This is a genomic window from Nitrobacter sp. 62-23 (genome assembly GCF_001897285.1).
Classification (GTDB): Bacteria; Pseudomonadota; Alphaproteobacteria; order Rhizobiales; family Xanthobacteraceae; genus Nitrobacter.
Genome location: NZ_MKSM01000099.1, coordinates 49,078 through 106,748, shown reverse-complemented (window position 1 = coordinate 106,748; position 57,671 = coordinate 49,078). Strand labels below are relative to the sequence as shown.

The 57,671-nt window shown below is 62.9% G+C and carries 44 protein-coding genes, 1 tRNA gene and 3 pseudogenes; 28 read left to right on the top strand and 20 right to left on the bottom strand.

Going from position 1 to position 57,671, the window contains the following annotated elements; translation table 11 throughout:
* Positions 1-87: 87 nt before the first annotated feature.
* The 6 genes from BGO16_RS10015 to BGO16_RS09990 all read right to left on the bottom strand — a co-directional run bounded on the left by BGO16_RS10015 (position 88) and on the right by BGO16_RS09990 (position 6,204).
* Positions 88-528, bottom strand: a complete 441-nt coding sequence (locus BGO16_RS10015) for a hypothetical protein (protein WP_292618537.1) — start codon at positions 526-528, stop codon at positions 88-90.
* A 315-nt stretch (positions 529-843) separates the two neighbouring features.
* The gene (locus BGO16_RS10010; RefSeq protein ID WP_292618536.1) at positions 844-1,188 is read right to left on the bottom strand and encodes a hypothetical protein; all 345 of its coding nucleotides are present in this window, start codon (positions 1,186-1,188) and stop codon (positions 844-846) included.
* Positions 1,189-1,388: 200 nt separating this feature from the next.
* A complete protein-coding gene (uvrB, locus tag BGO16_RS10005; RefSeq protein ID WP_292618535.1) occupies positions 1,389-4,430 on the bottom strand; it encodes an excinuclease ABC subunit UvrB in 3,042 nt (1,013 codons plus the stop codon).
* Between the two features lie 68 nt (positions 4,431-4,498).
* Positions 4,499-4,696, bottom strand: coding sequence for a hypothetical protein (locus tag BGO16_RS10000; RefSeq protein WP_292618534.1), 198 nt, complete (start codon positions 4,694-4,696; stop codon positions 4,499-4,501).
* A gap of 100 nt (positions 4,697-4,796) precedes the next feature.
* Positions 4,797-5,600 (bottom strand): PAS-domain containing protein, encoded by an 804-nt coding sequence (locus BGO16_RS09995; RefSeq protein WP_292618532.1) that lies wholly within the window; start codon positions 5,598-5,600, stop codon positions 4,797-4,799.
* A gap of 238 nt (positions 5,601-5,838) precedes the next feature.
* A complete protein-coding gene (locus tag BGO16_RS09990) occupies positions 5,839-6,204 on the bottom strand; it encodes a hypothetical protein (RefSeq protein ID WP_292618531.1) in 366 nt (121 codons plus the stop codon).
* Here BGO16_RS09990 and BGO16_RS09985 point away from each other — a divergent pair.
* The 3 genes from BGO16_RS09985 to BGO16_RS09975 all read left to right on the top strand — a co-directional run bounded on the left by BGO16_RS09985 (position 6,188) and on the right by BGO16_RS09975 (position 9,262).
* Positions 6,188-6,517: a hypothetical protein gene (locus BGO16_RS09985; protein ID WP_292618530.1), complete on the top strand. Its 330-nt coding sequence runs from the start codon at positions 6,188-6,190 to the stop codon at positions 6,515-6,517. The two genes, BGO16_RS09990 and BGO16_RS09985, sit on opposite strands and share 17 nt — an antisense overlap.
* A gap of 150 nt (positions 6,518-6,667) precedes the next feature.
* Positions 6,668-7,258 (top strand): GNAT family protein, encoded by a 591-nt coding sequence (locus BGO16_RS09980; protein ID WP_292618529.1) that lies wholly within the window; start codon positions 6,668-6,670, stop codon positions 7,256-7,258.
* Positions 7,259-7,567: 309 nt separating this feature from the next.
* Positions 7,568-9,262 carry a glycosyltransferase family 39 protein gene (locus BGO16_RS09975; RefSeq protein ID WP_292618528.1) on the top strand — a complete coding sequence of 565 codons (1,695 nt, stop codon included), beginning with the start codon at positions 7,568-7,570 and terminating at the stop codon, positions 9,260-9,262.
* 168 nt (positions 9,263-9,430) lie between these two features.
* Here the strand turns inward: BGO16_RS09975 and BGO16_RS09970 are convergent, their stop codons facing one another.
* The 4 genes from BGO16_RS09970 to BGO16_RS09955 all read right to left on the bottom strand — a co-directional run bounded on the left by BGO16_RS09970 (position 9,431) and on the right by BGO16_RS09955 (position 15,799).
* Entirely contained in the window at positions 9,431-9,676 is a 246-nt protein-coding gene (locus BGO16_RS09970; RefSeq protein WP_292618527.1) for a GlsB/YeaQ/YmgE family stress response membrane protein, read from the bottom strand.
* A gap of 124 nt (positions 9,677-9,800) precedes the next feature.
* Positions 9,801-11,387, bottom strand: a complete 1,587-nt coding sequence (locus tag BGO16_RS09965; RefSeq protein WP_292618526.1) for a DUF882 domain-containing protein — start codon at positions 11,385-11,387, stop codon at positions 9,801-9,803.
* A gap of 268 nt (positions 11,388-11,655) precedes the next feature.
* A complete protein-coding gene (locus BGO16_RS09960) occupies positions 11,656-14,004 on the bottom strand; it encodes a L,D-transpeptidase family protein (RefSeq protein WP_292618525.1) in 2,349 nt (782 codons plus the stop codon).
* Positions 14,005-14,323: 319 nt separating this feature from the next.
* Positions 14,324-15,799, bottom strand: a complete 1,476-nt coding sequence (locus BGO16_RS09955; protein ID WP_292618524.1) for a sigma-54 dependent transcriptional regulator — start codon at positions 15,797-15,799, stop codon at positions 14,324-14,326.
* A 144-nt stretch (positions 15,800-15,943) separates the two neighbouring features.
* Here BGO16_RS09955 and BGO16_RS09950 point away from each other — a divergent pair, with 144 nt between their 5' ends.
* The 9 genes from BGO16_RS09950 to BGO16_RS09910 all read left to right on the top strand — a co-directional run bounded on the left by BGO16_RS09950 (position 15,944) and on the right by BGO16_RS09910 (position 25,823).
* A complete protein-coding gene (locus BGO16_RS09950; protein WP_292618522.1) occupies positions 15,944-17,824 on the top strand; it encodes a M3 family oligoendopeptidase in 1,881 nt (626 codons plus the stop codon).
* A gap of 434 nt (positions 17,825-18,258) precedes the next feature.
* Positions 18,259-18,411 (top strand): aa3-type cytochrome c oxidase subunit IV, encoded by a 153-nt coding sequence (locus BGO16_RS09945; RefSeq protein ID WP_292618521.1) that lies wholly within the window; start codon positions 18,259-18,261, stop codon positions 18,409-18,411.
* A gap of 95 nt (positions 18,412-18,506) precedes the next feature.
* On the top strand, positions 18,507-19,637 hold the full coding sequence (locus tag BGO16_RS09940; protein WP_292618520.1) for a Re/Si-specific NAD(P)(+) transhydrogenase subunit alpha: 1,131 nt from the start codon (positions 18,507-18,509) through the stop codon (positions 19,635-19,637).
* A gap of 176 nt (positions 19,638-19,813) precedes the next feature.
* Positions 19,814-20,131: a proton-translocating transhydrogenase family protein gene (locus tag BGO16_RS09935; protein WP_292618519.1), complete on the top strand. Its 318-nt coding sequence runs from the start codon at positions 19,814-19,816 to the stop codon at positions 20,129-20,131.
* A 157-nt stretch (positions 20,132-20,288) separates the two neighbouring features.
* On the top strand, positions 20,289-21,686 hold the full coding sequence (locus tag BGO16_RS09930) for an NAD(P)(+) transhydrogenase (Re/Si-specific) subunit beta (protein WP_292618518.1): 1,398 nt from the start codon (positions 20,289-20,291) through the stop codon (positions 21,684-21,686).
* A 30-nt stretch (positions 21,687-21,716) separates the two neighbouring features.
* Positions 21,717-22,187, top strand: coding sequence for a DUF3606 domain-containing protein (locus tag BGO16_RS09925; RefSeq protein ID WP_292618517.1), 471 nt, complete (start codon positions 21,717-21,719; stop codon positions 22,185-22,187).
* Between the two features lie 11 nt (positions 22,188-22,198).
* On the top strand, positions 22,199-23,293 hold the full coding sequence (locus tag BGO16_RS09920; protein ID WP_292618516.1) for an ionic transporter y4hA: 1,095 nt from the start codon (positions 22,199-22,201) through the stop codon (positions 23,291-23,293).
* Between the two features lie 57 nt (positions 23,294-23,350).
* Positions 23,351-24,868, top strand: coding sequence for a hypothetical protein (locus tag BGO16_RS09915; protein WP_292618515.1), 1,518 nt, complete (start codon positions 23,351-23,353; stop codon positions 24,866-24,868).
* Positions 24,869-24,992: 124 nt separating this feature from the next.
* Positions 24,993-25,823 carry a hypothetical protein gene (locus tag BGO16_RS09910; protein ID WP_292618514.1) on the top strand — a complete coding sequence of 277 codons (831 nt, stop codon included), beginning with the start codon at positions 24,993-24,995 and terminating at the stop codon, positions 25,821-25,823.
* Positions 25,824-25,893: 70 nt separating this feature from the next.
* Here the strand turns inward: BGO16_RS09910 and rpsU are convergent, their stop codons facing one another.
* The gene (rpsU, locus tag BGO16_RS09905; protein WP_292618513.1) at positions 25,894-26,181 is read right to left on the bottom strand and encodes a 30S ribosomal protein S21; all 288 of its coding nucleotides are present in this window, start codon (positions 26,179-26,181) and stop codon (positions 25,894-25,896) included.
* 284 nt (positions 26,182-26,465) lie between these two features.
* Here rpsU and aqpZ point away from each other — a divergent pair, with 284 nt between their 5' ends.
* Positions 26,466-27,179, top strand: coding sequence for an aquaporin Z (aqpZ, locus tag BGO16_RS09900; protein ID WP_292618512.1), 714 nt, complete (start codon positions 26,466-26,468; stop codon positions 27,177-27,179).
* A 5-nt stretch (positions 27,180-27,184) separates the two neighbouring features.
* Here aqpZ and BGO16_RS09895 read toward each other — a convergent pair whose 3' ends face one another.
* Both BGO16_RS09895 and purE read right to left on the bottom strand, forming a co-directional pair.
* Entirely contained in the window at positions 27,185-28,291 is a 1,107-nt protein-coding gene (locus BGO16_RS09895) for a 5-(carboxyamino)imidazole ribonucleotide synthase (RefSeq protein WP_292618511.1), read from the bottom strand.
* Positions 28,288-28,776: a 5-(carboxyamino)imidazole ribonucleotide mutase gene (gene purE, locus BGO16_RS09890; protein WP_292618510.1), complete on the bottom strand. Its 489-nt coding sequence runs from the start codon at positions 28,774-28,776 to the stop codon at positions 28,288-28,290. The genes BGO16_RS09895 and purE overlap by 4 nt, the downstream gene beginning before the upstream one ends.
* 128 nt (positions 28,777-28,904) lie before the next feature.
* On the opposite strand from purE, the gene BGO16_RS09885 reads away from it, so the two are divergent.
* The gene (locus tag BGO16_RS09885; RefSeq protein WP_292618509.1) at positions 28,905-29,579 is read left to right on the top strand and encodes a GGDEF domain-containing protein; all 675 of its coding nucleotides are present in this window, start codon (positions 28,905-28,907) and stop codon (positions 29,577-29,579) included.
* Positions 29,580-29,615: 36 nt separating this feature from the next.
* Here BGO16_RS09885 and BGO16_RS09880 read toward each other — a convergent pair whose 3' ends face one another.
* The gene (locus BGO16_RS09880) at positions 29,616-29,822 is read right to left on the bottom strand and encodes a DUF465 domain-containing protein (protein ID WP_292618508.1); all 207 of its coding nucleotides are present in this window, start codon (positions 29,820-29,822) and stop codon (positions 29,616-29,618) included.
* A gap of 345 nt (positions 29,823-30,167) precedes the next feature.
* On the opposite strand from BGO16_RS09880, the gene BGO16_RS09875 reads away from it, so the two are divergent.
* Positions 30,168-30,353 (top strand): DUF465 domain-containing protein, encoded by a 186-nt coding sequence (locus BGO16_RS09875; RefSeq protein ID WP_292618507.1) that lies wholly within the window; start codon positions 30,168-30,170, stop codon positions 30,351-30,353.
* A gap of 121 nt (positions 30,354-30,474) precedes the next feature.
* On the opposite strand, the gene BGO16_RS09870 is transcribed toward BGO16_RS09875, so the two are convergent.
* A complete protein-coding gene (locus tag BGO16_RS09870; RefSeq protein WP_292618506.1) occupies positions 30,475-31,578 on the bottom strand; it encodes an NAD(P)/FAD-dependent oxidoreductase in 1,104 nt (367 codons plus the stop codon).
* Between the two features lie 444 nt (positions 31,579-32,022).
* Here BGO16_RS09870 and BGO16_RS09865 point away from each other — a divergent pair.
* The 4 genes and pseudogenes from BGO16_RS09865 to BGO16_RS09850 form a co-directional block, all read left to right on the top strand.
* Positions 32,023-33,744 (top strand): annotated as a pseudogene (locus BGO16_RS09865) (EAL domain-containing protein); the annotation flags it as partial.
* A 227-nt stretch (positions 33,745-33,971) separates the two neighbouring features.
* Complete coding sequence (locus BGO16_RS09860) at positions 33,972-35,120, top strand: ABC transporter ATP-binding protein (protein ID WP_292618560.1); 1,149 nt, start codon at positions 33,972-33,974, stop codon at positions 35,118-35,120.
* A complete protein-coding gene (locus BGO16_RS09855; RefSeq protein WP_292618505.1) occupies positions 35,117-36,031 on the top strand; it encodes an ABC transporter permease in 915 nt (304 codons plus the stop codon). Before BGO16_RS09860 ends, BGO16_RS09855 begins: the two co-directional genes overlap by 4 nt.
* A 264-nt stretch (positions 36,032-36,295) precedes the next feature.
* Positions 36,296-37,108: an ABC transporter permease subunit gene (locus tag BGO16_RS09850; RefSeq protein WP_292618504.1), complete on the top strand. Its 813-nt coding sequence runs from the start codon at positions 36,296-36,298 to the stop codon at positions 37,106-37,108.
* A 126-nt stretch (positions 37,109-37,234) separates the two neighbouring features.
* Here BGO16_RS09850 and BGO16_RS09845 read toward each other — a convergent pair whose 3' ends face one another.
* Complete coding sequence (locus BGO16_RS09845; RefSeq protein WP_292618503.1) at positions 37,235-39,166, bottom strand: AsmA family protein; 1,932 nt, start codon at positions 39,164-39,166, stop codon at positions 37,235-37,237.
* Between the two features lie 248 nt (positions 39,167-39,414).
* Here BGO16_RS09845 and BGO16_RS09840 point away from each other — a divergent pair, with 248 nt between their 5' ends.
* On the top strand, positions 39,415-40,122 hold the full coding sequence (locus BGO16_RS09840) for a CoA transferase subunit A (RefSeq protein WP_292618502.1): 708 nt from the start codon (positions 39,415-39,417) through the stop codon (positions 40,120-40,122).
* 207 nt (positions 40,123-40,329) lie between these two features.
* Positions 40,330-40,980 (top strand): CoA transferase subunit B, encoded by a 651-nt coding sequence (locus BGO16_RS09835; RefSeq protein ID WP_292618501.1) that lies wholly within the window; start codon positions 40,330-40,332, stop codon positions 40,978-40,980.
* Positions 40,981-41,070: 90 nt separating this feature from the next.
* On the opposite strand, the gene BGO16_RS09830 is transcribed toward BGO16_RS09835, so the two are convergent.
* Positions 41,071-44,121 carry a PAS domain-containing sensor histidine kinase gene (locus BGO16_RS09830; protein WP_292618559.1) on the bottom strand — a complete coding sequence of 1,017 codons (3,051 nt, stop codon included), beginning with the start codon at positions 44,119-44,121 and terminating at the stop codon, positions 41,071-41,073.
* Positions 44,122-44,396: 275 nt separating this feature from the next.
* Between BGO16_RS09830 and BGO16_RS09825 the strand changes: the two genes are divergently transcribed.
* The 4 genes from BGO16_RS09825 (at position 44,397) to BGO16_RS09810 (ending at position 49,559) form a co-directional block, all read left to right on the top strand.
* Positions 44,397-44,780, top strand: a complete 384-nt coding sequence (locus tag BGO16_RS09825; RefSeq protein WP_292618500.1) for a phasin — start codon at positions 44,397-44,399, stop codon at positions 44,778-44,780.
* A gap of 250 nt (positions 44,781-45,030) precedes the next feature.
* Positions 45,031-45,444 carry a phasin gene (locus tag BGO16_RS09820; RefSeq protein ID WP_292618499.1) on the top strand — a complete coding sequence of 138 codons (414 nt, stop codon included), beginning with the start codon at positions 45,031-45,033 and terminating at the stop codon, positions 45,442-45,444.
* Positions 45,445-45,729: 285 nt separating this feature from the next.
* A tRNA-His gene (locus tag BGO16_RS09815) sits at positions 45,730-45,806 on the top strand.
* Positions 45,807-46,886: 1,080 nt separating this feature from the next.
* Positions 46,887-49,559 (top strand): autotransporter domain-containing protein, encoded by a 2,673-nt coding sequence (locus BGO16_RS09810; RefSeq protein WP_292618498.1) that lies wholly within the window; start codon positions 46,887-46,889, stop codon positions 49,557-49,559.
* Here BGO16_RS09810 and BGO16_RS09805 read toward each other — a convergent pair.
* Positions 49,523-49,912, bottom strand: a complete 390-nt coding sequence (locus tag BGO16_RS09805; protein WP_363091799.1) for a thermonuclease family protein — start codon at positions 49,910-49,912, stop codon at positions 49,523-49,525. The genes BGO16_RS09810 and BGO16_RS09805 overlap by 37 nt on opposite strands.
* A 774-nt stretch (positions 49,913-50,686) precedes the next feature.
* Between BGO16_RS09805 and BGO16_RS09800 the strand changes: the two genes are divergently transcribed.
* Positions 50,687-51,004 carry a hypothetical protein gene (locus tag BGO16_RS09800; RefSeq protein WP_292618497.1) on the top strand — a complete coding sequence of 106 codons (318 nt, stop codon included), beginning with the start codon at positions 50,687-50,689 and terminating at the stop codon, positions 51,002-51,004.
* A gap of 220 nt (positions 51,005-51,224) precedes the next feature.
* On the top strand, positions 51,225-51,491 hold the full coding sequence (locus BGO16_RS09795; protein ID WP_292618496.1) for a hypothetical protein: 267 nt from the start codon (positions 51,225-51,227) through the stop codon (positions 51,489-51,491).
* A gap of 230 nt (positions 51,492-51,721) precedes the next feature.
* Here the strand turns inward: BGO16_RS09795 and BGO16_RS09790 are convergent, their stop codons facing one another.
* Complete coding sequence (locus BGO16_RS09790; RefSeq protein ID WP_292618495.1) at positions 51,722-52,087, bottom strand: hypothetical protein; 366 nt, start codon at positions 52,085-52,087, stop codon at positions 51,722-51,724.
* A gap of 682 nt (positions 52,088-52,769) precedes the next feature.
* Here BGO16_RS09790 and BGO16_RS09785 point away from each other — a divergent pair.
* Positions 52,770-52,997 (top strand): annotated as a pseudogene (locus BGO16_RS09785) (mechanosensitive ion channel domain-containing protein); the annotation flags it as partial.
* Between the two features lie 130 nt (positions 52,998-53,127).
* On the opposite strand, the pseudogene BGO16_RS09780 reads toward BGO16_RS09785, so the two are convergent.
* Positions 53,128-57,671, bottom strand: a pseudogene (locus BGO16_RS09780) (hypothetical protein); the annotation flags it as partial.

Sequence of the window (57,671 nt, the reverse complement as noted above, 5' to 3'; positions counted from 1 at the left end):
ACGCTGGATGCCCGGCATAAAGCCGGGCATGACGATGCAATCAAACCCCGTCCCGCGCTCGCGACGCGAACTCCGGAATAGAGGGCGTTAATCGTTACGCAGGTTCTCGGCGGTGTGCTTCCACTGCGCGACGTTCTCCGCGATCATCCGCGTCGACTTCATTGCAGCCTGACTCAACTGGGCATAGCCCGAGATTTCACGCTGGACGCGCTGTCCTTCCGCATGCAGCAGGTCGCGGAGGCTTTCAAGCTCGGTAACGAGATTCTCGATCTCGGCGAGGGAGGTTCCAGCCACGCGCTGGATCAGGGAATTGACGTTGTTCACGGTCGCTTCCGTGCTTGGCTCCAGCTTGATCTCGGGGGATGGAGCGCCCGTGGCGGGCCGGCGCAGGTAGGCGATATCGTTGCGAACGAAATCGCGGATGCCGGCTTCGACTTCCGAGACGGCGGCGAGGTTGGTGTCGGCCTCGGTCGTGCTCGATTCGGTTTGTTCGGACGACGTGGCTGGAGTGGCTGGAGTGGCGTTCATCGGCTTGTTCCCTGTTTCGCGTTGAGCGAGCGCGGATGTCCCCCCGCACGACGAGTCTCTAACATCTTATCAGCGCTGCAGATTTTGACAATATCGCGGCCAATCTGCGGCGAGCCCCGTTCATTCCCCGAATCGGACCTGCCTCCGGCGGGCTTGGCATTTGAGATTGATGCTGCGGCCGGAGCCAGGATGTAGGTCGGTAAGTCGCCAAAGTCATAACCGTGAAGACACCCTGGCATTCGGGTTCGTCCCTCGGCATTCGCGGTCTTTGACGATTTGGATTCAGGCGATGTTGACTCTATGGCCTGGAGCGGATCAGGACTTCGCTCGCTTCTTCGTTTTCGATGGCGCCGTCCTGGCGGAGGCTTTCGTTGGCGACGCGGCCTGTTCTGCCGCGAGAGCTTCGGCCGTGCGCCGCATCGCGCGGGCGTAGCTGTCGGCGGCGTTGTCGGCCGACATCTGCAACCGTCTTGCGGCTGCGGTGCCTTCCTCCAAGGCCTGTTTCGCCATCTCACGGAAGCGCTGCTTGCCGGCGGCATCTTTCGCCTTGGCCGCGAGGGCAAGGTAGCGCGCGCGCCGGTCCTTAACGGCCGCCGTCAGGCTCTTGTGCTGCTGCCTTGCAAGCTTGCGAATGATGACGTCGAGATCGGCGTCGGCCACGGTTTGAACCTCCTGATACGCAAGACGAGTTTTATGATCCCCTATAGCGGTTTGGATTTGATGGAAACAACCTCGTTCCGTCATGGCGCGGCTCTGTTCCGGCCATCCACGTTTTTCTTCGCGTGGAAGGCTGACGCGCATCGCTCGCGGGCGGATTGCCGGCGAATGCGGTAGCGTGGCCTCTTTGATGATATGCGGCTTTACCCCTTCTTCCATCCGCCCCGCTTCCCGGGCGCGCCGCCGGAGGAGCGCGGTCGCGGACCGAATTCCGGGCCTGCTTCGCGGGATGAAGTCGGCTGATAGATTCGGCTTTCCGTGCCGGGGCCCATTTCGTCCAGCGTCGGTTTGCGCGGCTTCGGGCGTGCGCCGGTCGGCTTGACCTCGTGCCAGGTGGCGATGCCCATCTCGTCGAGCGAGGGTTTGTGGATTTTCGACGAGGAGCGCGCCGGCAGGTTCGCTGCATCGCCATACTTCTTCTTGCCGGCGTAGCTGCCGGCTTTTGCCGCGACGCCGCGCTGCTTGATGGTGGGATCGTCGACGATCGCCAGCTCCGTGGCGCGCAGCCGCTTCACCTCGTCGCGCAGCCTTGCGGCTTCCTCGAAGTTCAGGTCGGCGGCAGCCTCGCGCATCCGCGTTTCCAGATCGGCGAGAACCGCCTCGAAATTATGGCCGATCGCGATCGCGTCGTCCGACCAGGAATTTCCCTTGCCGCCGTCGCCGATTTCCACCAGCACATGGTCGCGCTCGTAGGCGCTGTTCAAGATATCGCCGATGGACTTCTTGACGCTCTCCGGCGTGATGCCGTTGGCGGTGTTGTATTCCACCTGCTTCTCGCGACGGCGATCGGTCTCGGCGATCGCGCGCTGCATCGATCCCGTGACCTGGTCGGCATAGAGGATGACGCGGCCGTCGACATTGCGCGCGGCGCGGCCGATGGTCTGGATCAGCGAGGTCTCGCTGCGCAGGAATCCCTCCTTATCGGCATCGAGAATCGCGACCAGCGCACATTCGGGAATGTCGAGACCTTCGCGCAGCAGGTTGATGCCGACCAGCGCATCGAACGCACCCAGCCTGAGATCGCGGATGATCTCGATGCGCTCGATGGTGTCGATGTCGCTGTGCATGTAGCGCACGCGAATGCCCTGCTCATGCAGATATTCGGTGAGGTCCTCCGCCATGCGCTTGGTCAGCACGGTGATCAGCGAGCGATAGCCGTTCGCGGCGGTGGCGCGCACCTCGCCGACGAGGTCGTCCACCTGCGTCCGTGCCGGGCGGATGTCGACCGGCGGATCGATCAGGCCGGTGGGACGGATCACCTGTTCGACGAACACGCCGCCGCTTTCGTTCAGTTCCCATGCGGCCGGCGTGGCCGAGACCGCGACCGATTGCGGCCGCATCATGTCCCATTCCTCGAAGCGCAGCGGGCGGTTGTCCATGCAGGAGGGCAGGCGGAAGCCATATTCGGCCAGCGTCGCCTTGCGGCGGAAGTCGCCGCGGAACATGCCGCCGATCTGCGGCACGCTGACGTGGCTCTCGTCGGCGAACACCAGCGCGTTGTCGGGGACGTATTCGAACAGCGTCGGCGGCGGCTCGCCGGGGCGGCGGCCGGTGAGATAGCGCGAATAGTTCTCGATGCCGGCGCAGCTTCCCGTGGCCTCCATCATTTCCAGGTCGAAGGTGGTGCGCTGCTCCAGCCGTTGCGCTTCGAGCAGGCGGCCCTGCGCGTGCAACTGGTCGAGCCGCTGCTTCAGCTCGATCTTGATGTTCTTGATCGCCTGCACCAGCGTCGGCCGCGGTGTCACATAGTGCGAGTTGGAATAGACCTTGATAAAGTCCAGTTCGTCCTGCTTGTGGCCGGTGAGGGGATCGAACTCCTCGATGCTCTCGACCTCGTCGCCAAACAGGTTGACGCGCCAGGCCCGGTCCTCGTAGTGCGCTGGGAAAATATCGATGGTGTCACCGCGCACGCGAAAAGTGCCGCGGGTGAAGTCGGCGCTTGTGCGCTTGTACTGCAACGCCACGAGGTCGGCGATGAGCTGGCGCTGGTCGATGCGCTCGCCGCGTTTCAAGGCGAACGTCATCGCGGTGTAAGTTTCGACCGAGCCAATGCCGTAGATGCATGACACCGAGGCGACGATGATGACGTCGTCGCGTTCCAGCAACGCGCGCGTTGCGGCGTGGCGCATGCGGTCGATCTGTTCGTTGATCGAGGAATCCTTCTCGATGTAAGTGTCGGTGCGCGGGACGTAAGCTTCCGGCTGATAGTAATCGTAGTACGAGACGAAGTATTCCACCGCGTTGTCGGGAAAGAAGTTCTTGAATTCGCCGTAGAGCTGCGCCGCCAGTGTCTTGTTCGGCGCGAGGATCAGCGCCGGGCGCTGCGTCGCCTCGATCACCTTGGCCATGGTGTAGGTCTTGCCGGAGCCGGTGACGCCGAGCAGCACCTGGGTGCGGTCGTTGCGGTTGATGCCTTCGACCAGTTCGCGGATCGCCTGCGGCTGGTCGCCTTTCGGCTCATATTCCGACTTGATCTCGAAGCGGACGCCGCCTTCGCTTTTCTCCGGGCGCGGCGGACGGTGTGGCGTCCAGACCTTCAGCGAGCCGTCATCTTTCTTGAATTCGGGACGGCCGTCGCGCAGCAGCGCCTCCAGCGATTCCGCGGTCGCCTTGACGCCGAGGCCTTCCATCTTGCTGCGCGGCGGTCGCGCCAGGGCCTCTTCATCATCCTCCGCGGTCGGCAGACCGAGTTGCCGCGCCAGTTCCGGATCGAGCGTCGGGATCGTCGCTGACGTGCCGTAAATTGCTTGTGGCGCTTCTCCGAAGCCGGGCCCGTTCTCCGTTGTCCCTTTGAACGTTGCGCTCGTAGCTTCCCCCCGCCCAACGCGGGCGTCTTCGCCCGTCGCGTCCCCGCCAAAGGGAGGGGAGGTAGCCGCATCCTGCTTCGCCGTCGCATCGCTCTTGCCGCGCGTCGATTTCCGCGCGCGATGCGCGGCGGCTTCGCCGCCTGAGCGACGATCCCAGGAATTGTCCGGCGGCGGCTGCAACCCGGTGCCGGAGCCGAGGCCGGCATCGCCGCGATTGATCGCCGGGTTGAGCAGTTGCGCGAGCGCAGGCCCGATCGGCTGCACCTCGGGGCGATGCGCCTTCGATTTCGCAGGCTTGGGTCTCGCAGGCTTGGATTTCGGAACCTTGAGTCCGGGAGATTTGCCGGGGCGTTTCGGAGGATCGGGGGTGTTCGCCATGCCGGCAATATGGGATGAGTCCGGCCCGCACGAAAGGGCGCATTCTCACGGATGCCCAAACGGCGGGATCATGCCGACGCTGATGAGCGCGCCGCCGCCTTTCGCAGGCAATCGCGGCACAGGCAGTCGCCGCCTTGGACAGGCATCGGCAGCCGCGCGGTCTCCTCGGCGCACCAGCAGTTCCCCGACAGGTCGCAGCCGAATTCCGTTCCGCATCCGGAACAGGTGAGACGGCGTCGGGGCTGTTGTCCGATCTGATGGGTCATGATGGCAAGGAGGCTTTCACGCCGGGTTGCGAGGATCGATCCTACTTCCGGAATCGATGAGAGCGGAAGCCAACAGCCGTGAATCGTTCGCGCCGGAAGCTCACTCCGCGGCGCGCAGGTAATTGATCGGGAAGCGGTGGGCGCCGCCGCGCAGCGACAGGTAATAGTCGGCATCAGCTGGATCGTCGGTATGGCGAACAAGATCGGTCACCGGCGTATAGCTCAGCATCCGGCCGCCGTCCGGGAGCGCCGTGCAGCAGAAGCGCAGCACTTCGCCGCCCCTGAGCTTGATGTTGATCGGGGTCCGGTCGCCCGCGCGCATCATCTTGGTTCGCTCGGCGATGAAATGGGTAAGCTCGTCCTCGGGCAGTTCATACGCGCCGGTATCACGCCCGTGGTACATCAGCGCGATGAATGGCGGTTTGCTGTCGGCCTTCTCGTCGGGGAGCGAGAAAAAATCCCGAAAGGCGCGGTTGATGAATTCCGCGCGCGTATCCGCATCGAGCAGCACGATGCCGATGTCGATCTGATCAAGGGCGCTGGACAGCCGTGCAGCGGTCGCGTGCCGCTCACGCCATTTGAGCGCGTCCCCCAATCGCCTGTGCAGAAACCCGGTAGTAAAAGCGGTGCCGCCGGTGGTCAGGATCAGCAGCGCAAGATGCAAAAGATCGTAGGAATGCACGGCGCCGTGGTCGAAAAGGAAAAGCGCGGAAGCCGCGACGGCGATGGCCGCGCTGATCACGCCGGACGCCGTTCCGCCGAGCGATGCTGCGAGCGCGACGACGCAGACGTACAGCGCTGCCGGATCCGGAACGGCAATGACATTGCGATCGACAAAGATGGACGCGATCGCCACCAATGACGCGAGAGCCGGGCCAAATATCGTTCGCCAGTCGAAGCCCATTGCCTGTTTCTCGGAACGGGAATGAGGATAAGTCGGCTTCGATGACAAGTGGTTGCATGTTCGGCAAGATTTTCGCGGCCAGCGTTAATTGCATCTAACGCGGCGGATCCGGTTTGTGATGATTTGAAATCAAATGCGGTCTTACTGGAACCAGAATACGGCCCCCAGATGCTCACAACACAACCCCGGCTCCATGGGAGCCAGGGTCATCGGAGGAGCTATCGTATCGACGCCTTTCTCAGGAGCCGCCGCTATATTGGGTGTTTTCTTGCCCCTGCGGATTTTTCGGATCGATTCGATCCTGCTCGACGGCCTTTCGGATTTCGGACTTCTTGGTGTCGGCCTGCTGGTCCGGCTTCTGATCGCGCTTTTGGTCCGGGGTCTGTTCATTAGGCATCTGGTTCGACTCCACTCTTGTTGCCATGATGAAGGCTCGCCATGACCAAACAGATAAACTGCGGATGCGTTCCAACGAAACGGCGATTCCATTGAGCCAATCCTCGCGTCCCGCGTTCCGTTCTGCAAAAGTGTCGGTCGCAATTATTGCTGAGAAGGAAGTGTCAATGACCAGCCGAAGCCTTTCATGGATGTTGTTGATCGTCATCGCCTGCGCACTGCGTCACGGCGCGGCCCTGGCCCAGGACGTTCCCGGCATCGAGATCTGCACAGCCGAAAAGAAAATGGAGCGGCGGACGAGTTGCCTGCAGAGCAACGTCAATTTCCTGCAAACGGCCGTCACCAAACTCAGCGTCGACAGCGGGCAGAAGATCGATGCCGCCAACCGGAGGATCGAGTCGCTGGAGAGCATGGTCGCGGAATTGCGGAAGACCGTGGCCGAACTTCAGGAAGCGCAGAAAAAGCCGCAGCCGCCGGTGAAGGAGGGCGGAAAGGACAACGTGAAGGAGAGCGGCAAGTAGTTCAGGGGGGGGGTCGGCAGGGACGACCATCCGCAATTTTTCATGGACCGGGACTGGCGGGATGCGGAGCCGGAAATAAATTGGTTTTGCCGATGTGTCGCGATTGCGCAATGACGATAGCGATGACGACACGAGTTTGCGGAGTAAACCATGTCCTGGCTACAGCCCGTCACCCTCGAAGGGCCTCATGCGCGGCTCGAGCCGCTGTCACACGACCATCGCGGCCCTCTCGTCGAGGCGGTTCGGGACGGCGAGATCTGGAAGTTCTGGTACACGTTCGTTCCCGTGCCGGAGAAGATGGGGGCCGAGATCGAGCGGCGGCTGTCGTTGCAAGCCTCCGGCACCATGCTGCCCTTCACGGTGCGGGATGCCGAGGGCCGAATTGCCGGCATGACCACCTACATGAACGTCGACGCCGCGGGCCGCCGTGTCGAGATCGGCTCGACCTGGTATGCGAAGCGGGTTCAGCGCACGGCCGTCAACACCCAGTGCAAGCTGTTGCTGCTCACGCATGCCTTCGAAAAGCTGGACTGCATCGCGGTGGAATTCCGTACCCACGTTTTCAATCATGTCAGCCGGCGCGGCATCGAGCGGCTCGGCGCCAGGCAGGACGGCACCCTGCGCAACCATCAAACGTCGCCTTACGGGTTGCGGGACACCGTCGTCTACAGCATCCTTCCCGCGGAGTGGCCGACGGTGAAGGCGCATCTCGCCTACGAGCTCGATAAAAAACATCGATAGCTCCTCACAAAGCGGATTCCGTCCTGCGTCGCGATAGCTGACAAGCCACGTAGCGTGTCTGTTGTTGACAGCGGACCTCCCAGCCGGTGCCGCTTGCCAAACTTGCCTGGTCCGGGCAAAGCAAGACCCTGTGCGGGCGGGGGCGCGCGGCGTCAAAAATCGTCAGTTGCCGCATCAGAGCATGATCCCGAAAAGGGAAAGCCGGTTTTCGAAAAAAGATCATGCTCAAACAAGAAGATAAGCGAGAGACGGATCCATTGCGGGCGAAACTGACTCCAGCGCGACGGCGGTGCAGCAGGATTCTCCGTCATGGTTGAAGTGGCTCGCGATCTGGTGGGGAATATCGAGCGGTCGCTCGCTCCACCCGGCGAGCGATCAAAGGCGCCGCGCGGATCGCGCATGATCGCCGGGCGGGATTTGTACGACCTCGCGTCGCTCGTCCTGCTCGCCGTGCTGGCGATCCTGGTCCTGACAACATTCCGGGACTACGCGATCACCAACGATGAATGGATCCAGCATCGCTATGGCGAACTGATCGTCGCCTACTATCGCACCGGTTTCGCCGACCGCTCGCTCTTCGCGCTATATAATCTTTACCTCTACGGCGGGCTGTTCGATTCCCTCGCAGTCCTGCTTGGCCACGTTGTTTCCCTCGATATCTTTGATCTGCGGCACCTGATGAGCGCCGCCATCGGTGTCGGCGGACTCGGTGCGGCGCTCGCCACCGCGCGGTTGATCGCCGGCCCTCGCGCCGGGTTTCTGACGGGCGTGGCGCTGGCGGTGTGCGGATCGTGGTACGGCACCATGTTTCACCACACCAAGGATATTCCGCTCGCCGCGGCGATGGCCGGCGCGATCTGCTTCCTGGCGCGGGTTGCCCGCGACCTGCCGCGTCCGCGGCTTCGTCATGTCATAGGCTTCGGCGTGCTGACGGGCGCGGCACTCGGCGTCAAGGTGCTGGCGCTTCTGCTGGTTTGCTATGTCCCCGTCGCGATCGCGCTCAATTCGCCCGCGCACTGGATCCGCGCGCCCCGTGACGCGATGTCGTTCATGGCCGCATCGCTGCTGCAATTCATACCGGCCCTCCTGATTGCCTACGCGATCATGATCATCGCCTGGCCGTGGTCGGCGCTGGCGCCGCTCAATCCGATCCGCGGGCTTATCAGCTTCGGCGATTTCGGCTACGACATCCCCACCGTGCTGGACGGGCACATCTTTCGCATGGCAACGGTGCCGCGCTGGTACGTGCCGACCTATCTTCTCATCAAGCTGCCGTTGTTGATGCTGGCAGGAACGGCGCTGGCGCTGATGTTCGTGGCTGTTCCTTCTCTCGCGCAGGAAGAGGCATCGGACCGTCGTCGCCGCGAGGTTGCGTTGATCAGTTTCGCAGCCTTCTTCCCGCTGCTCTGCGAGGCGATCGCGCACGGTCCCGCATTCTGCGGCCTGCGTCATTTTCTGTTCGTGCTGCCGCCGATGGCGGTGCTGACCGGAATCGGGCTGGATGCGGCGGTCGCGCGGGCCGCGGCTTGGCGCCGGCCGGTGGCGGCGGCCCTGCTGGCGGTGATCGCCGCCGGGTTTTCCTGGAACGCGCTCATGCTCTACCGGCTGCACCCCTATGAATACGTTGTCTATAACCCGCTCGTGGGCGGGCTCGCGGGTGCATCACGGCTCTATGCGACGGATTATTGGGCGACGACTATGTCCGAAGCGGTCGATGGGTTGGAAGCCTATCTCGCCAAAACCGAGCCGGTCGTGAGCCGCGACGCGCATCATGTCTACACCGTGGCGTTCTGCGGCGAGCGTGCGGCGTTCCTGAAGAGGGCGAAGCCCCATCTACACTGGTCGAAGGTATGGGAAACTGCCGATTTTTTTATCGCGCCGACCCACATGAACTGCGATCTGAACAGCCGAGGCAAGGTGGTTGCAACGGTCAAGCGTCTTGGCGTGCCGCTGGGTTACGTCAAGGATCAAAGGATGATGATCGCGCAGCGGCGCAGGGGTTGAGGGCGACAGGAGCCGCATCTTGTCGCTGCTCGATGTCGAGCAAAAGCACGTCGGTGCTGGCGAGCGTTGTTGAAAAGCGGCTTGCGTTTATCGTTGTTTAAATCGTGACCTCACACCGGAAAAACGGTCGCCGTTGTCGGCGGCCGTTGTTGTGGTGCGGGATTGCCGTCAGGCGCGTTTGATGAACGCCACGACGAGAAGAACGATGATGGCGCCAATGGCTGCATTGATGACCTGCGCGAAAAAGCCGCCGCCGATCAGAACTCCGAACAGCGGCAAAACCCAGCCGGCGACAATTGCGCCGATGATGCCGATGACGATGTTTCCGATCAGTCCGAAGCCCCCGCCTTTCACGATGACGCCGGCCAGCCAGCCCGCGATCGCGCCGACGATCAACCATACGATGACGCCCATAAACCGTTCCTCCTGAAAATGCCGTTCTCTTCGGCATTTCCCGGATGTTCGCCCGCTTATGTCGCGTTTGGCAATAGGCAAGCAGGTAGATCAATTCTGGAGCGGGGCGAAAGATGCGGTGTGTTTACCGCAGCGAGGCCGCGCGTGCCGCGAGCCGGATCGTGGTCAGGCTGGCGACGGCCGATCCGCTGAATCGGTCGCAGAGAATTCCCATCTGCGGATCGTCGGAGAACGTCATCGCGATCGCCCGTTCCGGCTTTTGGAAGTAGACATGCATCAATGTCATGTCCTGGTCGCCCAGCATCGTTGCCGACATCGTGCGGCTCGCGCTCGGAGTAACAATCATCGCGCGCATCCACACATCGCTGTCGCGCACGGCTGCCGGCGCCAGTCGACGCGAGGTGGCCACCACGGTGCCCTGGTCCTGCGCGCCCTTGACGAGGACTGTGGTCACGCCGTCCACCGCCATCGGATTGCGCGCGGGGGTGACGGGCCGGATCGGCGGGATCGATGCGGTGGCCGCGACAATTCGCGCGCGGCGGACATCCTTCGGCGCAGGCGCATAGGCCAGCGCCTGTAAGGAGTCGGAGATGCTGGAGGTCGGCCGCGGGTCGACGGCTGCAAGCGCCCTGCGGGCACTGACGGCGGCGAGGACCTGTTCCGGCGTGGCCTGGGCCGGAGCTTTCGGCATCTCGTCCCAGAAGCCGCGGGCATTGATGATGTCGGCCGGGGTCCGCGGCCTGGCCACCGTGGCCTGCTTCGTCGGCGGGATGGGCAGGACTTCGGCAGATGCGAGCCGCAATGTCTGGGGCGGCTTCGGCCGGGGTAGCGGGATCGGGTCGGTCGACGCCGCGGGAGCGGCGGAAGCGACCGCCGTCTGGGCAGGCGGCTGGGCCGCCGGCGCGCCATCCGGCTCGTCATCCTCGTCGGCGGCGGCCTTGCCGCGGAACAGCGCCAGCAGGAAATTCGACGGCTTGCTCTTGACAGCTCCGTCTTCATCCGCGTTCTGGCCGCGCCTCTCGATGTCGGCCATCGCCAGCTCATAGCCGGGCAGCGGATTGCCGTCGGAGGGAATGTGCACGGTGCGGCCGTTCGGGAAGACGCGCACGAGCTGGTCGTGGGTCATGCGCGGCCAGTGCCGCACATGGCCGGTGTCGAGGTGAACGAAGGGCGAGCCCGATTTGGGATAGAAGCCGACGCCGCCGCGCTGCAGGCGAAGGCCGGCGAAACGGATTTTTTCGAGCTGCACGCCCGGAATGAAGAAGTCCATCGCGTGGCCAAGCATGTGCTGGCTGAATCGCGCGACGCCGGTGTGTGCGGAGCGGCGGCGGAGCATGGCGTTGGTCGCGGGGGAGCGGTAGGCGGAGACGATGTTGATCGGTTGTCTGGCATCGACGTCGCGATAAACCTCCCAGAGGACGTCGAAAAGGTGACGATCCATGGTGGTCTGCTCCTGGCTACGCCAGTCGCGGAGAAAGTGATTGAGTCGCTTCAATGCGGCTTCGTCGTAGCGGCCGTTGCGCTTGAAGGTGACGGTCAGGTCTTCGTTGGAATGGGTGTGATGAAACGACAGCGTGCGCGTTTCGTTGAGCGCGGCAGCGTCATGCACCGATCCTGCGCCCGCCAGCAGCAGAAGCGACGTCAGGCCGATGCAGTAACCGGCCCGTGGAATCGACAATGATTTCAAACCGCGTGCAAAACCTGCAAGCACTAATGAGCCCACCCGAAGGACGATTAAGTCGCGCCGCCCTTCCACGACCCCATTGTGGAAGGGCTTAAACTCAAGTCGTAGAACAGGAGGGTTAAATCCGGATTTACCTTAACCCGTCTGCTCCTAAAGGCTAACTAGCCCGCCGACTGTGGCAAAAAAGAGCCAGAGGATTGAGGCGCAGGGGACGATGGTTAACGTTAAAAGAGCCTCATTGCGCGAGGAAGTCATTGTTTTTAATCAACTAAATCAACCCTTTGACGGGTCGTAACTAGCGCCGATAGATCTGGCGGCGACGGTCCTCGACAAGGGGAGGCGGGTTCTGGAACCCGAACAGCCGCTCGAAGAACGACGGGCCGCTGCTTGTGAAGCCGTCGCTCGCGAAACCGCCGCCAAACCTGCCGTTGTCGCTGAGCGCGACGCCTTGCCGGATATCGCCCTTCGGACGGGAATAGTTCGGCTGGGCATGCGCGATCACCGCCTCCAGATTCCGGCCCTTGGTGTTGCGCAGCAGCGCCAGCATCGTGGCGTCGCGGCCGTAGACGTCGCGGCGGATCTGCAATTTGCCGGCATGATCAACGAAAGCGGTCTGATAGGTGATGTTGACCGGAATCGGGGTCGGAAACTTGATGTCGATTTCGCTCCGGCCATACATGCTTCGGATCCTCTCCGGAGTGTAATGCTCCTGCGGAAGCGCGATGTTGAGCAGCGTGGCTGCATACTGGTCGGGGTTCTGCACCCGCATGCAGCCGTGGCTGAAAGCGCGCGTCTCCTTGGCGAACAGATATTTGTCCGGCGTATCGTGCTGATACACCAGGAACTTGTTCGGGAAATTGAATCGAATGCGGCCCAGCGCATTGCGATCGCCCGGCGGCTGCGAAATGTGGATGCCGCCGCTGCGATCCCGCTCGAGCTTGAGACCCATTCGCTCAAGCACGGTCGGATCCTGCTGCAAGGCGGGCAGGTATTCCTTGTAGATGATCGACGGCGGCACGTTCCAGGTCGGATTGACGGTGATGTACTTCATCGTTTCCGTCAGAAGCGGCGTGGCGTGAACTCCCGGCTTGCCGACGACAACGCGGGTGCTCCAGACCTGCTCGCCGTGTTGCATCACCTTGAGCGAGTAGTCCGGAATGTTCAAGATGGCGTAGGCGTCGCCGAGCGACGGCGCGCCGAGCTCGCGCGGCAGCCAGCGCCAGCGCTCCATGTTGACGATGATGGTGTCGATCTGACGATCGTTCTTCACGCCGTTCAGGGCGCGAAGAGTGTTGTTGCCAAGAATGCCGTCGGCGTTGAGGTGATTGCGGTTCTGGAAAGCCTCCACGGCGGCGGCGACATCGGCATCATATCCAGTATCGTCGGGATTTTCAGAAACGCCCAGCCTGGCGCGAATCTGCGGGACGCGCGGGTCCTCCATCACGGCATTCTTGCGGAATACGAGACTTGGGCCCTCGGCGATTTCGATCAGGGGGCCTTCCGACGTCCTTCGGAGTTCAGCCAGCTTCTGCTTCAGCTCCCGGTAAAGCTTGTGCGGGGGGTTGTAGCCGTCGAGCGCCGCGGAGGCATCTTGCGCGGTGGTGACGTTGGTCAAAACCTGCGTGGGATCGATCGGATGCTCGGGATACTGGATATCCGCGCTGACCTGAGACCAGTGCATCCGGCCGCTCTGGGCCTGACGCGCGTAGTCCATCATGCTCGCGGTCAGCTTGAGGTCGGCTTCGGCGACCTGATCCGGCGACGCCGCTTCGGCAAAATTCGGCACGGGGTAGTCGGCGGGATCGAGGCCATCGGCTGCGGCGTCCTTGAGACGCGCGATCACGCCCTTGGCCTGCGCCGTCAGGGTGCCGCCCTCGGTCCATAGCGGCGCATAGCCCCGCGCCGTGTAGAACGTCTCGATCGCGGTCCGCTCGGCCTTGCGGTCGAAGAATTTTGCGGACTTCGCATCGAGCAGCTCATGCAGCTTCTCGGCCGCCGGTTGATCCGCCGGCGAGACGCTGGCCACGGCCTTCGCCGGTTCACCGGGCTGATCGGCGGCCGGTGCGGAAGTCTCCGCCGGAGGCACGGCTGCGGGCGTGATCGTCGCGGTCGCGTCCTTTTTCGCATCGTCGGTCTTGGCGCCGTCGGTCTTGGCCTCTGTTTTGACGCCATCCGCGGGCGTGGCCGCGACGTCGGCAGGCTTGGTTTCGGCAGGCTTGGCCTCGGCGGGTTTTGTCTCGGCGGCCTTGCCGTCGGAAACCTTTGTATCGGAAGATGCGGCGTCGGCAGATGCTGCCGCACGCGACGACGCTCCCGAGTCCGCAGCGCTTGTGGCGGCGGGTTTTGTCTCGGCCGGCATGGTGTCGGTCGCTGTATCGGCGGTCGTGCTGTCAGCCGGTTTCGACGCACTGGTGACGGGCGGCGCAGGCGGCACGTCGTTCATCTTGAAATCGGCTGCGGTGGGTGGCGGAACGTTCGCCGGCTCCGGCATCGGCACAGCAGCGTCGATTGCAAGTTCGGCGGGACTCTTCTTCGCCTTCTCCGTCTGGGCGTATGCTGCCGTGGTCGAGACTGTCAGGAAGGCGGCTGCAAGGGCCATCAGGAACCGGTCGAAACCGGTCCGGTTAGTCGAATAGTCCCGCATTCTCAGCACCCCCTTGGGTGAAACTGTCCCGGCCTGGAACAATTTTCCGATGATTTTCGTCCGGCGTTCGCCACGACTTGATGTTGGCGATCACGGTCATGCACGGACGTTACACGCGCCCAATTCGGGCAGCCAGCGCCGCAGAGGCAACTCACGACAAACTGACCTCAAAATATGCTGTTTGCAACGCGCACGCCTTTTGCAAAGGTGTTTTCCGTCGGTCTGTCACCGCGCCGCAACGGTTCACGTCCGCGACATTTTTTCTCTCCCTGCGGCTCGCAACCGGTCAGCCCTCACGCCGCAAACGCAAGGAAGCCCGCTACTGTTCCTCGTTCGCTGCGATGTCATCCAGCTTGCGGTAGAGTGTGGACCGCCCGATCTTCAACCGTCGCGCCACTTCGGACATTTGCCCGCGGTAGTGTGAAATCGCAAAGCGAATGATATCGGCCTCCAGCTCCTCCAAGGGGCGCATTTCGCCGTCATGCGTCAGCATCGACAGGCTGCCCGCATCGGGGAGGGGCGGGACGATTGGTATTTCATTACCGGATATCATGTCGTGCGCCATCTGCTGGAGCATCGGCTCCATGACCAGGGGCTCGTCCGCGTCGACAGCAGGTTGCGCGCCGATCAGCGGGAAATCCGACGGGCCGAGCTGCTCACCCTCGCTCATGACCACCGCGCGGTAGACCGCGTTTTCGAGCTGGCGGATGTTGCCGGGCCAGTTGAGCTGTGACAGTCCCGCCATCGCCTCGCCGCTGATGCCGGTAATGGTCCGATTTTCTTCGGCGCAGAAGCGGGCGAGAAAATGCCGCAGCAGGTTCGGGATGTCGTCGCGCCGCATCCGCAGCGGCGGGATCGTCAGCGGCAGCACGTGCAGGCGATAGAACAGGTCCTCACGGAATTGTCCGGCCTTGACGAGATCGAGCAGCCTGCGATTGGTCGCCGAGATGATGCGGACGTCGACCTTGACCGGCTTGCGGCCGCCGACCGCTTCCACAGCACCTTCCTGCAGCGCGCGCAGAAGTTTCACCTGCGCGGCCAGCGGCAGCTCGCCGACCTCATCGAGAAACAATGTGCCGCCGGAGGCTTCGACGAACTTGCCGGCGTGACGCTCGGTCGCGCCAGTGAACGATCCCTTCTCGTGGCCGAACAGGATCGACTCCACGAGATTATCCGGGATCGCACCGCAGTTCACCGCGACGAACGGTCTGGCGCTGCGCTCGCTGGTGCCGTGGATGGCGCGCGCGAACAGCTCCTTGCCGACGCCGGACTCGCCTTCGATCAGGACCGGAATCGACGAGCTTGCGGCCTTCTGCGCGGCCTTCAGGACGTTGGCCATGGCCTCGCTGCGGGTGACGATGTCGGCGAAGGTGAGACGACCCTCGCGGCTGTGGCGGACCCGCCGCAACTCGCTTTTCAGCGCACTGGTGTTGAGCGCATTGCGCAAACAAACCTGAAGACGCTCGATGCCCACCGGCTTGACCACGAAGTCCTGCGCGCCGGCGCGCATCGCCGAGACCACGTTGTCGATGCCGCCATGGGCGGTCTGGACGATGACGGGAACATTGATGTCGGCTTCGCGGATTTTCGCCAGCACGCCCATGCCGTCGAGGCCTGGCATCACAAGGTCGAGGACGAGGGCATCGATGGCGGGTCCGTCAGCGGCCATCAGCGTGGCGATGGCCGCATCGCCTCCCTCGACCACGATCGCTTCATAGCCCGACCGCCGCACCATGTTTTCGACGAGCCGGCGCTGGACCGCGTCGTCGTCTGCTATCAAAATGGTGGCAGTCATGGCATTCCCCGCACGCTACAACTATCTGTACCGAATCGAGGCACACTGGCGGACGCTGATTAATGCGCTCTTAAGGTTTGCCGCGCCGTCGTCGTGCAAGGGGTTCTTCCTGGTCGGAACCGAAAAGAAGGTCTGGAATCGATAATGGCTTCGCGTTCTTCCTCCGCTTCACGCAAATCCGCCGCCGCCCGCAAGCCCTCATCTCATCGCAAGCCTCCCGCGAAAAAAGCCGCTGCCGCGAAACCGGATGCGGGACGCCTGCCGGAATGGAATCTGGCGGATCTCTACGCCGGCATCGATGCGCCCGAGGTGACGCGCGATCTCGACAAGGTCGATGCGGACTGCAAGGCGTTCGAGGCCGCCTACAAGGGCAAGCTCGCGACGGAAACGGCGAAGTCCGACGGCGGCGTGTGGCTGGCCGAAGCCGTGCGGCGCTACGAGGCGATCGACGATCTTGCGGGCCGGCTGGGCTCGTATGCGGGACTGATCCATGCCGGCGACAGCGTCGATCCCGCGATCTCGAAATTCTACGGCGACGTCTCCGAGCGCCTGACGGCGGCCTCGGTGCATCTGCTGTTCTTCCCGCTCGAACTCAACCGCATCGACGACGACGTGATCGAGCGCGCCATGCAGGCGCCGGAGCTTGGGCATTATCGACCGTGGATCGAGGACAGCCGCAAGGACAAGCCGTACCAGCTTGAGGATCGCGTCGAGCAGCTTTTCCACGAAAAATCGCAGACCGGCTATTCCGCGTGGAACAGGCTGTTCGACCAGACAATCGCCGGCTTGCGCTTCAAGGTCGGGAGCAAGGAGCTTGCGATCGAACCGACGCTGAATTTGTTGCAGGACCGCTCGCCCGAAAAGCGCAAGGCGGCCGGTCAGGCGCTGGCGAAGACGTTCAAGGCCAACGAGCGAACTTTCGCGCTGATCACTAACACGCTCGCCAAGGACAAGGATATTTCGGACCGCTGGCGCGGCTTTCAGGACGTCGCGGATTCGCGTCATCTCAACAACCGCGTCGAGCGCGAGGTTGTCGATGCGCTGGTGGCGTCGGTGCGCGCGGCCTATCCGCGGCTATCGCATCGCTACTATGTGCTGAAGGCGCGCTGGTTCAAGAAGAAGAAGCTCGCGCACTGGGACCGCAATGCGCCGCTGCCGTTCGCCGCCACCGGCGTCATTCCGTGGAACGATGCGCGCAAGATGGTGCTGACGGCCTATGGCGATTTTTCGCCGCAAATGGCCGGCATCGCCGAGCGCTTCTTCACCGACCGCTGGATCGATGCGCCGGTGCGCCCCGGCAAGGCGCCCGGCGCGTTCTCGCATCCGACCACGCCGTCGGCGCACCCGTACGTTTTGATGAACTACCAGGGCAAGCCGCGCGACGTGATGACGCTTGCCCATGAACTCGGCCACGGCGTGCATCAGGTGCTGGCGGCGAAAAACGGCGCGCTGATGGCGCCGACGCCGCTGACGCTTGCGGAGACGGCGAGCGTGTTCGGCGAGATGCTGACCTTCAAGCGGCTGCTGGCGCAGACCAGGAGCGCAAAGCAGCGGCAGGCGCTGCTCGCCGGCAAGGTCGAGGATATGATCAACACCGTGGTGCGGCAGATCGCGTTCTATACCTTCGAGCGCGCTGTCCACACCGAGCGCAAGAATGGCGAGCTTACCGCCGAGCGCATCGGCCAGCTCTGGCTCAGCGTGCAGGGTGAGAGCCTCGGTCCCGCGATCGAGATCAAGCCGGGCTACGAGACGTTCTGGATGTACATTCCGCACTTCATCCATTCGCCGTTCTACGTCTACGCCTATGCGTTCGGGGATTGCCTCGTGAACTCGCTTTACGCGGTCTACGAGCACGCCGCGGACGGGTTCGCCGAGCGCTATCTGGCGATGCTCGCCGCCGGTGGGACGAGGCATTATTCCGAACTGCTGAAGCCGTTCGGGCTCGACGCCAGGGACCCCCGTTTCTGGGACGGCGGATTGTCGGTCATTGCCGGCATGATCGATGAACTGGAGTCGTTGGGGTAATCCGGGCGTTCGCCCAAATAGCTGGGGTCGCATCGCCTGGCGGCCGCCGGCGCATGTGGCAAAATGGCGCAGTGCGGAGGGGCCGTAAACCAAACGATCGGCTTTGCCGCCCTTTCCAAAAAGGCACGTATTTTCAACCGGTAGCTGTTTTTCTGCCGCGTCGGCCGGTCTGGAGCCGAATGGCCAATGCGGGTCAGACGCCGTTTCTGGTCCGGGTTGGCGCAAGCGGCGTCGGCCGTTCCGGCCAAACCGTTAGGCGAGGGGCAATTTTCAGCGCGAAACAGTGCGATTGCAGGCTCGTGCCGCTCGATTTGTGCATCTTGTACATATAAAAGAACGATGACTTTGCCGACGGGACCGCCACACCGTTGCTCTGTCTTCCCGATTGCGCTAATTCCTCGGGGGTAAGATCAACCCCAGGCTGGAGACGCGACGTGTCAGATCATAATGAAATTGTTTACTCGACGGCGGACGGAATGGACTATCCGGCGCATGAGGGAACCTATAAGGCCTTCATCAAGTTCGGAACGATCGGCACCGTGGCCGTGATCACCATCGTCTCGCTGATGGCGATTTTCCTCACCTGATTGTCAACTCATCGTTCCGGCCGTCTCGGATTTTCGTTCGCTAGCAATGTGGCTGGTGCTTTAGTCATGCGTGGCCGTCGGCTGCGGGAGGCATCATGAAGATTGCAATAGCGAAGGAAATCGATCCGTCGGAACCGCGGGTGGCCGCGTCTCCCGACACGGTGAAGAAGTTTAAGGCGCTCGGCGCGGATGTCGCCATCGAGCCGGGCGCCGGCATCAAGTCGGGAGTGCCGGATTCAGATTTTACGGCTGCGGGCGCCGCAGTCAGCGCCGATGCGGTCGCGGATGCCGATATCGTCATCAAAGTGAGGCGGCCCGAGGCATCCGAACTGGCGCGCTACAAGCGTGGCGCGTTGGTGATCGCGATCATGGATCCCTACGGCAACGAAGCGGCGCTCAAGACGATCGCGGACGCCGGCGTGTCGGCTTTCGCGATGGAACTGATGCCACGCATTACGCGCGCCCAGGTGATGGACGTGCTGTCGAGCCAGGCGAATCTCGCCGGCTACCGCGCCGTCATCGAGGCGGCCGAGGCGTTCGGCCGCGCATTTCCGATGATGATGACCGCCGCCGGCACCGTGCCGGCCGCGAAAGTGTTCGTCATGGGCGTCGGCGTTGCCGGCCTTCAGGCGATCGCCACCGCGCGCCGCCTCGGCGCCGTCGTCACCGCCACCGACGTCCGTCCCGCGACCAAGGAGCAGGTCGAAAGTCTCGGCGCCAAATTCCTCGCGGTCGAGGACGAAGAGTTCAAGAACGCGCAGACCGCCGGCGGCTACGCCAAGGAAATGTCGAAAGAGTATCAGGCCAAGCAGGCTGAACTGACCGCAGAACACATCAAGAAGCAGGACATCATCATCACGACCGCGCTGATTCCCGGGCGCCCGGCGCCGAGGCTCGTGACCGCCGAGATGGTGCGTTCCATGAAGCCGGGCTCCGTGCTGGTCGATCTCGCGGTCGAGCGCGGCGGCAACGTCGAGGGCGTCCAGGCCGGCAAGGTCGTCGATCTCAATGGCGTGAAGATCATCGGCTTCACCAACGTCGCGGGCCGCGTTGCCGCCTCGGCGTCGAGCCTTTATGCGCGCAACCTGTTTTCGTTCATCGAGACGCTGATCGACAAGACGACCAAGGCGCTCGCGGTGAACTGGGACGACGAACTGGTGAAGGCGACCGCATTGACCAGGAACGGCGCTGTCATTCATCCGAACTTCCAGCCGAAAAGCGCGTGAATGTTATTGTCCGTCAACGCGCGCCGCTTTCCCACCTCTCTCTGCCGCGGAGAGGTCGCGCCGCCTGGCGCGGGTGAGGGGCCGCGTCCATATCCGACATTTCTCCACTCCTCACCCGGCTCACTGCGTTCGCCGGCCTCTCCCCGGGGAGAGGTGAAAGAAGCAACGAGGTTCTGATGGAACATATCGTTGAGGCCGTTGATCCTTTCGTGTTCCGGCTGTCGATTTTCGTCCTGGCCGTGTTCGTCGGCTACTTCGTCGTGTGGTCGGTGACGCCGGCCCTGCATACGCCGCTGATGTCGGTCACCAACGCGATCTCCTCGGTGATCGTGGTCGGCGCGCTGCTCGCCGTCGGCGTCGGCATGATCTCGGCCGGCTCGGGCTGGGCGCGGGCCTTCGGTTTTGTCGCGCTGGTCTTCGCCTGCGTGAATATCTTCGGCGGCTTCCTCGTCACCCAGCGAATGCTGGCGATGTACAAGAAGAAGCAGAAGTAGATTTTTCGATGCTGGGTTACTTGCAGTGTCCCGGATGCGATACGGCGTGTGAGGCTGTATCGCCGGTCCGGGACCGCCACAATTTGGGACGGCCCCGGTTCTGCGTCGCATTGCGTTGTTCTGCGCCGCGTCCGGGACAAGACGTCGGGGCACCGCCATGAACGCCAATCTTTCCGCGCTGCTTTATCTCGTCGCAGGCGTCTTGTTCATCCTGTCGCTGCGTGGGCTGTCGAGTCCGGCGTCGAGCCGGAAAGGCAACTTCCTCGGCATGACCGGCATGGCGATCGCGGTCGCGACCACGCTCGCGGCGCATCCGCCCGCCGACGCCATGGCGTGGGTTCTGGTGATCCTCGGTGTTGCGATCGGCGGTGGCATCGGCGCGGTGATCGCGCGCCGAGTGCCGATGACCTCGATGCCCGAACTGGTGGCGGCGTTCCACTCTCTGGTCGGCATGGCGGCGGTGCTGGTGGCCGCGGGTGCGTTCTATGCGCCGGAGGCCTTCGGCATCGGCACGCCCGGCAACATCCATGCGCAGAGCCTGATCGAGATGTCGCTCGGCGTCGCCATCGGCGCGCTGACGTTCACGGGCTCGGTGATCGCGTTCCTGAAACTGTCGGGCCGCATGAGCGGCGCTCCCATCATCCTGCCGGTGCGCCACATCATCAACATCGTGCTCGCTCTCGCCCTGGTCTTCTTCATGTACGGCCTGGTGATGTCGGGCAGCGCGCTCGATTTCTGGCTGATCACGATTCTCGCGCTCGTGATCGGCGTTCTGCTGATCATTCCGATCGGCGGCGCCGACATGCCGGTCGTAATCTCGATGCTGAACTCGTATTCCGGCTGGGCGGCGGCCGGCATCGGATTCACGCTGGGCAATTCGGCGCTGATCATTACCGGCGCGCTGGTCGGCTCCTCCGGCGCGATCCTGTCCTACATCATGTGCCACGCGATGAATCGCTCGTTCATCTCGGTAATCCTGGGCGGCTTCGGCGGCGAGACCGGCGCGGTGGCTGCCGGCGGCGGCGAGCAGAAGCCCGCCAAGCTCGGCTCGGCCGAGGACGCGGCGTTCATCATGAAGAACGCGTCGAAGGTCATCATCGTACCGGGCTACGGCATGGCGGTGGCTCAGGCCCAGCATGCGCTGCGCGAGATGGCGGACGCGCTGAAGAAGGAGGGCGTCGAGGTCAAATACGCGATCCATCCGGTCGCGGGCCGGATGCCCGGACACATGAACGTGCTGCTGGCCGAGGCCAACGTGCCTTACGACGAGGTGTTCGAGCTTGAGGACATCAATTCGGAATTCGCCCAGGCCGACGTCGCCTTCGTGATCGGCGCCAACGACGTCACCAACCCGGCGGCGGAGGAAGACAAGTCCTCGCCGATCTACGGCATGCCGGTGTTGCAGGTCTGGAAGGCCGGCACCGTGATGTTCATCAAGCGCTCGCTCGCGTCGGGCTATGCCGGCATCGACAATCCACTGTTCTATCGCGACAACACCATGATGTTGCTTGGCGACGCCAAGAAGATGACGGAGAATATCGTCAAGGCGATGTGATACGGTGGAGTTCAACAGCGGGAGGCCGACATGGCGGACAACAAGGCGAAGCGCGGGGGTGGTGATCGCCGCCTGATTTCGTTGAGTGAGGCCTATGAGGTTCGCTACTGGGCCAAGAAGTTCAAAGTCACTCCGTTGAAACTGAAGGCCGCTGTCAAGGCGGCGGGCCGCTCGGCCAAAAAGGTCGAGGCCTACATCAAGCTGCAGACACACAAGGCCAGTGACCGGCGCCTGATTGCGCTGAGCCAGCCTTACGAAGTCAGCTACTGGTCGAAGAAGTTCAAGGTGACGCCCGCAAGGCTTCGCGCCGCTGTGAAGGCGGTTGGGCATTCCTCGAAGAAGGTCGGCCTTTACCTCTCTCCCGGAAAGGCCGCCAAAAAGAAAACCGCGGTCAAGAAGAGCGCGGCTGTTAAGAAGAAGGCCGTGAAGAAGAAGACAGCTCCCAAAAAGGCCGGGACGACCAGAAAGGCGAAAAAGGGCGTTCGCAAGCGCGCCGCATAGGCCCGCCACCTATGAGCGCGCATGGTTCGATGCCTCGCTCGGCGTGGGTTTTTCCGGCCCTGGCCGTGTTGTTTTACGGCGCAGTGACCGGTCTCGGCGTCACCTTCTTCCCCTCGGCGGGCGGCATCCTGTTCGCCCTCGTGCTGCTGGTGATCCTGTTCGGCACGGTTTTCGCGGCCGTGCACCACGCCGAGGTCATCGCGGAGCGGATCGGCGAGCCTTACGGAACGCTGCTGCTGACGCTCGCGGTCACGATCATCGAGGTTTCCCTGATCGCGACGATCATGCTGGGCGACAAGGCGGTGCCGGAACTGGCGCGTGATACCGTGTTCGCGGTGGTCATGATCGTCTGCAACGGTCTGGTCGGGACCTGCATTCTGGCCGGCGGGCTTCGTTACCGCGAGCAGGAATTCCGCCCTGCGGGCGTGAACATCTATCTCAGCGTGCTGATCGTGTTCGCGACGATCACGCTGGTGTTGCCGAACTATACCCTGACGACGCCCGGGCCGCTGTATTCGCAGCTCCAGCTCGGATTCGTCAGCGTTGCCACCATCATGCTCTACGCCGTCTTTCTGTATACGCAGACGGTCCTGCATCACGACTATTTCATTGTCGGGCACGGCGCCGATAGTGGGGAGGGGCTGACCTCGAAGCGGCTGCTGGCGCTGAGCGTCGCCCTGCTGCTGATCTCGCTGCTCGCCGTCGTGCTGCTGGCGAAGAAGTTCTCGCTGGTGATCGACGCGGGCATCGCGGTGGTCGGCGCGCCGGAAGCCCTTGCCGGCGTATTGCTGGCGCTGCTGGTGCTTTTGCCGGAAAGCGTCGCGGCGCTCGCGGCCGCGCGGCAGAACGATTTGCAGAAGAGCATCAATCTCGCGCTCGGCTCCTCGCTGGCCACAATAGGCCTGACGATTCCGGCCGTCGCGGTGGCCGCCTATGTCATGGACAAGCCGCTCGAACTCGGTCTCAGTAGCCAGAAGATGATCCTGTTGGGCCTGACGTTCCTTTTAAGCATGCTCACGTTCGGAACCGGCCGGACCAACATCCTGTTCGGAATGATCCACATCGTCGTGTTCGCGGTCTACATCTTCATGGTGTTCGTGCCATAGTCGGACAGGAATGGAATCGCCGTCGCCTTCGCCTTGAGGCGAGGTTTTGAGGATCTGATGTCTCGACGTTCTCTGCGCCGCAGCGTCCGCTGCTATCTCGTATTCGCGCTGGGGACCATGGCATCCGCTGCCGCGGGCCAGGAGAGGCCGCCGGAGCACGGCCACACGGGTCGCGACCACACGGGTCGCGAGCACATGGTTCGCGAGCATGGGGATCACGAACATATGGGGCATGCCGCCTCGGGCGGACTATCCCATCAATCTCATCTGGGGCATCCCGCGCAGCGGAAACACGCGGTGGCGAAACGAAAGCCACCGGCGCCGGCCGTCGCGCACATGGATACCGCGCACATGGATCATGAGGCGATGAGTCCCGCCCATACGGGGCACGGAACGGACGGCCACGGCTCAATGCCCGGCTTTCTCGGACCCTACATGATGTCGCGCGAGGCGTCGGGAACGAGCTGGCAGCCGGACACCTCGCCGCACGAAGGGCTGCATCAGCAGTTCGAGGCCTGGAGCGTGATGACCCACGGCTTCATCAACCTGAATTACGACCGGCAGCCTGGCCCGCGCGGCGCCGACAAGACATTCGTTAGCGGTATGCTCATGACCATGGCGCAGCGGCCGCTCGGAGACGGCACCTTCGGCATGCGCGCCATGCTGTCTCCGGAGCCGCTGATGGGCGCGTCCGGCTATCCGCTGCTGCTGGCAAGTGGCGAGACCGCCGACGGCGTGTCGCATCTTGTCGATCGCCAGCATCCGCATGATCTGTTCATGGAACTGGCGGCGACGTACAGCCATAACATCACCGCGAATTCGAGCGTCTTCGTCTATGGCGGCCTGCCGGGTGAACCCGCGCTCGGGCCGCCGGCCTTCATGCATCGCCTCAGCGGCATGGACAATCCGGAGGCGCCGATCAGCCACCATTGGCTCGATTCGACGCACATCACGTTCGGCGTGGTGACGGCCGGTCTTGTTCTCGACAACTGGAAGTTCGAGGCGTCCACCTTCCGCGGGCGGGAGCCCGACCAGTACCGCTACGACATCGAACGGCCCGCGCTCGACAGCTTTGCCGGCCGGGTGAGCTGGAATCCGGTGCGCGAACTGTCGGTGCAGGTCTCCTACGGGCATCTGAATTCGCCGGAGCAGCTTGAGCCGGAGGTCAACGAAAACCGCCTGACGGCTTCGGCGATCTACACCACGCCGTTCGGCGACGGGCATCTGTGGAGCGCGACGGCGGCTTGGGGTCGCAAGATGCTGAACCCCGGCGAAACGCTGGACGCCTATCTGTTTGAGAGTTCGGTCATTCTGAAAAACAACTGGACGCTGTTCATGCGCGCGGAACAGGTCGCTGAAAACGAACTGACCCACCATATTCCCGGTTTCGAAGAGAGAATTTTCAGCGTGGGCAAAGTCTCGGCCGGCGGGGTCTACGATTTCATTCGCACCGATCATGCCAAGTTCGGCATTGGCGGGCTGGTCAGCCGCTACCTGCTGCCTGACGACCTGAAACCGGTCTATGGGCGTGACCTGACAGGGTTCATGGTGTTCGGCCGGATCAAGCTGCTCTGACAACGGAAGCCTTCCGGCAGATACGAAACGTGAGGGGGACCGCAGCCTTGCCTTCGATCCGTCGCGATTGATCCCTCAATCGGCCCAAAAGTTTCCGCATCAGACAGCGCGGGAGAGGCCGGTCATGCTGAAATGCGCTTCGAAATTCTTTGTCGAGAAGGTATTGCCGTCCGTGCTTGCGACGGTGACGGCAGCCTATATCGTGAACCATTACATAGCCAGGCCCGCCGATGCTCCGCCAACGGCGTCCGCCGCGATTCCCGATAGAGCCGGCCACAACGATTCCGAGGCGGGGGCGAAGGGCATTTCCGAAAACGCGATCGCGAAGGTAACGGCGGAGAAAGTCCGGCCCGAGACGGCTGCTGGAAGACCGGACGAGAAGCGGGCGGAAACCGCGGGGTCGCCGGCTGACGTCAAAAAACATCGAACGGCGCGGCGCGAGAAAGCTACCAGGGTAGCGTCCGTGCCGTCTGCTCCGGCACAGACGGCGTCGGCGCCGGACGATCATCGCGACGCCAACGATCTGGCGCGGGCCGCGATCGATCGCTTGCGCGGCGCGCACGATGCGACTCCGCGGGTCGAGGGGGTGCGCCCTCAACCGGAGGTCGCGCGAGTGCAGCGGAACTCCGACCGCCAAACGGCTGAATCCACCTCAACGCGGGTGCTAGAGGTCGCGCGCACCGCACCTCAGCCGGCGATGCAGCCGCTTCCGCCCCCGATCCAGGTGTCTGTGCCTGCTGTCGAAGCCTCGACGACGGGGAACGGGGAGGGATTATCTTCCGGCCGCGCCGACGACCAGGCGCGGCTGCCGGTTCCACCTGCGGATATTCCACAAGCCTCGAGGCCGCTCGACCTTGAGGCCAATGCGGCCGCGCAGACGGGCGCCCGTGCCACGGTCGCCGATGACATGCTCTCGGCCGCGAAGTCGGTCGTCGAGGCCGTGCTGCCGCAATAGCGCCGCCATCAAAAACAAAACGCGGGGCCGATACCCCGCGTTTCATTCAAGCTCGGTCGAAAGCAGTCGCTCAGCGCGGTCCGCGCGGACCGGCACCCGGGCCGCCACGGCCCGCTCCAGGTCCGGCGCCAAAAACCGGCTTCGGCTTCATCGGTAGCAGACCTTCGCGCTGCAGCTTCTTGCGCGCCAGTTTGCGGGCGCGGCGGACGGCTTCGGCCTTTTCGCGTGCCTTCTTTTCGGAGGGCTTCTCGTAATGGCCGCGGAGCTTCATCTCGCGGAAAATCCCCTCGCGCTGCATTTTCTTCTTCAGCGCCTTGAGGGCTTGATCGACATTGTTATCGCGAACGAGAACCTGCACGCGGCATCCTCTTTCAATTGCACGAAGTGAGATTTGGTCAGAAGCAGGAGGGCCGACAAAGGCCACGCCCTCAGCATCAAGGGCGCGGATGTAACAGATCAAAACGGGAATGTCCACCGCCGGACGCTGATTTGGTTCGCGGAACACGCCGAAATTTCAGGTGGAATTCCCCAAAAGTGACAACAATTGCGGCTCAGAAGCGCTTCACAACGCGGTTTTGATGGTCCTTGATCCCGAGCGATTGGTTCTTGCGATTTGGTTTTTGCAATAATGGGAGACGCGCCATGGATTTCAGAAAATATGCGGCCGAATTGATCGGCACGTTCTGGTTGACCTTTATGGGCTGCGGAAGCGCGGTCATCGCCGCGGCCTTCCCGCAGGTCGGCATCGGGCTGCTGGGCGTCGCCTTCACTTTCGGCCTCAGCGTCGTCACCATGGCCTATGCGATCGGGCATGTTTCAGGCTGCCACTTGAATCCGGCCGTGACTGTGGGGCTGACCGCGGGCGGGCGGTTTCCGGCCGGGCAGGTGCTGCCCTACATCATCGCGCAGGTGATCGGCGCGATCGCCGCCGCCGCACTGCTTTATGTGATCGCCAGCGGGGCTCCGGGTTTCGATGTCGCCAAGGGATTCGCATCCAACGGCTTCGGCGAGCATTCGCCCGGTCACTACAGTCTCATGGCCGGCTTCATCACCGAGGTGACGATGACGGCCATGTTCCTGTTCGTCATCATGGGATCGACCCATGGCAAGGCTCCAGCCGGTTTCGCGCCGCTGGCGATCGGGCTCGCGCTGGTGATGATCCACCTGGTCAGCATTCCCGTTACCAACACCTCGGTGAACCCCGCGCGCAGCACCGGCCCCGCGCTGTTCGTCGGCGGCTGGGCGCTGGAGCAGCTCTGGCTGTTCTGGGTGGCGCCGCTGATCGGTGGCGTCATCGGCGGCGTTGTCTATCGCGGGTTAAGCGGCGAACCGGAAGGTGTTGTGGCGGGAAAATAGGCGGCTCACGTTTTGACGTCGCCATTCTTGACCTCGGTGACGTGGCCCATCTTGCGGCCGGGGCGCGGTGCGCCCTTGCCGTAGATGTGCACCGCGGCGCCGGGCGCGGCAAGCCATCGGCCGTAGTCGAGGATGTCGTCGCCGATCAGGTTTGTCATCACGACGCTGCCGTGCCCGACCGGCTTGCCAAGCGGCCAGCCGGCGATCGCGCGAATGTGCTGTTCGAATTGCGAGACAGAAGCGCCATCTAGCGTCCAGTGCCCGGAGTTGTGGACTCGCGGCGCGATTTCGTTGACGAGCAGCGCCGGACCGCCCGGACCCGGCACCACGAACATCTCGACGGCCAGCACGCCGACATAATCGAGCGCATCCGCGATCTGTTTCGCGATGTCGCGCGCCTGTACGGCGAGCGTATCGGAAATCGCGGCCGGCACGCGCGAATATTTCAGGATGTGGTCGCGATGCTCGTTTTCGGTCACGTCGAAGCATTCGACGCAGCCATCGGCGCCGCGTGCCGCGATCACGGAAATCTCGCGCTCGAAAGGTACGAAGGCTTCCAGGATTGCGGATCTGGTACCGAGGTCGTCCCACGCCTGACCGGGATCGTCGCCGTCGCGAATGATGGCCTGGCCCTTGCCGTCATAGCCGAAGCGGCGAGTCTTGATCAGCGCCGGCAGTCCGATGGCTTCGATCGCGTCGCATAACGCCTGCGGCGATGTGACGTCGGCATAGGCCGCGGTGCGGATATTCAGTCCGGAGATGAAATTCTTCTCCAGCAGTCGATCCTGAACCGTCTCCAGAATGTGATAATCGGGCAGCACCGGCCGACGCGCGGCCAGCACCATCGCGGTCGCGGCCGGGATATTCTCGAACTCGTAGGTGACGACGTCGACGTCGGCTGCGAACAGTTCCAGCGCCTCGACGTCGGCGTACTCGGCACAGATGGCGTTTTGCACGACGTCGAACGCCGGCGAGTCCGGATCCGGCGAGAACACCTGGCACTTGAGGCCGAGACGCGCCGCAGCCAGCGCCAGCATCCGGCCGAGCTGCCCGCCGCCGAGAATGCCGATGGTATCGCCCGGCTTGAGCGTCACCTGCCGAGAAGCGTTCACGCCGATTCCTCCGGGCGCTCGCCGACCGCATCGGTCTGCTGCTTGCGCCATGCGGCGAGGCGTCCGGCCAGCGCCGGGTCGCCGAGCGCGAGCACGCTCGCCGCCAGCAGCGCCGCATTGATGGCGCCGGCCTTGCCGATCGCAAGCGTACCCACCGGAATTCCCGCCGGCATCTGCACGATCGAATACAGCGAGTCGACCCCCGCCAGCGTTTTGGATTCGACGGGCACGCCGAGCACGGGCAGTTCAGTCAGCGACGCCGTCATGCCGGGCAGGTGGGCGGCGCCGCCTGCGCCGGCGATGATGACCTTGAACCCCTCGGCCTTCGCGCCCCTGGCGAATGCGTATAGTCGTTCTGGCGTCCGGTGTGCGGACACGATTCGCGTCTCGCTCGCGACGCCGAGCGCAGCCAGCGTGTCCGCAGCGTGACGCATGGTTTCCCAGTCCGACTGGCTTCCCATGATAATGGCGACGGCGGCGGTCATTTATTTATTTTATTTCTTTCAGGAATCCGGAAAAAAACATGGTGCGGATTATAGGAGGGTGCCTTGACGGGGCAAGCGGTGGGGACTGAACTATCCTGTCTTGGTGAACGACGGCAAGCCTTGTGGCGATGAAAAAGACCTCGAAGGCGTCGGCTTCGACCGCTGCGAAACGCAAGGCGGGCCGCCGCAAGACGGCGCCGGCCGCGCCCGCGCCAAAGCGCCCGACGGTGCCACAACGTGATGTCGCGACCGAAGCCAGGGCCACGATCCGTCGCCTCAAAACCCGGCTTGCGGCCGCGCAGGCGCGGATCGCGGATCTGGAGGCGTCCGCGGATACCGACTTTCTTCTGGGTGTCCTCAATCGCCGTGGCTTCGAGCGCGAGCTGCGCCGCTCGGTCGCCTATATCCGGCGCTATCAAGCGAACGGGGCGCTGTTCGTGCTCGACGTCGATCGCCTGAAGCCAATCAACGATGCGTTCGGTCACGCGGCCGGAGATGCGGTGCTGAAGGCCGTCGTCGCGGCGCTGTCGCTGCATGTGCGATCCTCCGACCTGATCGGGCGGCTTGGCGGTGACGAGTTCGCGCTGCTGTTGTGGAATCTCAGCGAGACCGACGCCAGGGCCAAGGCGTTGGCTCTGGAAGAGACCATCGACGGGTTGGCACTGACGTTCGGGGGGCGGGCGATTACCACCGGCGCGTCGATCGGGGTAGCCATTCTCGGGTCGCATGCCGACGCCGGCACGGCGCTGGAGCAGGCCGACTGCGCGATGTACGTCCGCAAGGCGCAGCGGCGGGGCGGTTGAGAAGCGGTTGCATCGGCGAGACGGCAAGCGCGGTCTTCAGGCGATGATGTCCGGCGTGATCTGGTCTTCGATGAAGGCGATGCGGTCCCGCAACTGCAGCTTGCGCTTCTTCAGCCGCTGCAGGCGCAGCAAATCGGGCGCGGGCGATTGATGCAGGGCATCGATGGCGGCGTCGAGATCGCGGTGTTCCTGGTACAGCCGGGCGAGCTCAGCTCCGAGTTCGCGCTCTTCTTCGTCGGTCATGGGTTAAATCGTGAAGAGTTGCGAAAAGTTGGAGGTTTCAGCCGGATCACGATGATTTTGGATCGAGCCGACCCAAAAATCATCAACGCGATCGATTCCTATATTTGAGGAGCGGGATGCGGTCGGGAAGCCGCACACACTACTTTTTCCTCATCCCGCTCCAGGTGGATTATTGTCCTTGCCCGCGCGCCACGCAAGCCGCCCGCAGGCCCACCCTTACGGTTCGTTCCCGAATCCCGCAAATATGATCGATGTGCTTTTCTGCCCCATCGACAGCCGTCGGGGTTCATGTAAACTTATGATTTCGGAGCGAATCTGAGGTTGAAACCTACCGAGGAGGTTCGAATGGCAATTCAGGCGCATCTCGCTGAACTGGAACGGAAACATCGTATCCTGGAAGGCGAATTGCACGATGCTCTCAGGCATCTTTCCACAGACGACCTGAGGATTGCCGAATTGAAGCGCCGGAAACTGATGCTCAAGGACGAGATCGAAAGACTGAAACTCTCCACGGTCGAGACCCTCCACTAAAATCCTTCCGGTCTTCGAGGGATCCGCGGCCTTTGCGTCGCCGATTGATCGCCAGTGGTGCGGGGATCGGCGTAGGGCTGGTTTTGCCGGTCCTGGTTTTGCTTGTCCTGGTTTGGTCGGTCTACATCTCCGCCAGCGCGGCGATGTGGTCCGCGATCGCAAGCGATGCCGTGAGGCCGGGCGATTCGATTCCGAACAGGTTGATCAGCCCGGCCACGCCGTGCTCGGTTTGTCCCTGGATGGCGAAGTCCTGCACGGCGACCGCCGGCGGAACGATCTTCGGCCGGATTCCGGAATAGGCCGGGAGCAGGGCATGGTCCGGCAGGTCCGGCCAGTAGCGCCGGATCGCTGGATAAAACCGCTCCGCCCGCACCGGGTCGACGGCATAGTCCGGGCTGTCGATCCATTCCACGTCGGGACCGAAACGCGCCTGCCCCGCGAGGTCGAGCGTCAGATGCACGCCGAGGCCACCGGGCTCCGGCACCGGATAGATCAAGCGCGAAAACGGCGCGCGCGCGCTGCAACTGAAATAGTTGCCCTTGGCGAGGTAAGCCTGCGGAATGCGATCCACCGGCATGCCTTCGATGCTGCGCGCCACGGCCGGCGCGCCAAGGCCGGCGGCATTGATCATGAGATCGCAAGCAAGCGTCATCGGCATGTCGCCGCCGGTTTCGATTTCCAGTCCTTGTGGCGTCGCCCTTGCGCGCAACAGCGGCGTCAGAAAAGCGAACACTGCACCGTCACGCTCGGCATCGCCTCGCAACGCCAGCATGTAGGCGTGGCTGTCGATTATCCCTGTCGAGGGAGACAGCAGCGCGGCGACGCATTGAAGCGCCGGCTCAAGCGCGCGAGCCTCAGTGCCGCTTAGCGATTGCATGCCTTCGACGCCATTGGCCTCGGCGCGCGCCCTGATGGACTGCAACCGGCCGGCCTCCTGCTCGCTCGTTGCGACGATCAGCTTGCCGCAATTGCTGTGCGGAATGCCGTATTCGCGGCAGTAGTCGTAAAGCGCGCGCCGGCCGCTGACGCAGGTCCGCGCCATCAGGCTGCCGGCGGAATAGTAGATGCCGGCGTGGATCACTTCGCTGCTGCGCGACGATGTTACCGTGCCGATCGCTTCCGCCGCCTCGAGAACGACGACTTCACGGCCCGATCGCGCGAGCCGGCGCGCGATCGCAAGTCCGATCACGCCGGCTCCGATGATGACGCACTCAACCTTGTCCATTCGCGGCCTGGTGTCCCAAATCCGAAGTGCGCTTGAGGGACCTGTAGAGGCGCAAGTCGCCCGTTAGCAGGGCATTAAGCATGAGAGACCAATTGTGCAATCCAGTGCGCATTTTTCGATCGCGGGGGTAAGTATTTACCTGATTCAAACCCGTTGGGCCAGACACTCGGCTGGCAGGTCCCCGGGGGCGCGATGACGGGCAAGGGTTGGCAGGCGGGCGGCTGCAACGTCGTTGCGGCGACGGCGCTTATATACACGGCGGTTGCCGCGACGTCTGCGGACGTGTTGGCCGCGGCCATTGTTTCATCCGAGGGCATCGGCAACGGGACCAATGGCGGCATGGTCCGTCAAACGCTTGTGGGTGGCTTTATCGCCTTTTGCTGTCTGGCGGCGGCAGCTATCCGCGCGTCGAGGCTGCGCTCGCGCCTGCGCACGGATGCACTCGAACGCAAGTCGCTGTCGCGCGAATTGGAAAACACAAGGAAGTTCCTCGAAACCGTCGTGGACAATATTCCGGTGCCGCTGGTCGTCCAGCGCGCCAGCGACGGTCATTACCTGCTCGCCAATCGGCCCGCCGAGGCGCTTCTCAATCGGCGTCGCGAGGATGTCATCGGGCTGACCGCGTCGGATATCTTCGATCCGCGCGACGCGAAGCTGATCCTTGCCCGCGACGAAGCGGCGGTTCGGGATGGCGGCTTCCTGACCCAGCATCCGATCAGCACCAGCGAGGGCCTGCGGCTGTTCCTGACGCGCCGCATCCCTGTGGCGGCTGATGACGGCGAACCGCAATATCTGATCAAGATGCATGAAGATGTGACCGATCGCTGCCAGACCGAGTCGCGCATGGTGCACATGGCCTATCATGACGGGCTGACCGACCTGCCGAACCGCACCGCGTTCCTGAAAGCACTGTCGCAGATGATCGAGTCGTGCCAGGGAGCGAACGACAAGTTCGCGGTGCTGTCGGTCGATCTCGACGGCCTCAAGGAGATCAACGACGTGTTCGGTCACGCGGTCGGCGACAAGCTGCTGATCGAGGTGGCCCATCGCATTCAGAACGCGGCCCACGGCGGCCTCATCGCGAGGCTTAGCGGCGACGAGTTCGGCGTGATCATCGATGGCGAGCAACCCGCCGCGGGCAAGGCGCTGGCCGAAAAGCTCGTCGAGGCGATGACGCCGGAATTTCTGATCGACGGCAGATCGGTCCGCGTCGGGCTGAGCAGCGGCATCGCGCTGTTTCCGCGCGATGGCATCGACCCGGCCTCGCTGCTCTCCAATTCCGCCGCCGCGCTGTTCCGCGCCAAGAAGAGGTCGCGCGGATCGATCAGCATTTTCGACCCCGACATGGATCGTCAGATCCGGGATCGCCGCGCGCTGCATCAGGATCTGTCGAGCGCCATCCGGAACGGCGAACTGTCGCTGCACTACCAGCCGCAGGCACGCACGGGCCACAAACTCGACGACGGCGATGTGACCGGCTTCGAGGCGCTGGCGCGATGGACACATCCGACCCGCGGCCTGGTTTTGCCCAACGATTTCATTCCGCTCGCCGAGGAAAGTGGTTTGATCGTGGCCATGGGCGAGTGGGTTCTGCGCGAGGCATGCCGCGAGGCGGCGTCCTGGCCGAACCCGAAGCAGATCTCGGTCAACCTGTCGCCGGTGCAGTTCGTCCATGGCGACCTGGTCGGCCTCGTGCATTCGATCCTGCAGGAAACCGGTCTCGAGCCGAGCCGGCTGGAATTGGAGATCACCGAAGGCGTGCTCATCGAGGACTTCGAGCGCAGCCTGGCGCTGTTGCGGCGGCTGAAAGCGTTGGGCGTTCGCATCTCGATGGACGATTTCGGCAGCGGCTATTCCTCGCTGAGCTATTTCCAGGCGTTTCCGTTCGACAAGATCAAGATCGACCGGGCGTTTGTCATGTATCTCGGATGCAATCCGCAGTCCGCTGCGATCGTCCGGGCGGTGATCGGCCTTGGCCACGGCCTCGACGTGTCGATCCTTGCGGAGGGCGTCGAGACGCCTGAACAACTGGGCTTTCTGGCCGACGAAGGCTGCGATGCGGTCCAGGGCTATTTCATCGGCAGGCCGGAGCCGATCGCGCAATACGCCACGCTGGTCGGGCGTCCTTGCCACATTCGCGAAGCCACCTGCCGCAAGGCCAGCTGACGGCTGATCATCGCGAGGTCACCGCGCCGCGGCGTCCGGTTCCTTCGCGACCGGCTCGTGATCGGCGTGGCGATTTGACATTTGCCGCCCGTTTGAGCGCAATCCGCGGGCGCGAATGCCGCATCCAAAAAATCGCCGGCAACGTGTATTGCGATGATCGTTTGGACCTCGCAAGGAGACTCGCTGAAATGGATGCGATGCTTCATCGCGAAACGACACGGGGTGGAATGAGCGACGACGCGAGACAAGCCTCCGATACGGCCGCAGCGGCTGGCATCCCGCTGTTGCAGCTCGATGCGCTCGTCAAGTGCTTCGGCCGATTTACCGCGGTCGACCGCCTGGTGCTCGACATCAAGGCCGGAGAGTTTTTCGCGCTGCTGGGGCCGAGCGGCTGCGGCAAGACCACGCTGTTGCGGATGCTGGCGGGATTCGAAACGCCGGATGCTGGCCGGATCCTTCTCGACGGCCAGGATATCGCCGGCGTTCCGCCGCACCAGCGTCCCGTCAACATGATGTTCCAGAACTATGCGCTGTTTCCCCATCTCAGCGTGCAGGACAATATCGCGTTCGGGCTGAAACGAGCGGGCCTGCCGCGCGCGGAGATCGAGGCGCGCGTCGCGGACATGGTCGCGCTGCTGAAGCTTGAGGACATGGAAACGCGGAAACCTGACCAGCTTTCGGGCGGCCAGCGGCAGCGCGTGGCGCTGGCGCGCGCGCTGGCGCGGCGTCCGCGGCTGCTGCTGCTCGATGAGCCGCTTGCCGCGCTCGACAAGAAGCTGCGCGAGAACACGCAAGCCGAGCTGATGCGGTTGCAGCGCCAGCTCGGCATGACCTTCATCGTCGTCACTCACGATCAGGAGGAGGCGATGATGATGGCGGATCGCATCGGGGTGATGAACGCCGGACATCTGGTGCAGGTGGCGACGCCGCGGCAACTCTATGAGACGCCGAATTCGCGCTGGGTTGCCGAGTTCGTCGGCGGCGTCAACATCATCGATGGCAGGGTCGAATCGCGCGATGCGGGGCGCGTCACGATCGCGACGCCGGATGCCGGACGCGTGACCGCCGCGGCACCCTTGCAGGCGTTGACGACTGATCAGGTCTGCGTTGCGATCCGCCCCGAGAAGGTTCGCCTGTCGGCTCACGGGTCTGCGCCTGATGGTGGTGACGCGGCGGAGATCAACCGACTGACAGGAGTCGTCGTTGGCATCAGCTATCTCGGCGGGCAGACGCGCTATCAGGTCAGGCTCGACAGCGGCGCGCTGCTGCGCGCGTCGGTCGCCAACACCGCGCGGCTCGATCTCGATGCGTTCGATACCACGCAGCGCGTGGTGGCGTGGTTCGACCCCGGCGATTGCGTGGTGCTCGACAGATGAGCGGGCGGCATCTCTTCACAGCGCCTGCCCGCAAGGCCGCGATCGCGCCGTTTCTGTGGATGCTGCTGTTCTTCCTGCTGCCGTTCGGCTTCGTGCTCAAGATCAGCCTGTCGCAAACCGTCATTGCGCAGCCACCCTATCTGCCGGTGTTCGATCCGGCGCAGGGCATGGCTGCGCTCAAGGCCGCTTTCGCGGCGCTGTCGCTGGAGAATTTCAGGCTGCTCGCCTCGGATCATCTCTACGTGATGTCCTATCTGCGCAGTGTTGCGGTCGCGCTAATATCGACGGCGATCCTGCTCGCGGTCGGCTATCCCGTCGCCTACGGCATGTCGCGACTGCCGGCGCGGTGGCAACCGATCGCGATGATCCTGGTGATCGTGCCGTTCTGGACATCGTTCCTGATCCGTGTCTATGCCTGGATCAACATTCTCCAGCATGACGGCATTCTCAACAAGACGCTGCTGGCGTTGCATGTCGTATCCGCCCCGATCGTGTGGTTGTCCACCGACACCGCGATGTATATCGGAATCGTTTATTCCTATCTGCCGTTCATGATCCTGCCGCTCTATGCGACGCTGGCCAAGATCGATCCCGCGCTGCTCGAAGCCTCCGCCGATCTCGGCGGTTCGCGGCTGACGACATTCTGGCTGGTGACGTTTCCCCTATCGCTGCCGGGCGTCGGCGCGGGCGCGCTGCTATGCTTCATCCCGATCGTCGGGGAGTTCGTGATTCCGGATCTGCTGGCCGGATCGAATTCGCCGATGATCGGGCAAACGGTGTGGCTCGAATTCTTCACCAACCGCGACTGGCCGGTGGCGTCGGCGCTCGCCGTCGTGCTGCTGGTGCTGCTGCTGGCGCCGCTTCTCGTTTACGAGCGAATGCAGCGCCGCCAGCTTGAGGGGAGGCGGTGATGGCGGTCCAGAGCTTGTTTCCATCCCCCTTGTGGAGAAGGGTCAGGGAGGAGGGCAAGCCGCAAACGCTCAGCCGATGGCTATTCCCGTTCCCGATCTCTCTTCGCCGCGGAAAGGTCGCGCTCAAGGGATTGAGGCAAAGCTCCGCCCGATGGTGGGCTCCGGCGCTCGCGAGGAGGCTTGGCTCCGCGCAAAAAAGCCATATCCCTCACCCCAATCCGCTCTCCATGGGAGCACGAACTGGATCTGCGTGCGGCGGGGGTCGTGCGTAAAATGAAACAACTGTCCCGTTTCAACATTACCGCGCTCGCGCTCGGGCTGGCGTTTTTGTACGTGCCGATCGTCGTTCTCGTGATCTATTCGTTCAATGCGTCGCGTCTGGTGACGGTATGGGGCGGCTGGTCGCTGCGCTGGTACGTTGAACTGTTCAACGATGCCGCGATGCTGTCGGCGGCCGCGATGAGCCTGCGGGTGGCGGCGGTCTCGGCCACGGCCGCCACCATCCTCGGCACGCTCGCGGCGGTGGCCTTGACCCGCGGCGAGAGCTTCCGTGGCCGCACGCTGTTTTCCGGCATGCTCTACGCGCCGCTGGTGATGCCCGAAGTGATCACCGGGTTGTCCCTGCTGCTGCTGTTCGTTGCGGTCAATGCGGAGCGCGGATTCTGGACTGTCACGATCGCCCATACCACGCTGACCATGTGCTTCGTCGCCGTGGTGGTGCAGTCGCGGCTCGGATCGCTTGATCGCAGCCTTGAGGAGGCCGCGATGGATCTCGGCTGCGATCCGCTGCGGGCTTTCCTCAAGGTGACGCTGCCCCTGATCCTGCCGTCGGTTATGGCTGGCTGGATGCTGGCCTTTACGCTGTCGATGGATGATCTCGTGATCGCGAGTTTCACCACGGGACCCGGCTCGACGACGCTGCCGATCCGCATCTATTCGGAGGTGCGCCTCGGCGTGAAGCCGGAGATCAACGCGATCTGCACCTTGATCATCGGATCGATCACGCTCGTTATCATCGCGGCATCGCTGGTCTCGAAACTGTCGAGCCGGCAGGGCGAAAGCGCCGCGCCATTGTAGGCGAGCCATAGCGTTTTCGAGCGAAGTGGGGACCGGTTCGCTTGAAACGCTTAGCGATTTCGCATCAAATTGGAATGAGAAGCGGAAAAGGGCTTGGGGGAATCGCTTGCGAGAAGAAACCGCTTGTCAGTTCGTGCGCGGCGTACCGGATTCCGCCGGGGTGGCTGGAGCGGCCGCCTCGGGGACTGCTTTATCGTTGGTCAGATGCTCGATCACCGAGTGAACCGCGTCGCGGGCCTTGCGATCCTTCACCGCGTCGAGCAGCGGCGCCGATGCCTTGGACCGGCGGATCAGGCTTTCCGGATCAGGAAAGATCAGCGGATCGTCCCATGGTCCCTGGATCACGAACGGCAGGTCGAAGTTGTCGGCGTTTGTCGCCTGCGTCAGGCTTGCGATGCCTTTGAGATCGTAGTCGCGCCCGGGCACCGAGGCGGTGCCGGTGATGATGAGACGCGCGGCCGGCCCCTCGACGCGCACGTCGGTCGCGACCGCGACGCCGTCGTTGAAACTGAGGGCGATGTTCAGCGTGTCGAACGGCGTCTTGCCGTTGCGGAAATTTCCGCCGCCTGAAAGCGGCCTGCGCTCCAGCCGCTTCAGCAACTGTTCGACGTTGAACCCGTTGATGGCGCCGTCATGCCCGGTCAGGCTCGCTGTCCCGCCGAGCGATTGCGCCAGCCCGAACGGGCTCGACCCCCTGGCCTCGAGGGAAACATTCAGGTTACCGCGTCCGGAGAGCTTGCCGGTGCCGAACAGATCGCTGGCGCAGGCTTGCAGATCGACGTCGGTGAGCTGAAACTGCGCCTTCACCTCGGCGGCCGAGTCGGCCTGCGAGATTCCGAACGAGCCTTTGGCGATTCCGTCATAGATCTGTGCTTCGCCGATGCTGAGCGCCAGCGTTCCGTTGCGAAGGTTGGCGCCGAGCGCGGTCTTGCCGAGCCTGGTCGAGCCGACGGTGACCTTCGCCGCCGAAAGCCGCATGTCGAGGTCGGTGGCGGACAGCGCATGCAGGTCGAACAACTGTCTGTTCCAGTCGCGGGCGCCGTTGGCAAGCAGGCGAATGGTCTGGATATAAGGCGTGAAATCCACCGCGCCGGCGGCCAGTGTCGCCTGCAGGGTCTGTCGCCCGTTATTGGCGTAGGTCATCACGCCTTCGGCGACGTTGCCGTCGATCTCGAGGTTGACATTGGTCAGGGCGATCGATGCGCCGATCACGCTGGCGCGTGCTTTGAGCGCGAAGCGGCCGAACCCGCCGCTGCCGGGCGGGGGCTGTCCGATCCAGCCCATGGCCCCGCGCAACGAGGTGCTGTCGGCGGTCACCGTGCCTTCCATCATGAGGCTGACCGGATTTGCGACCGCGCCATCGAACGCGAACTTCAGTGGCGCGCTCGCGATCTTGACTTTCAGTCCGGAACGCTCGCCGGACAGCGCGGCGAGAAAATCGCTGAGGCTGATGCTGCCGTCGATGCGTTCGCCGCGCCAATCGAACTGTCCGGTCGCGGCGAAGGAGCGGGAGATGGAGGGCCACGCCAGCGACAGGTCGATGTCGTCGAGGTTTTCAGAGATCCGGTTGGCCGTGTCCTCATAGCTGAGTTCGCCATCCTGGATCCGGATTTCCGAGAACGAAACCGGGCTGTCCGCTCCGGGCTTCATGGTTCGCGCGATCGTTTCCACGAACGGGGACCAGTTGCTGCGGCCGTCGGCGGCGCGCGTCACGCGGATGTGAGGACGCAGCATCATGACGTCGGTGATCTGGAATTTCTGCATCAAGAGCGGAAGCAGCCGCAGATTTGCGGTGAGCACATCGACGCTGAGAACGGCAGCATCGGCGTCGCTGCCCTTGATGCGGACATCATGGAACGAGACATAGCTGCCGGGGAAAACCGAGACGTCGATGCGTCCATCGGCAACGATATCGAGGCCCGTCACGGCGCGGATCTGCGTTTCCACCGCATCGCGCAAGGCGTCGCGGTCAAGCAGCCGCGACATTGCGATCACACCGGTTAGCGCCGTCAGCGCAACTGCCAGAATTGCCGCGACCGATATTCCCAGGCGCTTCATTCCTTGGGCCATTGTCCTTGGGCCATCGTCAATGACATGTCCGGGCTGGTTTGACGCTCGCCGAGCGGTCGGGCACCGCTTCGGCCGGGCCGCAACTTGATTGGTTTTCTTGACGCTTTCAAGGCTGCCGGCGGTCCGATTCCGACATTTGCATCCCGTTGCGGCGGGAGCGGTTTTGCCTGATACTTGCCCTTCATCATGTCCGGCGGCGCCCGGCAGGCGACGCCTTCCTCCTTCAGGTCGCGCCTATGAACAAGGTCTACCCGGATGCCAGATCGGCCCTCGACGGCATCCTCAGGGACGGCATGATGATCATGTCCGGCGGCTTCGGCCTGTGCGGCATCGCGGAGACGCTGGCCGATGCGATCCGCGACTCCGGCGTCAGGAATCTCACGGTTGTGTCCAACAATGCCGGTGTCGATGGCATCGGCCTGGGCCGGCTGCTTGAAACCCGGCAGATCAGGAAGATGATCTCGTCGTATGTCGGTGAGAACAAACTGTTCGCGCGGCAGTATCTCGCGGGAGAGCTGGAACTCGAATTCAATCCTCAGGGCACGCTGGCCGAGCGCATCCGCGCCGGCGGCGCCGGCATCCCGGCGTTCTACACCCGGACCGGCGTCGGCACCCTGATCGCCGAAGGCAAGGAGGTGAGAGAGTTCGACGGCGAGACATATCTGATGGAGCGCGGGCTGTTCGCCGACCTCGCCATCATTCACGCCTGGAAGGGCGACACCGCCGGCAATCTAGTCTATCGCAAGACCGCGCGAAATTTCAATCCGATGATGGCGACCGCGGCGAAAATCACCGTCGCCGAAGTCGAGCATCTCGTGCCCGCAGGCGAGATCGACCCCGACCACATCCACACGCCCGGCATCTTCGTCAAGCGCCTCGTCGAGGTGGGGAACGCAAGGAAGCACATCGAATTCCGTAACACCCGCCCGCGGCCAGCGGCATGATCCGGCAAGGCGGCTTCCGGTTTTCGGAACGGATCATGCCGAAATGAATGGATCCCAGGACGCCGTTGACCCGCCGTCATTGCGAATACCGATCTCGCCTTCGGCAAGCCCGCACAAACTCCGCGAGGCAATCCAGGACCCGGGATCAAGACCGGATTGCTTCGATCCCGCGCTTTTCGCAACGACAAGAAATGACAGGAGAGTCCAATGGCTTGGACCCGCGAACAGATGGCGGCGCGCGCCGCCAGGGAACTGCGCGACGGCTATTACGTCAATCTCGGCATCGGCATTCCGACGCTGGTGTCGAATTTCATCCCCGACGGCATCGACGTTCAGCTTCAGAGCGAGAACGGCATGCTCGGCATGGGCCCGTTTCCCTATGAGGGCGAGGAGGATCCCGACCTCATTAACGCCGGCAAGCAGACCGTCACCGAACTGCCGACCACCAGCTATTTCTCCTCATCGGACTCGTTCGGCATGGTGCGCGGCGGCCATATCGACCTCTCAGTCCTTGGCGCGATGCAGGTGGCGCAGAACGGCGATCTCGCCAACTGGATGATCCCCGGCAAAATGGTCAAGGGCATGGGAGGGGCGATGGACCTCGTCGCCGGCGTCAAGCGCGTCGTCGTGGTGATGGAGCATTCCGCCAAGGATGGCCCCAAGCTGCTCAAGCGCTGCACGCTGCCGCTGACCGGTGAAAAAGTCGTCGATATGGTCGTGACCGATCTTGCGGTGTTCACCATCGACAAGCACGGCAAGGACGGCATGGTTCTGATCGAACTCGCCGACGGCGTCACGCTGGAAGAGGTCAGGGCGAAGACCGAAGCTGAATACCGCGTTGCGCTGAAGGACGCTTGAAGCGCAACTAGAGCGTTTTCAAGCGAAGCGGCTACCGTTTCGCGTAAAGGTCTGGCAGAGGCCGGCGGTTCTGCCGGCGTGTGGGCTTTGCTATTCCGAAGCCTGCGCCTTCGCCTGCGCGAACACCACCTCGATCAGCGTCCCGGAATGCGGTCCGGTCCTGATGTTGAACTGGGCGCGATTGGCTTCCACCAGAGCCTTTGTGAGCGACAGGCTGACGCCGGCGCTCTCCGAGGCTCGATCGCTCGGAGCCGGTGTGCGGAAGGGCTCAGTGGCTGCGGCCACCTCGTTGTCGTTGAGCCCATGGCCGGTGTCGCGCACGCGCAGCGCCACGTCGCCAAAATCGGTGAGGGCCGTCGAGACGATGACCTGGCCGCCGGCGTTGGCGAGATGGATCGAGTTGCCGATCAGGTTGAGCGTAATCTGGCGCAACGCCTGCGCATCCGCCACCACCGGCGGGAGCGTGTGCGCGAGCGATGTGCGGATGATGATGCGCTCGCGATTGGCCTGCGGCTGCATCACCGCGACGCATTGCTCGACCAACTCGTTGAGGTTCTGGTTGACGAAGGCGAGGTCGAGCTTGCCGGTTTCGATCCGCGACAGGTCGAGCAGGTCGTCGATGAAAGCGATGATGCGCTCGCCGGAAGCGCGGATGTCCTTCATGTATTCGCCGTAGCGTTCGTTGCCGAGAGGACCGAATTTCTCGTCGCCCATCACGTCCGCGAAGCCGATGATGGCGTTGAGCGGCGTTCGGATTTCATGGCTGATCCGCGCCAGCACGTCGGCTCTGGCGCTCGCCGCGTGATCGGCCTGCCGCCGCGCCCGCGACAGTTCGGTCTCGGCCTTCCGGGTCTGCGACAGGTCGCGGAACACCGCGAAGAAGTTGCGACCATCGGCCCGCATCCGGCCCATTGTCATCGACAGCGGAATCAGGCGGCCCTCGCGCGCGCAGCCCAACACCTCGCGGCCTTGATCGGGCAGGCCGGCGCTGCCACCCGCAAGTCCGCTGAGATAGTCGCGCACGGCGTCCTGACTTTCCGGCGCGAAGAGATCGGCGAGATTGAGCTGCGTGAGGCTGTCGCCGGAATGGCCGAACAGCGTCTCCGCGCCGCGGTTGCTGGCGGTGATGCGTCCGCCGTTGTCGAACATCAGGATGCCTTCGGTTGTGGTGTCAAGGATGGCGCCGAGTTCCTCGGCGGTGGCTTGATCCACGGGCGAGGGCGGCGCAGTGGCGCAGATCAGCGCATGCGCAGGCTCGCCATCCCAGTTGATCACGAAAAGGCGAGCGGCGATCGGCTGCTGCCGCGCGCCCGACGGCGCGGTGGCCGAAATGGTGACGGGAGAGCCGGCGGTCGGCGTGTCTTCGGCGACAGGCAAGCCGGATTCGACCAGCAGCGCATTGAGCCCGCCGGCCTGCTCCAGTGCAACCAGGCCGTCGTAGCCGACCTGGGTGAGAAAGGCGTGGTTGGCGTAAAGGACCCGGTCGAGCCGGTAAATCATCACGCCGGTCGGAAGCAGGTCGAGCACCGGCCTGTCGCGCGCGGGATCGGCTTGCGGCGCGGTTGGCGCGGCTTTCGGCAAAGACAGTCCGTCCTCCTGTGCTCCGATGGCGGTGACATTGGGATCATCCCGGGGTTCGTCCTGGGATTGGTTTGGGGGTGATTCCTGCGTAACCGGTCGCTCGGTGATGGCATCGGGTGAGAGAGCCTGCTGCTCGCCCTCGAGCCGTGCCGAAAGCTGCCGGGCCAGTTCGTGGAAGGCGTTGTTCTCCACAGGAGTGAGCGAAGGAGGCCTCAGGTCGGTCGAGGACCTGAACGGCAGGACATTCTTGGGAGGTTCCACGACAGTGTCCGGTTCTGCTGGCTGAACTGAAAATTCGGGGGCATCCGCTGCATCGGGAGCCGATGTGGCAGCCGGCTGCGGGTGGGAGGTCTCGTTGAACAAAAATTCGTGACGTCGATGCGCCGCGAGCCGCGCCAACCCTTCGCGATCGCGGCAGACGCCGAAGCCGCGATAGCCTGCGAAATTGCGCGCGCGATCGTAGACCGGCAGCCCCGACAGTTCGACGGGCAGGCGCGCGTCGGATCCGTCGACGGGCCAAAGCAGCGTGATGCCGCTCCAGGTGTCGCGGGTGGCGATCGCCTTCGCGACGCGGCCTTCGGGATCGAGTCCGAACACCTCCGTGATTTCGCTCCATAACCGGCCGAAACCTGCTGCCGTGCGCATGCCGATGGCGCGGGTGAAGTCGTCGGAGCCGAGCGAGAAGCGGCCATCCGCATCCATCCGCCACATGAAGCGCAGAGGATGGCGACGCATCCGCGGAACGGAATCGCGCGACGCGGTATCAGGCGAATGCGATGCATCGAGGGCGGGATGTGCCGCCGGCTCGACAACTTGCGTCGGGAAGACGGTTGTTTCGTTCGACGACGGCGGTACGGATTGCGGTTCAGACCTGCGTTCCAAGGTGGAAGGATTGGCGGCATGTGGCGTGAGCAGTGCGAGGAATCCGACGTCGCTGCCGCTGCCGACCCGTTGCAGCGCCACGTGCAACTGTCCTGCCGACGTCTCGGCGTGGCCGTCGCGTAGCGCCTCTTCGCGCAATCCCTCCAGCCCCGCCCCGGCCAGACTGCGAAAACCGAGCAGCGGCTGCGCAGCGTCGCTGGCGCTGACCAGTTGTCCGTCGTGCGCAAACGCGGCGACCGGCGTATCGATGCCTTCCGCCAGTCGTTGCAAGCGCTCGATCAGCGGCATGCTGCCGCCCAGCGGCTCTACGCAGGTGACGAGAATGCCGCCGGTGCCGTTCGGGAAATCCAGCCGCGCGCAGGCGCAGGTGACGAGGCCGCCGAGCGTCGCGCCGAAGCCTCGCAGGCGTTCGAGCCGCACCGCGCCTGTCGGCGGCAGCCGATCCGCAAGCCGGGACACCTGCTGTCGGCGGAAATCGTTGGAACCGAAGTTTCGCGAGGCGAGAGCGCCCGCATTGGCAGCGCCGAATACGCAAGCGCCGACCGGATTGCTCCACAGAATGCGCGCGCCGTCGAACGACCACAGCCATGCCGGCTGCGCGCCCGCCGCATGAACGGCGAGCCGCGGATCGGTCACGCCCTGCAAGGGGAAATCGGCGCTGGTCTCGCCGCTGGTCATGGGCACCGTGTGGTTCGACGTCTCTGGTTGTTGCCTGTTGCGCCGCGGCGCATGCCGGCGCCGTGGCGGTTTCATCAGTATCGCGTCCGGCTCACCAGAGGTCCACGGCTCGTACTCCATAATCCCCGCTAAAGCCCGGATAACCTTAATTCGGCCGGGGTTCATGGACCTCCCCGGCTCGAAGCACGTTGAGGTGTTGCAAAAACAAACCAGAGGTCCACGATGGAAAGCCTGGAAGGAAACCGGCGCGAGGGCCTGCAACAGGAGTGGTGACCATGAGCGATGAAGGGCGTGACCGTTTCGAGATTCCGAATGACATGCGGTCGATGGCCGAAGCCGGTTTCGAGCAGGCGCGCAAAGCCTTCGAGAGCTTTCTCAGCGGAGCCCAGCAGACCGCCAGTTCGATCGACGGGCACAGCGAGGCGGTTCGCAGCGGCGTTCGGGACATCAGCAGCAAGGCGATCTCCTTCGTCCAGCAGAACATGACCGCGTCGCTGGACTACGCCGAGAAGCTTCTGCGCGCCACCGATCTGTCCGAGGTGATGCGGCTGCACGCCGAATATGTGCAAAGCCAGATGAAAGCGCTGACTGAGCAGGCCAGTGAAATGGGGCAAAGCATGGGCCGGGCCGCCATGGATATGGGGAAGCCTAAAATCTGACCGCCATTACCCGGCCGAAACCGGAGCGCTCGACTTTGCCTTCGAGCTTTTTCCGCAACGATCCGATATTTTGCGTCGCAATATCTTATTGCGTCGCACAATAGCTATGGTAGAGTACGGAAGGCTGCTTGCCCGGCCTCGGAATCGATGATCCCGAATACGGGCATCCGTTCCGCCGATCGAGCCGTTACGTCGGGTGAACGGCGGTTTGCGGGATCACACGATTCATCCGAAGCAAAGGACATATGCCATGACCAACAAAAGCGACCCCTTCGAAGTCCCCGAGCAGGTACGCGCATTCGCCGAAAAAGGTATCGCGCAAGCCCGCGACAACTACGCGAAATTCAAGGAGGCCGCGCAGGACGGCAATGGGGCCGTCGAGGCGGTATTCAGCGCTGCCAGCAAGGGCGCACACGCCTATTCCACCAAGCTGCTCGGCTTCGGTCAGGCCAACACCAGCGCCGGCTTCGATTTTCTGCAGGAACTGGTTGGCGCGAAATCGCTGTCCGATGCGACCGAAGTGTGGAGCAGCCATACCCGCAGACAATTCGGGACGTTTGCAGCCCAGGCCCGGGAGCTTGCCGAGTTGACCCAGACGATCGCCGCCGAAACCGCCGAGCCGATCAGGACAGGCGCGTCGAAACTGTTCCAGCCCCCCGCCTGATCGAACGTTGCGGTCTACGACAAGCCCGGACCTGCGTGGTTCGGGTTTCGCCCGCTTCGAGGCCGGCTCCCGCCCGGGACCCGCCTGAGAGTCAGGATATGTCGTCGAATGCTCCCGATTCTGCGGCGCAAGCCGAGCCTTGAGTCGGGGACGAGGGGCGGTTGCGGCTGAGCCGTCGCTTAAGCGGCCGGCCCCGCGATAACCGATGGTTGCGGCCTTGCCAAAACAGGGCGTTGCTCCTAGTTTCCGCCCCGTTCGCAACCGTTTTCAGGATGCGAGCCGGATGCAGTTGTAGCTCAGTTGGTTAGAGCGCCTGTCTGTGGAACAGGAGGTCGGTGGTTCGAGCCCACCCAACTGTACCAATGAAATCAATCACTTAAGTTGTATTTTGACTTGTCACCGATAGGCGTATTCTCGTCTGGGGTGTGGGCATTCGCCTGTTACCGCCCGTTGTCATCCGTTGTGACTCTTTCTCCATCCGTTGGTGTCCGCTGTCATCCGTTACGGAGAAGGCCCTGACGACTGTCGCAGACGAATCATGCACGCGAGATTCGTGCAGGGCAGGGGGATCGGCCGCGGGAATGATTGGCGCGCCGCTTGGTGACTGGTGGCGGTAAGCCGTCAGCGCCGTGCATTGGCTTTTCGCCTGCCAGCGATAAGCGCGGTTGAGTCCTGGCGCGAGTCACCCCACGGCACCCTCATTGAAATACAATGATTACCGACACCACCGCAAAACTGATGAAATGGCCCTCGCTGAATGGCGAGCGGATCAGCCCGAAGGGACGGGGGGCTCGCCTTACACAATCATGCACGGCTCGTTACGGGGGATTGTATTGACGCCTTGCGGGGGAAGCCTGAAGCCTCTCACAAGCTCTATGAGATTCATACGGGCAACGGCGCGATCATGTCGGCCGCTGAAGTCTTGGCTTTAGTGCCCCCAGCGGTCGAGGAAGAAGATGGTAGCGGCGATATTGTGTCCGTAGAGCGTGAGCCATCAACGGACGACGACCAGCCTTTTGGAGCGAGGCGCGCGCGCCGTACCGGAATAGATAATCCGCTGGGGCGAGCCGAGACCGGCAACGAGCGCACGACAGAAGGGGTGACATCACCATAGCCCTAATTATCGAAGGTGAACTCCAACACCGTGCGACAATCGTGGACATGACGATCGGCGATCTTGGGTTGCGCCGGAGGCTATTAGCCGATTTAACGGACAGTCAAGAAAGCAAGAGCGAGGCGTCAGCTTCGCCAACGGAGGGGCATCGGGATGGGCACGGATCGGTGGTCGGTATTTTTGGTGCGCGGTACTGTTGGCGTCCTCGGCGTTAACGCGGCAAGCCATTCGACTTCTGCCGAAAATGCCATACGCAAATCAAGGCTTTGTCGGAGGATCGACGCGAATACGATCAAGGTGGTGTGAAATCGTGTGGAGCAGAAGGGTCTTGACCAGATTATCGCCCACAACCGCCATCGGAGTGGTGATCAGTGTGATGTGGCTGCCGTTTGCCGATGAAGCAACGGCGCAGACCGCCACGTGGATCGGCGGCACGTCCAGCGATTACCATACCGACTCCAACTGGAGCCCCGCCGCCGTCCCCAACTCAACAGCCATAGACCTCCAGTTCGGTCCCGCGGCGTTAAACACGACGATATCGGCGCTCGCGGGAAGCAACGCAGCCGCCTTTGTATTTGAGGCTGGCGCTCCGTCCTTTGTCTTTAACATCGGTCCGGCGCCCACCGGCTTCGGATTACACGGCGACGGGATCGTCAACAATTCCGGTTTGGTCCAGACCATCAACTTGAATAACGCCGGCCTGATAATGAATAACAACGCCTCGATGGGCGAGAATGTCGTTTTGAACCTGACAGGTACGGGTCAGATCGACCTTAAGGACACCTCGTCCGGAGGTCTGGCGGCATTCAATCTGAATGGTAGCGCCGGCGTTCTCATCGACGGCAACAACCATGCCGTGTCCATGGGATCATTGAGCGGAACAGGTTTTCGGGTTCAGTTCAGTGGACAGAATCAATCGCTGACCATCGGCGGCAACAATCAGTCGACGAGTTACTCGGGCCAGCTTTGGGAGACAAGCTCCGGCGCCAATGCATCATTGATCAAGGTCGGCACCGGCACACTTACACTGTCCGGCATCACCAACTATAGCGGAGGGACGACAATATCCGGCGGCACGCTGTCGGTGTCGAGCAACGGCCGTCTCGGCGCATCCTCAGGCGCATTGACCCTCAACGGCGGCGCGCTGCAAGTGACGGGAACGACCTTCAATTCAACCTCGCGCAGCATAACCCTGGGGAGCCTTGGAGGCGGCATCGATATTGCCAGCGCCGCAAACAACTTGACGATAATGCAAGGCATCACCGGTCCGGGCGGCCTGACCAAGACCGGCGCGGGGACGCTGAGGCTTGCGGGCAACAGCATATATTCCGGCGCAACGACGGTGAACGCCGGCACGCTCTCGGTCAACGGCTCGATCGCATCGTCGTCGCTGACGACGGTGGAGGCCGGAGCGACGCTGGGCGGCAACGGCACGGTCGGCAACACCATGATCAATGGCGGCACGCTGTCGCCGGGCAATTCGATCGGCGCATTGACGGTGGCGGGCAATCTGGTGCTGACAGCCGCCTCGACCTACATGGTCGAAGTCTCGCCAACAGCGTCAGACTTCACTCATGTGACCGGTTCGGCGGCGCTGGGTGGCGCGACGGTCGCGGCGCAGTTCGCTCCCGGCACCTACGTCGGAAAGCGCTACACCATTCTCACCGCCGACGGCGGCGTCAGCGGCACATTCTCAGGCCCGGTGAACACCAATCTGCCGACCAACTTCAACACCACGCTCGCCTATGACGGCAGCAACGCCTATCTCGATCTGAACTTGAACTTTGTTATGCCCAGCGGCCTCAATCGCAATCAACAAGCGGTTGCGACCACGCTGACCAACTTCTTCAACAGCACTGGCGGGATTCCGCTGGCGTTCGGCGCGCTGTCACCGCAGGGGTTGACGCAGGTTTCCGGCGAACTTGCCACCGGGACCCAGCAGGCGACATTCAACGCAATGGGCCTGTTCATGGGGGTGATGACCGACCCGTTCATGGCCGGACGCGGCGGCGATGGTGCGTCAGTCATTCCGACGGCCTATGCGGACGATACCAGCGCACTCGGCTATGCCGCCAATGGCAGGAGGCGCAGCGCTTCCGAGCGCGATGCCTATGCCGCGATTTATCGCAAGGCGCCTCCGCCGGCACCAACCTTCGGTCAACGCTGGAATGTTTGGGCGGCGGGCTTCGGTGGTTCGCAGACCACCGATGGCAACAGCGTTGTCGGCTCTAACACCGCGACCAGCAGTGTTTATGGTGGCGCCGTCGGCGCCGATTACCGGATATCGCCGGATACGCTGGTCGGCTTTGCAATGGCCGGCGGCGGAACCCAATTCCGCGTCGACAGCGGCTTCGGTACGGGGCGCTCCGATCTGTTCCAGGTCGGTGTCAACGCACGTCACCGTATCGGCAATGCCTATCTCAGCGGCGCTCTGGCCTATGGCTGGCAGGACATCACCACCGACCGCATCGTGACGGCGAATGGGATCGAGCGGTTGCGTGCGAATTTCAACGCCAATGCTTTCTCCGGGCGGCTCGAAGGCGGCTATCGCATTGCCACCTCATGGCTGGGCATCACGCCCTATGCCGCGGGGCAGTTCACCAGCTACGACCTGCCGGCCTATGTCGAGCAGAGCAGTGCCGGCGGCAATCTGTTCGCGCTCAGCTACGCGGCGAAGAATGCAACCGCATCCCGCTCCGAACTCGGCGTGCGTACCGACAAGTCGTTCGCGCTCAACGATGCCATCCTGACATTGCGCGGCCGCGCGGCGTGGGCTCACAACTTCGATACCGATCGCTCGATCGCGGCGACGTTCCAGTCGTTGCCGGGCGCGTCATTTGTTGTCAACGGCGCAGCGCAAGCACGCGATGCCGCATTGGTCACGGCTGCCGCTGAGATGACGTGGGCCAATGGCTTCGCAGCCGCTGCCACCTTCGAAGGCGAGTTCTCCAACACGACCGGAAGCTACGCAGGCAAGGGGGTGTTAAAGTACTCTTGGTGAGCGGTCAGTTTGCATTCGCATCCATCCGAACACCCGCCCGGCCGTCCACCGTTCCTGATGCACGCCCGATAGGCCCAAGGCACGACATACGATCCAGCCCAAACACCACGGCTCGCGCGCTCCGCGTCTTTCTGAGCGTCTGCATATCGGCCCTTTGAATATCTCGGCCAATCGAATGCGAGGCCATTGCCCACAAGCCATGTCGCAACGTCTTCGCCATCAATCGAACAGATCGCCACAACACTCCCATACTGATCCCGGCCGACGCCTTCGCAACTAACTGACCTACCAGTAATGAAGCGATCAAGCTTGTTTGCGGCCTTCGCGCCACAACGGCAGGCTATCGTCGCCACGGCAGAGTTGATCCGACTCGGGTGCGTCTATGCCGGATAGACGAATGCGCCGCCCGCGAATTTCGAGCGTGTCGCCGTCGACGACGGATGCTTGGCCGACGATGGCTTAACTGCTATTCGGGATGATGGTGATGGGCTGGCGCTCACTACGAACTGGCGAACGAACGCGATTTCAATTGTCTGCCGTGGCGCGACCGGAAGATCATCCAACGGCCGTCTCGAACATTATGAGGCAGAAGTCCCAAGTCCAGCGGCGGATGATCGGCAATATCCGGTGAGCCCGCGGTGACATTGCTCGAAACACTGGGAGACGAGGCCACGACGTCCCGCATGTCAGGCAGCGCCAAATGCGCGATAGAGGTACGCCGACCAGGCCGCATCAGGCGGCAGGTTGAGTTAGGGCTGAAACGGAAATAACCGAAAGCGGCGCTCGGCGCGGCAATTTCAGTAGTTGTCGAAAGCCTCTCCCGTCACTCAGCGGTGCGCGGCTGATTCGTGGTCACCAGCTTTCCTGCGAAGCGTGTCTCTCGCTTTTCCTGCAGGAAGCTCATCGACCCTCTCCGTATCAATGTCCGCAAAGCAGCGGTTTTCCGGCGGCATCGAATGTTGGGTTCATGACACATCCGTTGCAAGCGGTTCGCACGACTATGACAATGGCGAATGCCCGATCTGCAGCGGAGATGGCTACACGTTACCGGCCGGAAGGTGCATGAGTTGGCGTCTGACGCTGCGCGTCACGGTAACTAAAGACGACCCTCATGAAAGGAGGCTGCGATGAAGAAGTTGGTGTCGATCGATGAGCGGATCGAAGGAAAAGGCCGCGGCGCGTTCGTCCTACGTTGGGTAGAAAACACCGTTGAATACAGCATCGTCACCGATCGGGACGGAACGACATCTCGGATCGCAAAACCAGCCATTCACCAGAGTGAGACAGAACTTCCTTTTTCCGATGAGCACCAGCGCCGCACAATAGAAGCCGAACTCCAACAAGCGCGCATTGCTAGATTCTTCCCGCTGGCCGCCGTCCAAACCGGTTCATATCCACCGGCTCGCGTAGCTGCGGAAATCCGTTCGGTCGATCCGGATAAATAAACGGAGCCGCGTCTAGCTGGACGGCAAACTCATAAACGCGGTCTGCCATTTTCAAGGCGAATGCTGAGTACAAACTATGTGTATGGTCAGTCACATCGTCGTGTGACGATGTGACCCAACGTGTCCGAAGTTTAATCCGCTCGACTCATCATCGTCAGAGTTCCGCAGTACGACTGTCACCGACCCATGGTACAGCCACGCCAAAATGGAGACTGCGCTTATGTTTGATGCAGAGCTGGTTACGATCATGAGGGGCGCGCTTGCACAGGCCGCATTGGAAGTCTGCCCCGATTCATCAACACAAGTGCTAATGGCCGAACGGATTCTTCAATCAGCCGCGAAAGGCACCCGCTCGCAGGAGGCGTTTCGTATCATCGCGACCGAAGCCGCCGCAGAAAGCGAACGTCTACGACTTCTCAGTCCACCTCATTCGCGACATGCGGAACAGAGCCTCGTTGACCACGAGGACGAGAAGGAATTTTGGTGATCGCTCATGGTCCCCAGCGCTTTCCGTGTCGTGGACTCAATTGGCCTCAGCAGCTTCGTCCGTCGACTTAGCGCCCCATACCACGACGCGCTCAATTCCTTCCGAACCTTCGCCCTGCTCTTCGCACGCCCTGAGGGACATATCGGCGCGGTGGCTTTCAGTCGTACCGGTGATCCGGGCCGCATTAGGATCATCTGGGCACGGTCAACGCCCCGACGGTCTCAGCCGCCTCAAGCCGTCACGTAGACGATGAGCACGACAAAGCCGCTTATCGCGAGCGTGGCGTGAATGCCGATCAGCGTGCCCGAGAGTCGCCGCTTGCGAAGGCGCGATGAAAAGAGGGCGAGGCCGACGACGGCCGCCAAAGCGATCAGCACGGCTGCAATCATGCCGAACGAGCCGGCCCCCTGATCGAGCCCACGAGGCGGCCCACGCAAAGCGAGACCGAGACAGCCGAGACCGCTGATGGCCATCAGTCCGTGCAGTCCCGCCAGCCGCCAGGACGGCGCTGCAGCGCCTTCACGCATATACATAACTGCAAGCACGGAACCTAGCAGCACGGCAATTCCGAGGATGGTGAAAGCGGTGATCAGCACTGGCTCAACCCTTTTGTAGTCCTGCTCTCGATTTCCCAGATGATTCCTGAACGGCGCTTATCGCATGCCACAAAATCTATCAGAACCACCAAACTCGCAGATCGACGCGATCATGAACTCAAGCAACCCCTCAATTCCGTTCACTATCCGGCCCGCTTTGTCCAAGGCGGTGGAAAACGCCGTTCTTGGGGAGGCGCACGGCGTGTTAAGCAAGCGGATGGAATTGGTCGAGACGATTAATTACCTTTCGATATCGTGATACACGAAGCCCAACATGAGCGACCTAAGCGTTCTTCTTCAAAATGTGGGCCTAACCAGCGGGCAGGCGATTGGATTTGCGATTACCATTGCTATCGGCCTTGTCTCCGCTAACGCGGCTCGTTCATCTTCTAGAGAGAGAGTAAACGCCAATATCGCGCCAATCAGCGGGTTGAGCAACTGTCGGCCGCAGGTTCGCTCATGTTGGGCTCGAACGAATTTGAGCAACAGCTAGGCCTGAACCTCGACCGGGCGCCCGACGGCGCTGGCTGCGACCGAGTATTTGTTGTTATCGAAGCGCACCAGGCAGGTCTTGGAGACCGACGACGGCACCGCGTGGAATCCGTCGAACCGACCGCGTTCGCCGCCAGCAACACATCGAGCTCAGATGCCCGGTGTCCAAGCTTGGGCCACGGCTGGGGGCGGCCTCCGCGATTCGATTCGCGTTGGAGTGGGATACGGCAGCGTCGTCATCGCAACGCTTGTGGCCTTCTCTTACGCAGGCTTCGACCTGTCCAATCTCGCGATACTGGCCGGCGCATTCTCCGTCGGTATCGGTTTCGGTTTGCAAAGCATCGTCAACAATTTCGTGTCAGGGCTGATCCTTCTGGCCGAGCGCCCGATCAAGATCGGTGATTTGGTCGTCGTCGGAGGCGAAGAAGCTGAATATTGTTGCGACCGCCTTCAACGGTCTCGCGACCCCGCCAACAGCGGGCTTTGCGTATTCAGATGGTACAGACAGCCACGTGATCCCGGGGCGAGCCGGATCTTCTTCGGCGAGGTCAAAAACGTCGGGTCAGCTTGATTGAACCCGTTTGATCCTGATAGCCGCTGGTAAACTGTGTTTCGTATTGCAGCTTCAGATCGAGCCCGGGAACGCCCCACAATCCATAAAGATCGATACCCGCCGACGTCTTGGCCAGGGTACGCGGCATCGAATTCACCGATGCAAACGAGGCGACGCCGGCCGAGGCACCTTCAAAATTGGAGTTGATCGTCCAGCTGCCGGTCGACAGCAACGTGGCGCCGGCCCGAATATAGGGCCGCATGGCCTGACCATTGTTCCAAATGATGGTTTGACCAAGCTCCACCGATGGCGCAAAAGCGAACATCATCTGACTGGCCGAAGCAACACGCAGGCCCAACACGCCGGCACCCGTCTCGCTAAACCCTGGCATGGCATTATAAATGACGTCGAAGTCGAGCATCGGCTTGACGTAAGTGATGCCGAATTCCGCCAGATAAGCCGCGTGGAATCGGGTATCGAGCCGCCAGATGCTTGATCGACTTCTGGCAGACCCGATGCCCGCAAGATTGATACCGCGCGTAGTATCGAGCGCGGCGTATCCCGTATCGAGCGCCACGCCAAACAACCATGGCCCTACCTGGCGTTTGAGCGCCAATCCGATGTCATAACGATCAGCTTGCGTGGCGGAAAAATTACCGACCGTCGTGTGGCCATACTCATAACCTGCCGCGATTTCAAAGAACCAATCCGGTGCAATCTCGATCTGGCGGCCGGCCTGGATGCGCCCGGCACGATCGCGATATCCGTTCGAACCGGACACCGAACCTTTGTCCGTCAGAACACCCGTGACCTTGGTCCACTCGCAAGCCGTTTCGCGAAGGGGGGCGAGCGCGCCTTGAACCCCGTGACAACTCATCATGCTGTCGGTGAAGTTGAGACCGGTCAAAATCGCGGCGGACGCCTGGCTTGCGTAGGATGCGCCGTGCAATCGATCAAGTGATTGGCCGTAAGTGTTGGAATCTGGAATGGTGGCGAAGTACGCAAAGACCGGCCCCATACCAGCCGCTCCGCCGCCGGCATTCCAGATACCCTGAAGCTGATTGGCAACACCAATCTCGTTCGGCGAAAAATAGGACGCAAACGCAGGCGGCACAAACTGCGCGCTCTGAACACTGAGTTGCAAATCGTTGCCCGCGATCTGCAGACCATAAGTCACGCTGGCACTATTGATCGGCGTGACGTCGTTGGTGCCGACAAACCCATTGGCGGCACTGACAATCGTCGTTGGCGCGTTTGGCATCAACGACGCGAGATGAGGCTCGACTTTGCCGCGCACGTTGGCGGTTCCCGTCGCTGCAAGCACATCCGACGTGCCACCGAACGCCGCGTCGACCACCAATACGCCGCTCGGCGCCTGGATGAAATTCCCGTTCAACGCGGCGTTGATTTTATAGCCGATACCGCCGAGGTCGAGCCGGCCGGCATTGCTCATCGTGCCTGAGCCGAGATTGATTGTTTGGCCGGTGACGAAAGCGCCCGATGCAAGATTGCTGAGGCTGCCGATTCCGGAGCCAAGGTCAACGTTACCAAAAATGTTTCCGGAGTTCGTAATCGCGGTATTGCCAGTCGCATGCGCGACGTTGTTCTGATCGACGCCGTCGGTGGCCTTGATCGCCAGACCTGACAACGCAGTGACGGTAGCGTCAGCGGCAATCGTGACCGAATTGGTTTTGCCGCCGTCGATGTAAATACCTGCGGCCGATCCGCCGCCGCCGGAAACCGTGCCGCTATGCAGGTTGACCGTAATATCGTCGCCGCCCGTGCCGCCAACGCTTTGCGCAAAAATTCCGTGGGAGTCGAGACCGTACGCAATCACGCTGCCGCTTTGGTCGATGGTGATCTTGCCGCCCGAGCCGGCACCGCCGTTCGAACCCGCGAATGGAATGGTGCCGAAGCTGGCATTGCCGCTGCCACCGGTGCCGCCACCGCCGCCGATGCTTTGCGCGAAGATGCCGTAAGTCCGGTAGCCGTATGTGGTAATGGTGCCGGTCGTGCCGATCGTGACATCACCGCCGTTACCACCGCCGCCGCCGGTACCACCGACACCGACGCCAATCGTCATCGCGTGGCTTATCAGGGTCGGGTTGCTGCCCGAGACGTCGCCGCCGACACCGCCGCCGCCACCGACGCTTTGCGCGAAAATGCCGTGAGCGCCGTCACCGAAGGTCAGAATATCGCCGGTCATCGTCACGTTAACGTCGCCGCCTTTGCCGCCTGCGCTACCCGAGCCGCCAACCATGACGGAGCCACCATCGGCCCCTTGACCAGTACCGCCGACACCGCCGCCGCCGCCGATGCTTTGCGCGAAGATCGCGACCGCGCGATCGCCGAGCGTTGTCACGTCACCGGTCTGGTTGACCGTAACAACTCCACCCTCACCGGAGCTTCCGGCCGAGCCGCCGACGCTGATCCCTATATTTTTTACATCGGTGCCCGCGCTGGCGTCACCTGCTGCCGCAATACCGCCGCCGCCGCCCACACTCTGCGCGAAAATTCCATAGGCATCTCCGCCACGCGTCGCGATCGTGCCCGTATTGGTCACGATGACATCGCCACCTTTGCCGGCGCCGCCCGAGCTGGCACCCAAGCCAACACCGACGCTGATATCGCCGTCGCTCTCGCCGCCACCACCACCGCCGGCGCCACCGCCGCCGCCAACGCTTTGGGCAAAAATTCCGTAAGCCGCATAGCCGTAAGTATCGATCGAGCCGGTATTGCCGACCGTGACTGTGCCGCCGGCGCCTGCAACGCCACCGCTGCCGCCGATACCGATCGCAACCGATATCTTGGTATCTTCCTTCTCTCCCTTCTTGGCGTCGTCGGTCTTCTTTCCGTTGCGGTCCGGTTTGTCCTGTTCTGGCGGAGGCTTGGTGGGATCCGGATCGTCCGAATTGAGCGCAAGAAAGCTCACCAGCCCACCAGCCACGTCAGCATCCGAACTGGCGCGGCCGGCGCCGCCCATGCCGCCGCCGCCGCCAATGCTTTGCGCCACGATCGCGTGCGCATCGTTGCCGAGCGTCACGATACGGCCGTTGTTGGTGATCGTCACGGCCTTGCCGTCGCCACCACCGGCGCCGGAGCCGCCGATGGCGATCGAAATCGCAGCTGCGTTTTCCGCGACGATCACCTGTGCCGTCGCGGTCGCGTCGCCGCCGTTGCCACCACCGCCACCGACGCTTTGGGCAAATACGCCAACGGAGGCAGCGCCGCCGGTCATGATCCAGCCGGTATTGTTGACGCTGACTTCACCGCCATCGCCGCCGACGCCGCCGCTGCCGCCAATCGCAAGTCCCAAGGCCATTGATCCCTTGGGCGACGCGCTGATCGAGCGCGCCATGCTGGTCCCGCCGGTGCCGCCGCCGCCGCCGATGCTGAATGCCGTTATGCCGTTGGAGCCGATGCCGGTCGTTGTGATCGCACCGGTCTGATTGACGGTAACCGTGCCGCCGTCACCGCCGCCGTTGCCACTGCCTCCGATCGCAACCGTTGCATTCACCAGGTTGCCGGTGATTGCATAGGCAGCGCCACCGTTACCGCCACCGCCGCCAATGCTTTGTGCGAGGATAGCGGGTGCGAGATCGCTATGACTTGTGATCGTACCGTAATTGTCGACCTCCACGGTGCCGCCATTTCCTGCCGCGCCACCTTTGCCGCCGATGGTGTAGTCCACCACAGTCACGCCGAGGCCCATGCTGTCGCCGCCGTTGCCGCCGCCGCCGCCGGTGCTTTGCGCAAAGATCGCGCTGGAGCGGAAGCCGGATACGTTGATGGCGCCGTCGTTCTGAACCAGCACATTGCCGCCATTGCTGGCGACGCCACCGTTGCCGCCGATCGACACCGAGCCAACCGAAGGACCGGCATAGGAACTGGCCGATCCGCCGTCGCCGCCACCGCCGCCAACACTTTGCGCAAAAATGCCGTGACTGCCGAGACCACTCGTCGCGATGAGGTTGTAATTGTAGACGTTGACGTCACCACCTTTGCCGCCACCACCGCCGTCACCACCGATGGTGATGAAGCCCGACGCGCCGCCGCCGTTGCCACCGCCGCCGCCGACGCTTTCAGCATAGACACCATACGACCCGGTACCGGTGGTCCGGATGATGCCATTGTTGGTGACCGTCACGGTGTCGCCGTCGCCGCTCGAGTTTCCCGCACCGCCGAGCGCAACCAGGCTGCCCGATTGGCTTCCAGCGCCACCGCCGCCGCCGATGCTGGCCGCAACGATGCCGTGGGAGAAAGCGCCATTGGTCGTAATGTGCCCATCGTTGGTTACATCGATGATGCCGCCATTGGCCGCGGATCCCCCCGAGGCACCGATCGAAACAACGCCGCTGCCGCTGGCCGCAGTGCCACCGCCGCCGCCCGTGCTCTCGGCCTGGATGCCAAACGCGCCGAAGCCATCGGTAATAATCGATCCGGCCGCCTGGACGATGACATGACCGGACGTTCCGCCCTGGCCGCCGGCGCCGGGGCTGGCATAGGCCGCTCCCGCGTTGGCGCCGTCGCCACCGACGC

Excerpts from the sequence above, each read along its gene's own strand:
- BGO16_RS10000 (WP_292618534.1), bottom strand. The coding sequence starts at position 4,696 with ATGACCCATCAGATCGGACAACAGCCCCGACGCCGTCTCACCTGTTCC.
- BGO16_RS09970 (WP_292618527.1), bottom strand. The coding sequence starts at position 9,676 with ATGGGCGTCATCGTATGGTTGATCGTCGGCGCGATCGCGGGCTGGCTG.
- BGO16_RS09880 (WP_292618508.1), bottom strand. The coding sequence starts at position 29,822 with ATGACCGACGAAGAAGAGCGCGAACTCGGAGCTGAGCTCGCCCGGCTG.
- BGO16_RS09840 (WP_292618502.1), top strand. The coding sequence starts at position 39,415 with ATGAACAAGGTCTACCCGGATGCCAGATCGGCCCTCGACGGCATCCTC.
- BGO16_RS09975 (WP_292618528.1), top strand. The coding sequence starts at position 7,568 with ATGGTTGAAGTGGCTCGCGATCTGGTGGGGAATATCGAGCGGTCGCTC.
- BGO16_RS09935 (WP_292618519.1), top strand. The coding sequence starts at position 19,814 with ATGGAACATATCGTTGAGGCCGTTGATCCTTTCGTGTTCCGGCTGTCG.
- BGO16_RS09870 (WP_292618506.1), bottom strand. The coding sequence starts at position 31,578 with ATGGACAAGGTTGAGTGCGTCATCATCGGAGCCGGCGTGATCGGACTT.
- BGO16_RS09795 (WP_292618496.1), top strand. The coding sequence starts at position 51,225 with ATGTTTGATGCAGAGCTGGTTACGATCATGAGGGGCGCGCTTGCACAG.
- BGO16_RS09855 (WP_292618505.1), top strand. The coding sequence starts at position 35,117 with ATGAGCGGGCGGCATCTCTTCACAGCGCCTGCCCGCAAGGCCGCGATC.
- BGO16_RS09950 (WP_292618522.1), top strand. The coding sequence starts at position 15,944 with ATGGCTTCGCGTTCTTCCTCCGCTTCACGCAAATCCGCCGCCGCCCGC.
- purE (WP_292618510.1), bottom strand. The coding sequence starts at position 28,776 with ATGACCGCCGCCGTCGCCATTATCATGGGAAGCCAGTCGGACTGGGAA.
- BGO16_RS09875 (WP_292618507.1), top strand. The coding sequence starts at position 30,168 with ATGGCAATTCAGGCGCATCTCGCTGAACTGGAACGGAAACATCGTATC.
- BGO16_RS09990 (WP_292618531.1), bottom strand. The coding sequence starts at position 6,204 with ATGACGATCAACAACATCCATGAAAGGCTTCGGCTGGTCATTGACACT.
- aqpZ (WP_292618512.1), top strand. The coding sequence starts at position 26,466 with ATGGATTTCAGAAAATATGCGGCCGAATTGATCGGCACGTTCTGGTTG.
- BGO16_RS09980 (WP_292618529.1), top strand. The coding sequence starts at position 6,668 with ATGTCCTGGCTACAGCCCGTCACCCTCGAAGGGCCTCATGCGCGGCTC.
- BGO16_RS09960 (WP_292618525.1), bottom strand. The coding sequence starts at position 14,004 with ATGCGGGACTATTCGACTAACCGGACCGGTTTCGACCGGTTCCTGATG.
- BGO16_RS09860 (WP_292618560.1), top strand. The coding sequence starts at position 33,972 with ATGAGCGACGACGCGAGACAAGCCTCCGATACGGCCGCAGCGGCTGGC.
- BGO16_RS09825 (WP_292618500.1), top strand. The coding sequence starts at position 44,397 with ATGAGCGATGAAGGGCGTGACCGTTTCGAGATTCCGAATGACATGCGG.
- BGO16_RS09915 (WP_292618515.1), top strand. The coding sequence starts at position 23,351 with ATGTCTCGACGTTCTCTGCGCCGCAGCGTCCGCTGCTATCTCGTATTC.
- BGO16_RS09955 (WP_292618524.1), bottom strand. The coding sequence starts at position 15,799 with ATGACTGCCACCATTTTGATAGCAGACGACGACGCGGTCCAGCGCCGG.
- BGO16_RS10015 (WP_292618537.1), bottom strand. The coding sequence starts at position 528 with ATGAACGCCACTCCAGCCACTCCAGCCACGTCGTCCGAACAAACCGAA.
- BGO16_RS09845 (WP_292618503.1), bottom strand. The coding sequence starts at position 39,166 with ATGAAGCGCCTGGGAATATCGGTCGCGGCAATTCTGGCAGTTGCGCTG.
- BGO16_RS09835 (WP_292618501.1), top strand. The coding sequence starts at position 40,330 with ATGGCTTGGACCCGCGAACAGATGGCGGCGCGCGCCGCCAGGGAACTG.
- BGO16_RS09925 (WP_292618517.1), top strand. The coding sequence starts at position 21,717 with ATGGCGGACAACAAGGCGAAGCGCGGGGGTGGTGATCGCCGCCTGATT.
- BGO16_RS09885 (WP_292618509.1), top strand. The coding sequence starts at position 28,905 with ATGAAAAAGACCTCGAAGGCGTCGGCTTCGACCGCTGCGAAACGCAAG.
- uvrB (WP_292618535.1), bottom strand. The coding sequence starts at position 4,430 with ATGGCGAACACCCCCGATCCTCCGAAACGCCCCGGCAAATCTCCCGGA.
- BGO16_RS09995 (WP_292618532.1), bottom strand. The coding sequence starts at position 5,600 with ATGGGCTTCGACTGGCGAACGATATTTGGCCCGGCTCTCGCGTCATTG.
- BGO16_RS09985 (WP_292618530.1), top strand. The coding sequence starts at position 6,188 with ATGTTGTTGATCGTCATCGCCTGCGCACTGCGTCACGGCGCGGCCCTG.
- BGO16_RS09800 (WP_292618497.1), top strand. The coding sequence starts at position 50,687 with ATGAAGAAGTTGGTGTCGATCGATGAGCGGATCGAAGGAAAAGGCCGC.
- BGO16_RS09820 (WP_292618499.1), top strand. The coding sequence starts at position 45,031 with ATGACCAACAAAAGCGACCCCTTCGAAGTCCCCGAGCAGGTACGCGCA.
- BGO16_RS09920 (WP_292618516.1), top strand. The coding sequence starts at position 22,199 with ATGAGCGCGCATGGTTCGATGCCTCGCTCGGCGTGGGTTTTTCCGGCC.
- BGO16_RS09940 (WP_292618520.1), top strand. The coding sequence starts at position 18,507 with ATGAAGATTGCAATAGCGAAGGAAATCGATCCGTCGGAACCGCGGGTG.
- BGO16_RS09910 (WP_292618514.1), top strand. The coding sequence starts at position 24,993 with ATGCTGAAATGCGCTTCGAAATTCTTTGTCGAGAAGGTATTGCCGTCC.
- BGO16_RS09930 (WP_292618518.1), top strand. The coding sequence starts at position 20,289 with ATGAACGCCAATCTTTCCGCGCTGCTTTATCTCGTCGCAGGCGTCTTG.
- BGO16_RS09830 (WP_292618559.1), bottom strand. The coding sequence starts at position 44,121 with ATGACCAGCGGCGAGACCAGCGCCGATTTCCCCTTGCAGGGCGTGACC.